The 56286-nt window shown below is 71.0% G+C and carries 52 protein-coding genes, 3 tRNA genes and 1 pseudogene (1 of these 56 only partly in view); 21 read left to right on the top strand and 35 right to left on the bottom strand.

The genetic code is table 11. From position 1 onward, the window contains the following. On the bottom strand, positions 1-1038 hold the 5' portion of the coding sequence (gene folC, locus AC07AZ_RS20445; protein ID WP_478849659.1) for a bifunctional tetrahydrofolate synthase/dihydrofolate synthase. It extends 483 nt beyond the left edge of the window; 1038 of the gene's 1521 nt are visible here — the first part of the coding sequence; its start codon is at positions 1036-1038; its stop codon lies off the left edge, out of view. Between the two features lie 137 nt (positions 1039-1175). Further along, positions 1176-3800: a valine--tRNA ligase gene (locus AC07AZ_RS20440; protein WP_478849657.1), complete on the bottom strand. Its 2625-nt coding sequence runs from the start codon at positions 3798-3800 to the stop codon at positions 1176-1178. 136 nt (positions 3801-3936) lie between these two features. Here AC07AZ_RS20440 and AC07AZ_RS20435 point away from each other — a divergent pair, with 136 nt between their 5' ends. Continuing rightward, on the top strand, positions 3937-4878 hold the full coding sequence (locus AC07AZ_RS20435; RefSeq protein WP_478849655.1) for a hypothetical protein: 942 nt from the start codon (positions 3937-3939) through the stop codon (positions 4876-4878). 61 nt (positions 4879-4939) lie between these two features. Here the strand turns inward: AC07AZ_RS20435 and clpX are convergent, their stop codons facing one another. From clpX to AC07AZ_RS20410, 5 genes are all read right to left on the bottom strand, one after another. Then, complete coding sequence (gene clpX, locus AC07AZ_RS20430; protein ID WP_356039086.1) at positions 4940-6229, bottom strand: ATP-dependent Clp protease ATP-binding subunit ClpX; 1290 nt, start codon at positions 6227-6229, stop codon at positions 4940-4942. Between the two features lie 172 nt (positions 6230-6401). Further along, a complete protein-coding gene (locus tag AC07AZ_RS20425; RefSeq protein ID WP_478849654.1) occupies positions 6402-7082 on the bottom strand; it encodes an ATP-dependent Clp protease proteolytic subunit in 681 nt (226 codons plus the stop codon). A gap of 70 nt (positions 7083-7152) precedes the next feature. Then, positions 7153-7773 carry an ATP-dependent Clp protease proteolytic subunit gene (locus AC07AZ_RS20420; protein WP_356039092.1) on the bottom strand — a complete coding sequence of 207 codons (621 nt, stop codon included), beginning with the start codon at positions 7771-7773 and terminating at the stop codon, positions 7153-7155. A gap of 323 nt (positions 7774-8096) precedes the next feature. After that, positions 8097-9512 carry a trigger factor gene (tig, locus tag AC07AZ_RS20415; protein ID WP_478849651.1) on the bottom strand — a complete coding sequence of 472 codons (1416 nt, stop codon included), beginning with the start codon at positions 9510-9512 and terminating at the stop codon, positions 8097-8099. A 400-nt stretch (positions 9513-9912) separates the two neighbouring features. Beyond that, positions 9913-9989: transfer RNA gene (locus AC07AZ_RS20410), tRNA-Pro, on the bottom strand. 167 nt (positions 9990-10156) lie between these two features. Here AC07AZ_RS20410 and AC07AZ_RS20405 point away from each other — a divergent pair. Next, positions 10157-10230 (top strand) — tRNA-Gly (locus AC07AZ_RS20405). A 66-nt stretch (positions 10231-10296) separates the two neighbouring features. On the opposite strand, the gene AC07AZ_RS20400 is transcribed toward AC07AZ_RS20405, so the two are convergent. The 14 genes from AC07AZ_RS20400 to AC07AZ_RS20335 all read right to left on the bottom strand — a co-directional run bounded on the left by AC07AZ_RS20400 (position 10297) and on the right by AC07AZ_RS20335 (position 17309). Further along, complete coding sequence (locus tag AC07AZ_RS20400) at positions 10297-11430, bottom strand: tyrosine-type recombinase/integrase (RefSeq protein WP_478849649.1); 1134 nt, start codon at positions 11428-11430, stop codon at positions 10297-10299. Then, positions 11430-11636 (bottom strand): excisionase family DNA-binding protein, encoded by a 207-nt coding sequence (locus AC07AZ_RS20395; RefSeq protein ID WP_478849647.1) that lies wholly within the window; start codon positions 11634-11636, stop codon positions 11430-11432. Before AC07AZ_RS20395 ends, AC07AZ_RS20400 begins: the two co-directional genes overlap by 1 nt. Positions 11637-11638: 2 nt before the next feature. After that, positions 11639-13024 (bottom strand): replication initiator protein RepSA, encoded by a 1386-nt coding sequence (repSA, locus tag AC07AZ_RS20390; RefSeq protein ID WP_478849645.1) that lies wholly within the window; start codon positions 13022-13024, stop codon positions 11639-11641. Between the two features lie 4 nt (positions 13025-13028). Beyond that, a complete protein-coding gene (locus tag AC07AZ_RS20385) occupies positions 13029-13223 on the bottom strand; it encodes a hypothetical protein (RefSeq protein ID WP_478849643.1) in 195 nt (64 codons plus the stop codon). Continuing rightward, entirely contained in the window at positions 13216-13458 is a 243-nt protein-coding gene (locus tag AC07AZ_RS20380) for a hypothetical protein (RefSeq protein ID WP_478849641.1), read from the bottom strand. The genes AC07AZ_RS20385 and AC07AZ_RS20380 overlap by 8 nt, the downstream gene beginning before the upstream one ends. 5 nt (positions 13459-13463) lie before the next feature. Continuing rightward, positions 13464-13652 (bottom strand): hypothetical protein, encoded by a 189-nt coding sequence (locus AC07AZ_RS20375; RefSeq protein ID WP_478849639.1) that lies wholly within the window; start codon positions 13650-13652, stop codon positions 13464-13466. Positions 13653-13746: 94 nt separating this feature from the next. Then, positions 13747-14052, bottom strand: coding sequence for a SpdD protein (locus tag AC07AZ_RS20370; protein ID WP_478849637.1), 306 nt, complete (start codon positions 14050-14052; stop codon positions 13747-13749). A 23-nt stretch (positions 14053-14075) separates the two neighbouring features. After that, positions 14076-14231 (bottom strand): hypothetical protein, encoded by a 156-nt coding sequence (locus AC07AZ_RS20365; protein WP_478849635.1) that lies wholly within the window; start codon positions 14229-14231, stop codon positions 14076-14078. 13 nt (positions 14232-14244) lie between these two features. Then, a complete protein-coding gene (locus AC07AZ_RS20360) occupies positions 14245-14433 on the bottom strand; it encodes a mobile element transfer protein (protein ID WP_371670377.1) in 189 nt (62 codons plus the stop codon). 16 nt (positions 14434-14449) lie between these two features. Beyond that, positions 14450-15100 carry a DUF2637 domain-containing protein gene (locus AC07AZ_RS20355; protein ID WP_478849632.1) on the bottom strand — a complete coding sequence of 217 codons (651 nt, stop codon included), beginning with the start codon at positions 15098-15100 and terminating at the stop codon, positions 14450-14452. A gap of 73 nt (positions 15101-15173) precedes the next feature. Next, positions 15174-15350, bottom strand: a complete 177-nt coding sequence (locus AC07AZ_RS20350; RefSeq protein WP_478849630.1) for a hypothetical protein — start codon at positions 15348-15350, stop codon at positions 15174-15176. A 3-nt stretch (positions 15351-15353) separates the two neighbouring features. Further along, complete coding sequence (locus AC07AZ_RS20345) at positions 15354-15557, bottom strand: hypothetical protein (protein ID WP_478849628.1); 204 nt, start codon at positions 15555-15557, stop codon at positions 15354-15356. Positions 15558-15639: 82 nt separating this feature from the next. Continuing rightward, on the bottom strand, positions 15640-16977 hold the full coding sequence (locus AC07AZ_RS20340) for an FtsK/SpoIIIE domain-containing protein (RefSeq protein WP_478849626.1): 1338 nt from the start codon (positions 16975-16977) through the stop codon (positions 15640-15642). A gap of 2 nt (positions 16978-16979) precedes the next feature. Beyond that, positions 16980-17309: an SCO3933 family regulatory protein gene (locus tag AC07AZ_RS20335; RefSeq protein ID WP_478849624.1), complete on the bottom strand. Its 330-nt coding sequence runs from the start codon at positions 17307-17309 to the stop codon at positions 16980-16982. A 191-nt stretch (positions 17310-17500) separates the two neighbouring features. Here AC07AZ_RS20335 and AC07AZ_RS20330 point away from each other — a divergent pair, with 191 nt between their 5' ends. From AC07AZ_RS20330 to AC07AZ_RS20320, 3 genes and pseudogenes are all read left to right on the top strand, one after another. Then, entirely contained in the window at positions 17501-17821 is a 321-nt protein-coding gene (locus AC07AZ_RS20330; protein WP_478849622.1) for a putative quinol monooxygenase, read from the top strand. Further along, positions 17818-18009: pseudogene (locus AC07AZ_RS20325) on the top strand (helix-turn-helix domain-containing protein); the annotation flags it as partial. The gene AC07AZ_RS20330 and the pseudogene AC07AZ_RS20325, both read left to right, overlap by 4 nt. Positions 18010-18249: 240 nt before the next feature. Further along, positions 18250-19053, top strand: a complete 804-nt coding sequence (locus tag AC07AZ_RS20320; RefSeq protein ID WP_478849942.1) for a transcriptional regulator — start codon at positions 18250-18252, stop codon at positions 19051-19053. 478 nt (positions 19054-19531) lie between these two features. On the opposite strand, the gene AC07AZ_RS20315 is transcribed toward AC07AZ_RS20320, so the two are convergent. After that, positions 19532-19606, bottom strand: a tRNA-Trp gene (locus tag AC07AZ_RS20315). Between the two features lie 141 nt (positions 19607-19747). Between AC07AZ_RS20315 and AC07AZ_RS20310 the strand changes: the two genes are divergently transcribed. Beyond that, positions 19748-20215 (top strand): DUF6083 domain-containing protein, encoded by a 468-nt coding sequence (locus tag AC07AZ_RS20310; RefSeq protein ID WP_478849620.1) that lies wholly within the window; start codon positions 19748-19750, stop codon positions 20213-20215. A gap of 490 nt (positions 20216-20705) precedes the next feature. Here AC07AZ_RS20310 and AC07AZ_RS20305 read toward each other — a convergent pair whose 3' ends face one another. Further along, on the bottom strand, positions 20706-20900 hold the full coding sequence (locus AC07AZ_RS20305; protein WP_478849618.1) for a hypothetical protein: 195 nt from the start codon (positions 20898-20900) through the stop codon (positions 20706-20708). 661 nt (positions 20901-21561) lie between these two features. Between AC07AZ_RS20305 and AC07AZ_RS20300 the strand changes: the two genes are divergently transcribed. After that, the gene (locus AC07AZ_RS20300) at positions 21562-22734 is read left to right on the top strand and encodes an acyltransferase family protein (RefSeq protein ID WP_478849616.1); all 1173 of its coding nucleotides are present in this window, start codon (positions 21562-21564) and stop codon (positions 22732-22734) included. Positions 22735-22742: 8 nt separating this feature from the next. Here the strand turns inward: AC07AZ_RS20300 and AC07AZ_RS20295 are convergent, their stop codons facing one another. Then, positions 22743-23207: an HD domain-containing protein gene (locus AC07AZ_RS20295; RefSeq protein WP_478849614.1), complete on the bottom strand. Its 465-nt coding sequence runs from the start codon at positions 23205-23207 to the stop codon at positions 22743-22745. A 34-nt stretch (positions 23208-23241) separates the two neighbouring features. Further along, positions 23242-24423, bottom strand: coding sequence for a SpoIIE family protein phosphatase (locus AC07AZ_RS20290; protein WP_478849612.1), 1182 nt, complete (start codon positions 24421-24423; stop codon positions 23242-23244). Positions 24424-24584: 161 nt separating this feature from the next. Between AC07AZ_RS20290 and AC07AZ_RS20285 the strand changes: the two genes are divergently transcribed. Further along, the gene (locus tag AC07AZ_RS20285) at positions 24585-25814 is read left to right on the top strand and encodes a GNAT family N-acetyltransferase (protein ID WP_478849610.1); all 1230 of its coding nucleotides are present in this window, start codon (positions 24585-24587) and stop codon (positions 25812-25814) included. A 22-nt stretch (positions 25815-25836) separates the two neighbouring features. Here AC07AZ_RS20285 and AC07AZ_RS20280 read toward each other — a convergent pair whose 3' ends face one another. Together AC07AZ_RS20280 and AC07AZ_RS20275 are read right to left on the bottom strand one after the other, a co-directional pair. Continuing rightward, complete coding sequence (locus AC07AZ_RS20280) at positions 25837-26646, bottom strand: Fpg/Nei family DNA glycosylase (RefSeq protein ID WP_478849608.1); 810 nt, start codon at positions 26644-26646, stop codon at positions 25837-25839. A gap of 69 nt (positions 26647-26715) precedes the next feature. Further along, positions 26716-27201, bottom strand: coding sequence for a ribose-5-phosphate isomerase (locus tag AC07AZ_RS20275; protein ID WP_478849606.1), 486 nt, complete (start codon positions 27199-27201; stop codon positions 26716-26718). Positions 27202-27406: 205 nt separating this feature from the next. Between AC07AZ_RS20275 and AC07AZ_RS20270 the strand changes: the two genes are divergently transcribed. After that, the gene (locus AC07AZ_RS20270; protein WP_478849604.1) at positions 27407-28855 is read left to right on the top strand and encodes an amino acid permease; all 1449 of its coding nucleotides are present in this window, start codon (positions 27407-27409) and stop codon (positions 28853-28855) included. A 126-nt stretch (positions 28856-28981) separates the two neighbouring features. Here the strand turns inward: AC07AZ_RS20270 and AC07AZ_RS20265 are convergent, their stop codons facing one another. Further along, positions 28982-30919: a serine/threonine-protein kinase gene (locus AC07AZ_RS20265; protein ID WP_478849602.1), complete on the bottom strand. Its 1938-nt coding sequence runs from the start codon at positions 30917-30919 to the stop codon at positions 28982-28984. Between the two features lie 124 nt (positions 30920-31043). Between AC07AZ_RS20265 and AC07AZ_RS20260 the strand changes: the two genes are divergently transcribed. Beyond that, a complete protein-coding gene (locus tag AC07AZ_RS20260; protein ID WP_478849932.1) occupies positions 31044-31766 on the top strand; it encodes an LPXTG cell wall anchor domain-containing protein in 723 nt (240 codons plus the stop codon). 72 nt (positions 31767-31838) lie between these two features. Here AC07AZ_RS20260 and AC07AZ_RS20255 read toward each other — a convergent pair whose 3' ends face one another. Further along, a complete protein-coding gene (locus AC07AZ_RS20255) occupies positions 31839-32420 on the bottom strand; it encodes a biotin transporter BioY (RefSeq protein WP_478849600.1) in 582 nt (193 codons plus the stop codon). Positions 32421-32878: 458 nt separating this feature from the next. Between AC07AZ_RS20255 and AC07AZ_RS20250 the strand changes: the two genes are divergently transcribed. From AC07AZ_RS20250 to AC07AZ_RS20225, 6 genes are all read left to right on the top strand, one after another. Next, positions 32879-34111 (top strand): ROK family protein, encoded by a 1233-nt coding sequence (locus tag AC07AZ_RS20250; protein ID WP_478849598.1) that lies wholly within the window; start codon positions 32879-32881, stop codon positions 34109-34111. A gap of 268 nt (positions 34112-34379) precedes the next feature. Continuing rightward, entirely contained in the window at positions 34380-35447 is a 1068-nt protein-coding gene (locus AC07AZ_RS20245; protein WP_478849596.1) for an ABC transporter substrate-binding protein, read from the top strand. Continuing rightward, the gene (locus AC07AZ_RS20240; RefSeq protein ID WP_478849594.1) at positions 35444-36316 is read left to right on the top strand and encodes an ABC transporter permease; all 873 of its coding nucleotides are present in this window, start codon (positions 35444-35446) and stop codon (positions 36314-36316) included. Before AC07AZ_RS20245 ends, AC07AZ_RS20240 begins: the two co-directional genes overlap by 4 nt. Next, positions 36292-37026 carry an ABC transporter ATP-binding protein gene (locus AC07AZ_RS20235; protein WP_478849592.1) on the top strand — a complete coding sequence of 245 codons (735 nt, stop codon included), beginning with the start codon at positions 36292-36294 and terminating at the stop codon, positions 37024-37026. The genes AC07AZ_RS20240 and AC07AZ_RS20235 overlap by 25 nt, the downstream gene beginning before the upstream one ends. Next, positions 37023-38369 carry an LLM class flavin-dependent oxidoreductase gene (locus tag AC07AZ_RS20230; protein WP_478849590.1) on the top strand — a complete coding sequence of 449 codons (1347 nt, stop codon included), beginning with the start codon at positions 37023-37025 and terminating at the stop codon, positions 38367-38369. Before AC07AZ_RS20235 ends, AC07AZ_RS20230 begins: the two co-directional genes overlap by 4 nt. A gap of 12 nt (positions 38370-38381) precedes the next feature. Next, positions 38382-39278: a TauD/TfdA dioxygenase family protein gene (locus tag AC07AZ_RS20225; RefSeq protein ID WP_478849588.1), complete on the top strand. Its 897-nt coding sequence runs from the start codon at positions 38382-38384 to the stop codon at positions 39276-39278. Positions 39279-39356: 78 nt separating this feature from the next. On the opposite strand, the gene AC07AZ_RS20220 is transcribed toward AC07AZ_RS20225, so the two are convergent. Continuing rightward, positions 39357-40022 carry a mycothiol-dependent nitroreductase Rv2466c family protein gene (locus AC07AZ_RS20220; protein WP_478849586.1) on the bottom strand — a complete coding sequence of 222 codons (666 nt, stop codon included), beginning with the start codon at positions 40020-40022 and terminating at the stop codon, positions 39357-39359. A gap of 136 nt (positions 40023-40158) precedes the next feature. On the opposite strand from AC07AZ_RS20220, the gene pepN (AC07AZ_RS20215) reads away from it, so the two are divergent. Together pepN (AC07AZ_RS20215) and AC07AZ_RS20210 are read left to right on the top strand one after the other, a co-directional pair. Next, entirely contained in the window at positions 40159-42747 is a 2589-nt protein-coding gene (gene pepN, locus AC07AZ_RS20215; protein ID WP_478849584.1) for an aminopeptidase N, read from the top strand. A gap of 195 nt (positions 42748-42942) precedes the next feature. After that, the gene (locus AC07AZ_RS20210) at positions 42943-43992 is read left to right on the top strand and encodes a hypothetical protein (protein ID WP_478849582.1); all 1050 of its coding nucleotides are present in this window, start codon (positions 42943-42945) and stop codon (positions 43990-43992) included. A gap of 88 nt (positions 43993-44080) precedes the next feature. Here AC07AZ_RS20210 and AC07AZ_RS20205 read toward each other — a convergent pair whose 3' ends face one another. Further along, positions 44081-45826 carry a TIGR03767 family metallophosphoesterase gene (locus tag AC07AZ_RS20205; protein ID WP_478849580.1) on the bottom strand — a complete coding sequence of 582 codons (1746 nt, stop codon included), beginning with the start codon at positions 45824-45826 and terminating at the stop codon, positions 44081-44083. Between the two features lie 308 nt (positions 45827-46134). After that, entirely contained in the window at positions 46135-46593 is a 459-nt protein-coding gene (locus AC07AZ_RS20200; protein WP_478849578.1) for an NUDIX hydrolase, read from the bottom strand. A gap of 268 nt (positions 46594-46861) precedes the next feature. Here AC07AZ_RS20200 and AC07AZ_RS20195 point away from each other — a divergent pair, with 268 nt between their 5' ends. Next, a complete protein-coding gene (locus tag AC07AZ_RS20195; protein WP_478849576.1) occupies positions 46862-50173 on the top strand; it encodes a S8 family serine peptidase in 3312 nt (1103 codons plus the stop codon). Positions 50174-50243: 70 nt separating this feature from the next. Here the strand turns inward: AC07AZ_RS20195 and AC07AZ_RS20190 are convergent, their stop codons facing one another. Both AC07AZ_RS20190 and AC07AZ_RS20185 read right to left on the bottom strand, forming a co-directional pair. Next, complete coding sequence (locus AC07AZ_RS20190) at positions 50244-50957, bottom strand: hypothetical protein (RefSeq protein WP_478849574.1); 714 nt, start codon at positions 50955-50957, stop codon at positions 50244-50246. A gap of 1 nt (position 50958) precedes the next feature. Next, a complete protein-coding gene (locus AC07AZ_RS20185) occupies positions 50959-51513 on the bottom strand; it encodes an RNA polymerase sigma factor (RefSeq protein WP_478849572.1) in 555 nt (184 codons plus the stop codon). Between the two features lie 361 nt (positions 51514-51874). Here AC07AZ_RS20185 and AC07AZ_RS20180 point away from each other — a divergent pair, with 361 nt between their 5' ends. Next, a complete protein-coding gene (locus tag AC07AZ_RS20180) occupies positions 51875-52891 on the top strand; it encodes an aspartate-semialdehyde dehydrogenase (protein WP_478849570.1) in 1017 nt (338 codons plus the stop codon). A gap of 95 nt (positions 52892-52986) precedes the next feature. Here the strand turns inward: AC07AZ_RS20180 and AC07AZ_RS20175 are convergent, their stop codons facing one another. After that, positions 52987-53466 (bottom strand): DUF1203 domain-containing protein, encoded by a 480-nt coding sequence (locus tag AC07AZ_RS20175; RefSeq protein WP_478849569.1) that lies wholly within the window; start codon positions 53464-53466, stop codon positions 52987-52989. Positions 53467-53578: 112 nt separating this feature from the next. On the opposite strand from AC07AZ_RS20175, the gene pepN (AC07AZ_RS20170) reads away from it, so the two are divergent. Next, the gene (pepN, locus tag AC07AZ_RS20170) at positions 53579-56158 is read left to right on the top strand and encodes an aminopeptidase N (protein WP_478849567.1); all 2580 of its coding nucleotides are present in this window, start codon (positions 53579-53581) and stop codon (positions 56156-56158) included. Positions 56159-56286: the final 128 nt, after the last annotated feature.

The following is a 56286-nucleotide window of genomic DNA, read 5'->3' as shown; positions in this document are numbered from 1 at the left end:
CCGCTGGGAGCCGACGCCGAAGAACGCCTCGACGGCGGCCAGCGCGACGGCCGCGTTGTGCGCCTGGTAAGGCCCGTGCAGCGGCAGGTACACCTCGGGGTACTCGCCGCCGAGCCCGCGCAGGGTCAGCAACTGCCCGCCCACGGCGACCTGGCGCGCCACGACCCCGAACTCCAGGCCCTCACGGGCCACGGTCGCGTCGACCTCCACCGCCTTCCTCAGCAGCACCTGCGCCGCGTCCACCGGCTGCTGGGCCAGGATGACGGTCGCGCCCTGCTTGACGATCCCGGCCTTCTCCACGGCGATCTCACCGGGCGTCCCGCCGAGCCGGTCGGTGTGGTCGAGGTCGATCGGGGTGACGACGGCGACGTCCCCGTCGATGACGTTGGTGGCGTCCCAGCTGCCGCCCATGCCGACCTCGACGACGGCGACGTCCACGGGCGCGTCGGCGAAGGCCGCGTACGCCATCCCCGTCAGCACCTCGAAGAAGGACAGCCGGAACTCCTGTGAGCCGTCCACCATGTCGACGTACGGCTTGATGTCCTGGTAGGTCTCGATGAACCGCTCGGCGGAGATCGGCTCCCCGTCCAGGCTGATCCGCTCGGTGATGGACTGCACGTGCGGCGAGGTGTACCGCCCGGTGCGCAGGTCGAAGGCGCCGAGCAGGGTCTCGATCATGCGGGCCGTGGACGTCTTGCCGTTCGTCCCCGTGATGTGGATCGAGGGGTACGACCGCTGCGGGTCCCCCAGCAGGTCCACCAGGGCGGCGATCCGGGCGACGGACGGCTCCAGCTTGGTCTCGCCCCACCGCGTCGCCAGCTCCGCCTCGACCTCGCGCAGGGCCTTGTCGACCTCGGGGTCCGCCGGACGCGTGGGCACGTCGGCGCGGGACAGGCCGGCCTGGGTGCGCAGGGTACGGCTGCCGGCCTCGATCACCGCGAGATCGGGGTCGCGGTGGGTCTCCTCGGCGATGATCTCGTCGAAGTGATCCAGGGGATCGGGCAGGTCGTGGTCACCGTTCGGGGGGAGCTCGCTCACGAACCCAGTCTACGGAGCGCCACCCCACCCCGGGGGCCAGCCCCCGGCCCCCCGGCTCCCCGGACGCCGGAGGGGCTGCTCCCAGCCCGTCCGGCGTCCGGGGACGAGGCCCGTTCGGGGCCGAGGAGGCGGTGGGGCTACGCCTGCGGCAGCCGCTCCAGCTGCGCGGCGATCCGCACCATGTCCGCCTCCGCCTTCGCCAGCCGCGCACGGATCTTCTCGACCACGTTGTCCGGCGCCTTCGCGAGGAACGCCTCGTTTCCGAGCTTCCCGTCCGCCTGCGCCTTCTCCTTCTCCGCGGCGGCGAGGTCCTTCGCCAGCCGCTTCCGCTCGGCGGCCACGTCGATCGTCCCGGACAGGTCGAGCGCCACCGTCGCGCCCGCGACCGGCAGGGTCGCCGTCGCCGAGAACTCCTCGCCCTCCGGCTGGAGCCGCAGCAGCTGGCGGATGGCCGCCTCGTGCGGGGCGAGCGCGGTGCCGCCCAGGTCCAGCCGGGCCGGAACCCGCTGGCCGGGCTGGAGGCCCTGGTCGGCGCGGAAGCGGCGGACCTCGGTGATGACCGACTGGAGGCTCTGGATCTCCTGCTCGGCGGCCGTGTCCCGGAAGCCGGAGTCGGCCGGCCACTCGGCGATGACGACCGACTCGCCGCCGGTCAGGGTCGTCCACAGCGTCTCGGTGACGAAGGGGACGACCGGGTGCAGCAGCCTGAGGGTCACGTCGAGGACCTCGCCGAGGACCCGCTTGCTGACCTCGGCGGGCTCGCCGCCCGCCTGGAACGTCGTCTTGGACAGCTCGACGTACCAGTCGAAGACCTCGTCCCAGGCGAAGTGGAACAGCGCGTCGGAGAGCTTCGCGAACTGGAAGTCCTCGTAGAACGCGTCGACTTCGGCGACGACGGAGTTGAGGCGGGACAGGATCCAGCGGTCCGTCGCCGACATCGCCGAGGCGTCCGGCAGCGGGCCCTGGACCGTCGCGCCGTTCATCAGGGCGAAGCGGGTGGCGTTCCAGATCTTGTTGGCGAAGTTGCGGGAGCCCTGGACCCAGTCCTCGCCGATCGGCACGTCGACGCCCGGGTTGGCGCCGCGCGCGAGGGTGAAGCGGAGCGCGTCGCTGCCGTACTTGTCCATCCAGTCCAGCGGGTTGACCGCGTTGCCGAAGGACTTGGACATCTTCTTGCCGAACTGGTCGCGGACCATGCCGTGCAGGGCGATGGTGTGGAACGGCGGGGTGCCGTCCATCGCGTAGAGGCCGAACATCATCATCCGGGCGACCCAGAAGAAGAGGATGTCGTAGCCGGTGACCAGGACGGAGTTCGGGTAGAACTTCGCGAGGCTCTCGGTCTGTTCGGGCCAGCCGAGGGTGGAGAAGGGCCACAGTCCGGAGGAGAACCAGGTGTCGAGGACGTCGGTGTCCTGGTGCCAGCCCTCGCCGGTGGGCGCCTCGTCGTCCGGGCCGACGCAGACGGTCTCGCCGTTCGGGCCATACCAGACGGGGATGCGGTGACCCCACCACAACTGCCGTGAGATGCACCAGTCGTGGAGGTTGTCGACCCAGTCGAAGTAGCGCTTCTCCATCTCCTGCGGGTGGATCCTGACCCGCCCGTCGCGGACCGCGTCACCGGCCGCCCTGGCCAGCGGGCCGACCTTGACCCACCACTGCATGGACAGCCGCGGCTCGATGGTGGTCTTGCAGCGCGAGCAGTGGCCGACCGAGTGGACGTAGGGCCGCTTCTCGGCGACGATCCGGCCCTCGGCGCGCAGTGCGGCGACGATCGCGGAGCGGGCTTCGAGGCGGTCCTGGCCCTGGAAGGGGCCGGGGACGGTGATGACGGCGTGCTCGTCCATGACGGTGATGGCCGGCAGGTCGTGGCGCCGGCCGATCTCGAAGTCGTTCGGGTCGTGGGCCGGGGTGACCTTGACGGCGCCCGTGCCGAACTCGGGGTCGACGTGCTCGTCGGCGACGACCGGGATGGAACGGTCGGTCAGCGGCAGCCTGATGAGCTTGCCCACCAGGTGCTTGTACCGCTCGTCCCCGGGATGAACGGCGACCGCCGTGTCACCGAGCATGGTCTCGGCGCGCGTGGTGGCGACGACGATGGTCTCGTCCCCGTCGCCGTACTTCATGGAGACGAGCTCGCCGTCGTCGTCCTGGTACTCGACCTCGATGTCGGAGATGGCGGTCAGACAGCGCGGGCACCAGTTGATGATGCGCTCGGCGCGGTAGATCAACTCGTCGTCGTAGAGCCGCTTGAAGATGGTCTGGACGGCCTGGGACAGGCCCTCGTCCATGGTGAATCGCTCACGCGACCACGCGACGCCGTCACCGAGGCGCCGCATCTGGCCGGAGATCTGCCCGCCCGACTCGTCCTTCCACTGCCAGACGCGCTCGACGAACGCCTCACGGCCCAGGTCGTGCCGGGACTTGCCCTCCTTGCCGAGCTCCCGCTCGACGACGTTCTGCGTGGCGATGCCGGCGTGGTCCATGCCGGGCTGCCACAGCGTCTCGTGGCCCTGCATGCGCTTGCGGCGGGTGAGGGCGTCGATGAGGGTGTGCTCGAAGGCGTGCCCGAGGTGCAGGCTGCCGGTGACGTTCGGCGGCGGGATGACGACGGTGAAGGGCGGCTTGTCGCTCTTCGCGTCCGCCTCGAAGTAACCCCGCTCCACCCAGCGCTCGTACAGCGGCCCCTCCACGTCGGCCGGCGCGTACTGGGTCGGCAGTTCGGTCTCGGGCGCTGATGGCTGCTGCTGAGCGTTCTCGGTCACGGGGTCAGTTTAGGGGTGTCACGGGGCAGTCCCGAAACGTGATTCCTGTGTAACGGTGCGGCCCCCGCCGCGTGCCGCACCGCACCCCTGCGCCAGGATGTCAGGAACACATAAGCATCTGGAGGGGAACCCAGGAATGAGTCACAACCAGCCGGGCCCGTACGACGGGCAGCCCCAGCAGCCCGGACCGTACGGCCAGCCGGGGCCTTACGGCCAACAGCCGCCGCAGGCCCCCCAGCCCGGCTACGGCTACCCCCAGCAGGCCCCTCCGCCCGGCCAGCCGGGCTACGGCTACCCCCAGCAGCAGGGTGTCCCGCCCCAGACCCCGCCGTACGGCCAGCCGCCCGCCTACGGCCAACCGCCCGCGCAGCCCTACGGCCAGCAGCCGTACGGCGCCCCGCAGCCGCCCGCGCCGGGCGGCGGCAAGAAGAAGACGGGCCTGATCATCGGCGCGGTGGCGGTGGTGGCCGCGATAGCCGTGGCCGCGTTCTTCGTGATCGGCGGCGGCAGCGCCAGCGGCTCCGCCGTCGCCGACGACGGAGCGCACAAGCTGACCGCGCCGGCGACGATCCTGGACGGCACCTACAAGAAGTCGGACCAGGAGTCGGCGGACGGGCTCAGCGACAAGGACCTGAAGGACACGGAGTCCTGGGGGGTGAAGAACCCCAAGGACGTCAGCGCGGGTTACGCCTCGGGGTCGGGCCTCACCGGCAAGAGCCTCGGCTTCGCAGGCGTGTACGGCACGATCGACGACCCGGAGAAGGTCGTCGACGCGATGTTCGCGCAGATGCAGAAGGACGCCAAGAGCGGTTCGTCCTCCGACGGCAAGCTCGTCGGCAGCCCGCAGGAGGTCACGCCCGCCGGGTTCTCGAACGGCGTCATGAAGTGCCAGAACATCGAGAGCAGCGAGTCCGGCAAGACCACGCGGATGCCGTTCTGCATCTGGGGGGACCACAGCACCCTGGCCTACGTGCTGTCGTTCGACATCGCCGACCTCACCGCCGGCAAGAGCACCTCGATCGCGGACGCGGCGGCACTGACCGCCAAGGTCCGCAACGACGTGCGCGTCAAGGCCTGACGCTGCGGACGAGGAAGGGCCCCGGTCGGTCGACCGGGGCCCTTCCTCGTGACGGTGCCGCCTAGGCGGTCTTCTGCTCGCCCGGACCCCGCCCGGGGCGGGCGTCGCGCGGGATCAGCGTGGGGTTCACGTTGGAGTGAACGACGTCCGCGGTGATGACGACGCGGGCCACGTCCTTGCGGGAGGGAACCTCGTACATCACCGACATGAGGACCTCCTCCATGATGGCGCGCAGGCCGCGCGCGCCGGTCTGGCGGAGGATGGCCTGGTCGGCGATGGCCTCCAGCGCCTCGCGCTCGAAGTCCAGCTCCACGCCGTCGAGTTCGAACAGGCGCTGGTACTGCTTCATCAGCGCGTTGCGCGGCTCGACGAGGATCTGGAGCAGCGCCTCGCGGTCCAGGTTGTGGACCGAGGTGATCACGGGGAGCCGGCCGATGAACTCGGGGATCATGCCGAACTTGACCAGGTCCTCGGGCATGATGTCCTCGAACTGGTCCTTGGCCTCGAGTTCCCGCTTGGAGCGGATCGTCGCGCCGAAGCCGATGCCCTTGGCGCCGGCCCGGGACTCGATGATCTTCTCCAGTCCCGAGAAGGCACCGCCCACGATGAACAGCACGTTCGTCGTGTCGATCTGGATGAACTCCTGGTGCGGGTGCTTGCGTCCGCCCTGCGGCGGCACCGAGGCCGTGGTGCCCTCCAGGATCTTCAGCAGTGCCTGCTGCACGCCCTCGCCGCTCACGTCCCGGGTGATGGAGGGGTTTTCGCTCTTGCGGGCGACCTTGTCGATCTCATCGATGTAGATGATCCCGGTCTCGGCCTTCTTGACGTCGTAGTCCGCCGCCTGGATCAGCTTGAGCAGGATGTTCTCGACGTCCTCGCCGACGTATCCCGCCTCCGTGAGCGCGGTCGCGTCGGCGATGGCGAACGGGACGTTGAGCATGCGTGCCAGTGTCTGGGCGAGGAGTGTCTTGCCGGAACCCGTCGGGCCCAGCAGGAGGATGTTGGACTTCGCCAGCTCGATGGCGTCGTCGCGGCCCTGGGCGCCGCCGTTCTCCCCGGCCTGGACCCGCTTGTAGTGGTTGTACACCGCGACCGAGAGCGCCTTCTTGGCGGCCTCCTGGCCCACGACGTACCCCTCGAGGAACTCGTAGATCTCGCGGGGCTTGGGGAGTTCCTCCCAGCGGACCTCGCTCGTCTCCGCGAGTTCTTCCTCGATGATCTCGTTACAGAGATCGATGCACTCGTCGCAGATGTAGACACCGGGCCCTGCGATGAGCTTCTTGACCTGCTTCTGGCTCTTGCCGCAGAACGAGCACTTGAGCAGATCGCCGCCGTCACCGATGCGTGCCACGGTGTGCTTCCCCTTCGCCTGGGAGACGCCTAGGTCCAGCGGCTCCTGGTGCTGCCTTATGTCCGACGGTACCTTGCCGGGCCCCCCGTTCGGGCCCCCCTTGGCGCGGTTCACTTCGACGTGCAGCGTGTCGAGCCCGGCCAAGGGGCGGCAGACAATACATGCTCCCTCGTTACTTCACGGCGGCGTTGTTCAACTTTCGGGTGGAGATGATCTGGTCGATCAGGCCGTACGACAGCGCTTCCTCGGCCGTGAGGATCTTGTCGCGCTCGATGTCCTCGCGGATCTTCTCGATCGGCGTGGTGGAGTGCTCGGCCAGCATGTCCTCCAGCTGCGCGCGCATCCGGAGGATCTCGTTGGCGGCGATCTCCAGGTCGGAGACCTGACCGCGGCCCGTCTCGCTGTAGGGCTGGTGGATCAGCACCCGGGCGTTCGGCAGCGCCATCCGCTTGCCGGGCGTACCGGCGGCGAGCAGGATCGCGGCGGCGGAGGCCGCCTGGCCCATGCACACCGTCTGGATGTCCGGCTTGACGAACTGCATCGTGTCGTAGATCGCGGTGAGCGCCGTGAAGGAGCCGCCGGGGCTGTTGATGTAGACCGAGATGTCCCGGTCGGGGTCCATCGACTCCAGGCACAGCAGCTGTGCCATGACGTCGTTGGCGGAGGCGTCGTCGATCTGGACGCCGAGGAAGATCACGCGCTCCTCGAAGAGCTTCGCGTACGGGTCGTACTCGCGCACGCCCTGCGAGGTGCGCTCGACGAAGCGCGGGATGACGTAACGGGACTCCGCCGAGGGGCCCGTGTACTCGGCGCGTGAGCGGTCGTACAGGCCGCTGACGGGGAAGTCGTTCACTGTCTGTCTCCTAGGGGCTGAAACGGTCGGCTGGGGCTGCTCGGGGGCCGTCGGGCCCCCGGGCCGGGGGTCAGGCCCCGGTGCCGCCGCCGCCCGGCATGTTGACGGCCCTCGTGATGACGTGGTCGATGAGGCCGTACTCCTTGGCCTCTTCGGCGTCGAACCAGCGGTCGCGGTCGGAGTCGCGCGTGATCTGCTCGAACGACTGACCGGTGTGCTGCGAGGTGAGCTCCGCCATGCGCTTCTTGGTGTGCAGCAGCCGCTCGGCGTGGATCTTGATGTCCGACGCGGAACCGGCGAGGCCGGCGGAGGGCTGGTGGATCAGGATCTCGGCGTTCGGCAGCGCGAAGCGCTTGCCGGGCGTACCCGCGCTGAGCAGGAACTGCCCCATCGAGGCGGCGAGGCCCATGGCGATGGTCACCACGTCGTTCTTGATGAACTGCATGGTGTCGTAGATCGCCATGCCGGCCGTGATCGAGCCGCCCGGGCTGTTGATGTAGAGGTTGATGTCCTTGTCGGGGTCGGCCGCGGCAAGGAGCAGCAACTGCGCGGTGATCTTGTTGGCAATGTCGTCGTCGACCGCCTGGCCGAGGAAGATGATCCGCTCGTTGAGCAGCCGGTTGTAGACCTGGTCGCCGAGGCCACCACCGATTGAGGGGTCGCCGGCGGCGGAGGGCATCAGATTCGTCACGTATCCACCTGCTCGTCTTCTGACGGCGCCGGGCCGTCTCACGTGTACTGCCGGGGGCTCGGGGACTCCCCTGCCCTCGTACTCATGGACCCTAACGCGCAGGTCCCTCCGGTGAATCCCGCAGAGGTAACTGTTCGCTGTCAGCGCATGTCACTCCGGTGGGCACGGCCGTTCGTACCGGGACCGCGGCAGCGGGGCGGGCGGCCGAACGGCGTCGCGCGGGCCCCTGTGCCGCCGGCAGACGGCCCGGCCGTACGACGGAGGGCCCCGGGGGCATCACATGCCCCCGGGGCCCTCCTGACGGCTTGCTGGGCGCCGTGGGCTCAGCCCTCGGTCTTCTCCTCGGCGGCCTCGGTCTTCTCCTCGGCGGCCTCGGCCGGGGCGTCCTCCGTGGCGGCGGCGGTCTCGGCCGACTCGTCGGTCTCGTCCTCGTCGTCCAGGTCGATGACCTCGCCGTTGGTGTCCTTGACCGTGGCGGACTCGACCACGACGGCCAGGGCCTTGCCGCGGGCGACCTCGCCGACCAGGAGCGGAACCTGGCCGCCCTCGACGACCGCCTGCGCGAACTGGTCGGGGGACATGCCGGAGGAGGCCGCGCGCCGCATGAGGTGCTCGGTGAGCTCCTCCTGGCTGACGTTCAGCTTCTCCTTGTTGACGAGCTCGTCGAGGACGAACTGCGTCTTGATGCCCTTGACCGCCGCCTCGCGCGTCTCGGTCTCGAACTCCTCCTCCGTCTTGCCCTGGATCTCCAGGTACTTGGGGAGGTCGAGGCCCATCTGACCGAGCTGGTGGTGCTCGAGGTTGTGCTTGCGGGTGTTGATCTCTTCCTCGAGGAGCTTCTCGGGGACCGGGACCTCGACCAGCTCCAGCAGCTTGTCCAGGACGCGCTCCTGGGCCTGCGTGGCCTGGTCGTACTGCTTCATGTTCTCCAGGCGCTTGCGGCTGTCCGCGCGGAGCTCCTCGAGGGTGTCGAACTCGGAGGCGAGCTGCGCGAACTCGTCGTCCAGCTCGGGCAGTTCACGGGCGGCGACCTGGGTGACCTTGACGGTGACCTCGGCCTCCTTGCCGGCCGCCGAGCCGCCCTTGAGCTCGGAGGTGAAGGTGGTCTCGCCACCGGCCTCCAGGCCCTTCACGGCCTCGTCGATGCCTTCGAGGAGCTCGCCCGAGCCGATGGTGTAGGAGACACCGCTGGCGATGCCGTCCTCCAGGACCTCGCCGTCGACCTTGGCCTCCAGGTCGATGGTGACGACGTCGCCGTCGGCGGCGGCGCGCTCGACCGGGGAGGTCGAGGCGAAGCGCTCACGGAGCTGCTCGACCGACTTCTCGATGTCCTCTTCGCTGACCTCGACGGCGTCGACCTCGACCTCGATGCCGGAGTAGTCCGGGATCTCGATGGCCGGGCGGATGTCGACCTCGGCGGTGAAGTTCAGCGTCTCGCCGTCCTTCAGCTCCGTGATGTCGACCTCGGGCTGGCCCAGGACGTTGAGCTCGGCTCCGTTGACGGCCTCGGTGTAGAACTTCGGAAGCGCGTCGTTGACCGCCTCCTCCAGGACCGCACCGCGGCCGAACCGCTGGTCGATGACGCGTGCCGGGATCTTGCCCTTCCGGAAGCCCTTCACCGTGACCTGCTGGTTGATCTTCTTGTACGCCGCGTCGAGGCTGTCCTTGAGCTCCTCGAAGGGCACCTCGACAGTGAGCCGAACCCGAGTCGGGTTCAGGGTCTCCACGGCGCTCTTCACGGTTCGGTCTCCTTGTGGCTGACATCTTGGTTTCTGCCGGGACCAGACCGGCCCGGCGGATTTAGCAGCCCGGAGGACTTCAGTGGATGAGACACACGGGCGTGCAGCTTGCATAGTAACGGCAGCGGGGACACGCCCCAAAGGCGATCACCCGAGGTGACCGCGCGAGTGATCCGCGACGAGCGGAGTTGACCGGAGATGGCCGGGACCCGCCCCTCCATGGCCGGAGACGGCCGTTCACGGTCCGGGGGCCGGTCGAATCACTGTCCGGGGGGTCGGCCGAAGGAGAGAGTGGACGCTCGACCGGTGCCGCTGACGGCCGTCCCGGCCGCGCTGCCGTCCTGGTCATCCGCTGCCGGTCCCGCGCTGGTCCGTGCGGGACGGCGAGGGGTCCGTCGTGTGGTCGGGGTGGCGGGATTTGAACCCACGGCCTTCCGCTCCCAAAGCGGACGCGCTACCAAGCTGCGCCACACCCCGTCTGGTGCGAGACGTAGGTTACATGCCCCCAGGGGACGGGACCGCCGCATTGCGCCGGTCCCGCGCCGGGCACCGGTCCGGCGGGAAACGGGGTGTGCGACCAGAGGGGGCGACCCGCTACGATGCCTTCAGTGCCGCCGCGATCACCCGACCGCGGTGCGTACCGTGCGGGCGTAGCTCAATGGTAGAGCCCTAGTCTTCCAAACTAGCTACGCGGGTTCGATTCCCGTCGCCCGCTCCATACGACTCAGGGCCAGGTCAGAGGATGATTCCTCCGCCTGGCCCTGATCGTTTCCCGGGACTGTGTTCAGTCCGGCGTGTCCCCCGCGTGCCCCTTGGGCTTCCGACCCCTGTCCACGAGGCCGCTCAGCGCGTCGGCGATCAGCCGATCCCGGTCGGCACTCGCGTGCTGGTAGATCAGCGCGGCGCGGGCGGTGCTGTGACCCATGCGCGACATCAGCTCTCGCGTGCTCGCACCGGTCGACGCGGCGAGCGTGTTGCCCGTGTGTCGTAGATCATGGAAGTGCAGGCCCTTGACGCCGGCGTCGGTGCACGCCTTCCGCCACAGCCGGTTGAAGTGGTTGCGGCGCGGTGTTGCCCCCTTGGCTCCGATGAAGACCCGACCATCGGCGCCGTGCTCGGCGTACCGCTCCAGGTGAGCACGGACATCGGGGATGATCGCGCCCGGAATCGCGACCGTGCGCTTGCCTGCCGCGCTCTTGGGTGCCTTGATCTCCCGCTGCCCGTTGTTCAGCTCGGCAACGGCACGGCGGACGCGGACGGTCCCACGGTCGAGGTCGACGTCTCGGCGGTGCAGCCCGACCAGCTCGCCCCAGCGCAGACCGAGGAAGCCGGCCATGAGCACGAGCGCCCTGAAACGTGGCTGGATCGCGTCGGCAAGGTCGTAGACCTCCTGCACGGTGGCGGTCGGCCGCTCCGGAGTGTGCACGGTGCTCGCTCCCTTGATCGTGCACGGGTTGCGCCTGATCATTTGGTCCGCGACAGCCGTGCCGAGGACCGCGCGGAGGAGGGCGTACGCCTTCGCAACGGTGGTCGGACCGGTGCCGGACGCGAGCTTGTCGGCACGCCAGCGCCGCACGAACGGGGGCGAGATCTCCGCGACGTTGACGGGGCCGAAGGTGGGCTCAAGGTGGTGCCGCAGGAGCGAGCGGTAGAGCTGCCGCGTGGTCGTGGTCAGCTCACGTTCGTTGATCCAGTCAGCGGCGTACGAGCCGAACGACACCTTCCCGGCGTCCGGGTCGTGCCAGTCGCCGCGCCGCATCTCGGTCTGCTTGTCGGCAAGCCAGTCGTCCGCGTCCCTCTTGGTGCGGAACGTCTCGGGGGCGGGCCTGAGCTGTCCGTCCGGGCCCACGTAGCGAGCCTGATAGCGGCCGGACGCAAGCTTGCGGACACGGCCGAACTGTCGACGTTTGCCAGCCATCAGGCCACCGCCCGCAGGGTCGACCCAGAGCGGCGGGGCTCGACGGTATTGGCCTCGATCAGCGCGCGCACGACGCTCTCCCGGATGCGAACATGCCGCCCGACCTTGACGTATTCGATGCGCCGTTCCTCGATCAGTCGCCGGGGGAAACGCACCGTCGTTCCCAGCAGTTCGGCAACCTGCGCCACGGTCAGCAGTCGATCCATGTTCAGTCCTCCCCCTGGGCGTCGAGGTCTTGCAGGGCTTCGCGGGCGGTTTCGCGGTTGTGTTGGATGTCGCGGCGGATGTTGGCGGCGAGCCAGGATTCGCCGGGGGTGTGGCCGTGGCCGGCGTAGGTCCAGTGGGCGAGGGTGAGCGTGGTTGCCTCCGGGTCGTCGGGGTCGGGCAGGCCGAGGGCTTGGCGTTGCTGGGTGGCGCGGTAGTCGGCGCGGGTCTGGCGGAGGGCGCCGAGGGTGGTGGAGTAGCGGCGGGACTTGGTGGAGAAGTGGCCCCGGAAGCCGAGCATGTGAGCCCAGTCCCGGAGCTTGCGGTCCGGGTAGAGCGCGTGCAGGTCGAGGCAGGCTGTGATCAGCCGGGCGGGGTGGTCGGGCACGTCGAGCAGGATCAGGGCTTCTTTGTTGCCGATGCGGCGATCCACGGTGCCGGTGGTCTCGGCTGCCTTGGTGGCGTATTTGGCGACGTAGGAGGCGACGGCCGCTTCGGTGATCTCTTCGCCGTGGCCGAAGGCGCCGATCGGCTGGACGTCGAGCTGTGTGCCCCACCGCAGGGTGCGGGCCGGCTCGTCTCCGGCGGGCGGGACGTCGACCGCGACGCGGCAGGCGGCGGCGTGGATGGCGTCGGTGAGCAGGTCGAGGGTGGCCCAGGCTGGCGGGGGCGAGTCGGGACCGTCGGGACCGTCGAAGCGGATCACGGCATGGAAGTGGACCGCGCCGCGCTTCTGGTACTCGGCGACCTTGCCGAAGGAGACGCGGGACTGTGCGTGGGCGGCTTTCTGGGTGAGGCCGGCACGGCGGGCGATCTCGCGGCGGAGGTAGATCGTGAAGTAGCGCCACAGGTCGGAGGCGTGGTTGTTCCACAGCACCGCGCCCGCGTAGTCGTAGGTGTCCGGGGTGAGCGGGGTGCCGAGTTCGGCGGCGTCCTCGGTGTGGCGGGTGCCGCAGCGGCATGGCCGGTCGCCGGGGCGGTTGTGGACGGGACCGAATGAGGGGGCGGTGAGGGTGGCGAAGACGCGGGCGTGGTCGCGGATCGTTTCGGGGGTGCCTTTGGCGGGGTCGCCGACGAGTCCGGCGCGGATGAGGTGGTAGGTGTCGCCGGCGTAGGTCCACGCGCACGAGGGACAGCGGGAGGCCCGTCGGTTGCCGCACGCAATCCGCAGCCGGCCACCCGGCTCGGTGTCCGTCGAGTACGAGTGCAGGACGTGCCCAGTCGCCGCGTCGCGGGTGACGGTGGCGCCTTGCAGGTGGATGGGGTCGGAGCAGCCGCCCGTGCGCTTGATCTGTTCTTGGATGCGGTCGAAGCCGTCGGAGCCGGCCACCCTCAGCACGTCGGTGAGGGTGGCCGGGTCCAGGCCCGCCAGGGTGGCCGCGTCGGTCACGCGATCATCCGTTCTTCCGGGCGTGGGCGGGGCCGTGGTTGGCGGTGTAGCCCTCGACCAGGGCGCGCACCTGGGCGTCACCGGTTGCTGTGGCGGAAGCCCCGCAGTGGCAGAGCGCCGATCCCGTGGCGGGCACGGTCGGAGAGGGCTTGCTGACGTGCAGGCCGGGGCGGTCCGGGGTCGGGGTGAGGTCAGACACGACCGGTCACCTCCGGCCTGTCGGTGGCCATGGCGTCCAGGGCCCCGGCGGCCTCGATCGCTGCGGCAGCGAGGTTGCGGAGGGTCTCGGCGGTGCCGAGGGCGGCGAGCAGGGCGATCGCGGCGAAGTCGCCCTCAATGCGGAGGCTGACGAAGGGGTCGGTGGGGTCCGCGAAGGGCGTGACGCGGAAGCGGGTGTCCGTCTCGATGTGGGCCGTCGTGGTGATGGTCTGCACGGCGATCACCTCCCCGTGCGGACGAGGTCGGCGGCGGGGGCGGTGCGGGTGCGGCCGGTGCCCTTGCAGGCCAGGCAGGTGATGCGGAGGGTGGTGCGGGAGCCGTCGCGGTTGCGGGAGCCGGTGGTGATGGCGACGACGGGGAAGCCGTCGCAGGCACGGCAGACGGGCAGGCTCGGGGCGTGCTGGGGCATGATGGGGCTTCCCTTTCGGGTCCGTTGGATCTGGAAGGTGGGTAGGCGCCCGGAGCGGCGGAAACTTGGCGGTTGAGGCCGCTCCGGGGGCCGTTCAGCGGTGGTTGTTGAGGTCCTTGACCATCGAGCGCAGGACGACCGCGACCACAGCGATCGAGACGCCGGTGATGGCGACCGCGAGCAGCAGCGAGACGAGGACCGCGCCGACGACGAGGACGACGGCACCGCCGCCGGCCGCGAGGGCGAGCGCGCTGCCGGGGGTGAGCTGCACGGTGGGTCGGTTCGAGGCCGGGGCGACTGGGGCCGGTGCCGGAGCGGCAGGCGTCACGGTGGAGGCCGGGGAAGGTGTGGAGGCGGCCGGCGGGGCGGTGTCCTGGGGCGGGTACTTCGGGGTGAACACGGTTGTGGTCCCTTCGGGTTGGGTTACTTGACGGCGGTGGCGATGGCGGGGCCGAGGAAGCTGTCGGCGAGGAGGTAGCCGCCGAGCAGCAGGACGGCCACGAGCCACCAGGGCGGGCGGACGAGCTTGACGCCGAGGGCGCCGACGACGATCAGGGCGAGCCAGAGCGGAACGTCCATGACGGCTGGTCTCCTATGCCTTGCAGCGGTGGGTGCGGGCGGCGAGTTCGGCGCCGGAACGGTCGTGGTAGTCGGCGGAGAAGCCGCAGCCGGGGGCGGAGCAGGCCGCCGTGTGCTTGTCCCGGCCGCGTCCGTCGAAGTAGGTGGCGACCTGGACGGGACCGATGCGGATCACGTCGCGAAAGCGCCGGTGGACGGGCATGACGGTTCCTTTCCGATCAGGTGAGTTGGAGTTGCGCGGCAATCGCGTCGGTCATCGGGTCGGGCAGCCCGAGCCGGGCAGAGAGAGCGTCCGCGGCCATCGGAGATCCGGTCGCCGCGTGGTGGCTTTCGGCGATCTTCCGGGCGTGGTCCAGGAGAGCGGCCGGCACCGTCACCGCAGGAGCAGGCGGGGCGGCCGGAAGTTCCGGAGCGGCCGGCGGGACGGGCACTTCGCGGCGTACGGCGACGTCGGTCACCGCCGGTTCATCCACAGCCTGTGCAGGTGCCACGGCCGGTGCCGGGGTGTCGGTGGGTGCGTGGACGAGGAGGGTGCCGCCGAGGAAGGCCAGGGCGGGCCAGCCGGCGACGAGGATGCACAGCCAGTCCGGCACGTGAGCCAGGTCGAGGAGCCCGGCGGTGGCGATGTTCGCGCCGAGCGAGGCGAACAGGGCGATCACGAACCAGGTCCAGGCGGAGCGGTCCCGGCGGGCGGTCCGCAGCCGGCGCCATGCGGCGACAAGCAGCAGGTCGACGCTGATGGGGTAGGCCCAGGCTTTCCAGCCGGACTGTCCGGCGGCTTCGGCCAGGTCGTGCAAGTGGGCGAAGGACAGGGCGCCGGCAATGACGGCCTGAACGAGCACGGCATCCGGTCGGATCGAGCGGGACATGTCTTCACCTCCTTCAAGGGGTGGGGCCGGGAGCGGGCGGGGAGCAGGGTCCGGCCGCCCGGTCCCGGCGGGTTCAGTCGGTGGCGGCTTCGCCGGTGCCGAAGCAGGCCAGGCAGATGCCGGACTGTTCGCCGACAGGGCGGCGCTTGCGGCCCACGTGGACCGTGCGGGCGACCTCACCGGTGCCGTGGCAGGGCCCGCACTTCGGCGGGACAGGGGTGGGGCGCGGGGTGCGCTTCTTGGTGGCCACGGGTCACCAGCCGCCGGGGTAGTCGGGGCCCTGGTTGGGGTCGTAGCCGGGCGGGAAGACGCCGGGCGGGGGTTCGGGCAGGGAGGCGGCCAGCGACGGGCCGACGGCCTCGATGAACGCGTTGTCGGCGTCGGTCTGGTCCGCGTACAGGGCCAGCGCGCCGAGCATCAGCACCGTGCGCTGGAAGTCCTCGATGTGCTCACACATGGGATGGGTCCTCCGGATTGCGGCATGGCTCGGGTAGGGACCTGGCGCGAGACGGTCACGCCAACCGGGGTGGAGCAGAGGGCTAGTCGGTGGCCGGGATCGGCTTGACCAGCGACGGGCCGTCGACCTTCGGCGCGGGAACGTAGGGCCGGAACGGGTCGAGGGCGGGCAGGTGCGGGACCAGGTGGGCGAACTCCCGGCAGACCGCGACCACCTCGTCGCGTGAGGTCTGCGGGGTGCGGATCTTCGACCAGCCGCCGCGGGAGTCCACCGCCACGGCGGTGCCCGGACGCTCCATCGGGATCACAGTGGCGAACGGGACGGCTTCGGGAGCGACGTCTCCCAGGCCCATTTCGGCGGTCTGCTTGTCGTTGACACGGTGCACCACACGGCCGGTGAGCTGAGCGCGCAGCATCGTGGCGCCCTTGCCGAGGTCCGAGCCGAAGCGCTGACCGCAGATCTCCAGGTAGATACCGATCGCACGGGCCATCTGCGCCAGGCGGATCAGTGCCGTCACCAGCCGCTCGCGGCGCTCCTCATCCTTCTTCGAGGAGATCAGGAACAGTTCGGCGACCTCATCCACCAGCACGACGACCGGCACCGGCCGCACCGACTCAGGCAGCTCCCACAGGTCGGACACGCTGTGCCGGCTCAGCAGGTCGAAGCGGTCCTCCATCTCCGCCACCAACACATCCAGCAGCGAAGCGGCGTTGTCCGGAGTGGTCACCAGAGCCGACAGGCGGGCCGCGTACGCCGACTGTTCGACCCCCCGCTTGCAGTCGATACCGACCAGCGCCACCGGCAGTTGCGCCAGCCCCTTGATCAGGTTGCGCTGGAACATCGACTTGCCGGAGTCGTTCGCACCGAGAGTCAAAGCCATCGGTGCCTTACGGTAGTCCCGCTCGAACGCGGTCCCGTCCTCCCGCAAGGCGACCGGCACCACCATGTCGTGAGGGCGAGCCTTGCGCGGCATCCGTACCCGGCGCAGCACGTCATAGCCGGTCATCCGCAGTTCCACGATGCCGGGCTTTGTCTCGGTCACGTTCACCGAGTGCACGCCCCAGGCGTGGCGCAGGCGTTCCGAGGAAGCGATCACGTCCGCCGGCTCCAGACCCGCAGGCAGCCGCAGCGTGACCCGCAGACCGGTAGACGTTCCCCGGACCCGGCGAACCTTCGGCGGCACCGGCAGCACCTCACGCCGGGCGACATTGCGGGTCATGAACGCCCGCAGCCCCGACGGCTGCACCGTCAGCCCGCACACATCCATGGTCGAGCGGTACGACAGCGTGAAGCGGGTCCAGGCGGCCGGCAGCCCGACCAGCGACCAATACACGCGCGGCGCCCGGAACTTCGCGTAGCCGAGACCACCGGCGCCAGATAAGGCCCCGGTCGCCTCCAGCCACATCGTCAGGTCCGTCATGGTCAGGCCGCCGCCGTGATCGCGACCGCACGGAAGGAGATCCCGTGCCGCTTCTCACCGTTGAACGTGTTCTCCCAGTCACGGGCCTTGAGTCCGATCACCCGCACCGGCATACCGGGCGCCAGCCCCTCGGGGAGACCGGTCTCCGGGACGGTCACCTGGTAGAGGTTGCCCTCCCCCTCATCCGAGACCAGCAGACCCACAGTCGACAGACTCGCGCTGGTCTCCCGGTCCACGGCCCGCTCACCGGTCTTCTTGTTGACCATCTTCGGTTCCGGCGCAGTCGCCACGAACACCACGGCGGTCGATACATCGATCTTGAACGACGGCATTATGGACTTCTCCCTCTAGGGATGAGCCCCGGACTGCGTTGTGATCTTGGCGGATGGCACGCGGTCCGGGGTGCCTTGTTTTGCGACTAACTCCGAAGCTACTCGCAGTTTTTCTGCGGGTCAACAGAAAATCTGCGACTAGCAGAGAAAGTCTGGGTCTGCGAGACTGAGCACGAGAAGAAGGAGGAGTTATGGGTAACTTTGGGCTTTTCGTGCGATTCACCCTGCGCGACGGCATGGGGCAGGCATTCGACACCCTGGTGAAGGAGACCGAAGCAGGGATTCAGGCACATGAGCCCGGCACGCTGGTGTACGCCTGCCACACGGTCGAGGGGGCACCCAATGAGCGGATCTTCTTCGAGATCTACGCCGATCGAGCAGCATTCGAGGAACACGAACGCCAGCCGCACACCCTGAGGTTCCTCAGCGAGCGAACGCAGTACATCGAGAAGACTGAGGTCGATTGGCTTGAGTCGTACGCCGGCAAGTACCCGCGCGAGGTCCCGAAGTGAGCGCTCCAGTCCCCACAACCGGGCAGAGGATCAAGGAACTCCGACGCGCCGCCGGCATGTCGCAAAGCGATCTCGCCACCGTCATGGGGCGGTCTGAGAGCTGGGTATCCCAAGTCGAGCGCGGCGTACAGCCTGTTGAGCGACTGTCGATATTGCAAGGGCTTGCCGATGCACTCGGAGTCTCGGTCAGCGAGGTTCGCACGGACGCCGCCGTGTCGCCAGATCCGGAAGAAATCGCACCAGCCCCAGAGAACAACGATCTAGACGGGCTCCGTGTCGCACTCACAGGGCACCCCGCGTTGAGCAGTCTGTTCGGTCGAGGGCCCAGTTCTCCCACTCCGTCTCTTGCCGACTTCCGCCGACTCGTGGACGAGGCGTGGGAGTACGTACACGCGTCGAGCTTTGCGGCTCTGAGCGATCATCTCGCCATGCTGCTCCCCAGCATCGAGGTGGCAGTGCGCCATGCGCCGGCGGCCGACCGCGCCGAGCTGCATTCGCTGAGGGCGCGTACCTACCAGGTGGCCGCCGCGAGCTTCACACGGCAGGACCAGGCGGACGCGGCGTGGGTCGCCTCGGACCGCGCCCTCCAAGCCGCCGAGATGGCAGGCAAGCCCCTGGAGGTCGTTGCCGGTCTGTTCCGCATGGCTCACGCTTTCATGCGGCAACAGCAGATGGACCAGGCCGAACAAGCGGCCAAGTCGGCAGTCGAAGTCCTGGACCCGCGGGTGGAGGACCCCGCCTGCCCTCCCGAGGAGCTGTCACTTCTGGGGGCCATGAACCTCGTGCTGGCAGTGATCAATGCACGGGAAGGCAACCGACCTCAGACCCATGCACACCTCACCCGGGCAGAGGAGATCGCCGAGCGCCTGGGGGAGGACAGGAACGACTTCGACACGGAGTTCGGCCCGACGAACGTCCAGCTCCACGCGGTGAGCACGGCGGTAGAACTCGGAGACGCCGGCTTGGCGCTGGAAGTAGCGGCGGAAGTCGACGCAGGCGGGCTCTCGACTGAACGCCAGGCGCGGTTTCTGCTAGATGTCGCACGGGCCCACGCGCAGCGCCGGCACGTCGGCGAGGCAACCGCCGCGCTCCTGGAAGCCGAAACGGTCGCTCCTGAACAGGTCCACGATCATCACTTGGCCCGGGAAATCGTGCGTGACCTGGTCCAGCTCTCGAACCGGCGCGTACCCGATGCGCTCCGGGAGCTTGCAGAGCGTTGTGCCGTGATCTGACCTGTTACAGGTTTCTCTACCTCATCAAGCCCCGGCTGCGCTCCGCTCCGCCGGGCGCGCTTCCCGGCGCTGGCCGCGCCCGCGCTCCTGCCTTCGGCCCGCTCGGCGCGGCCGACGCCGACGCGCGCCCACATATGGATAGGGCCGGAAGCCATGAGTCGATCACCGTATTGGGCGACCCGCGGTCAAGACGATGCCTCCGGCGGGGGATCGGCCGGCACCGGGATGGAGGGGGCGCCGTTCCCGACTGCGGGTCCGTAGTGGCATGCGCGGGGAGCTTCCGTCCCGTCCGCCGTCGACCCAGGCAGAGCCGAGCAGACGCGGCCCAGGGCGTCCAGGTCGTTCGTACAGTGGCGCGCTCCACCTGGACGCCCTGAACCCCGCCCGCTCCACGGTGTGTGGGTCGACGGCGGACGGGACGGAAGCTGGGGTGAGTGGTGGGTTTGGATGGGTAGCGAAAGCCCGCTCAACGAGAAGGCAGAGCCGGCCGGATTCGAACCAGCGTCCTCGCGGTTTTGGAGACCGCGCGCGACGACCTCTGCGCTACAGCTCTGCCCTGTCCACCATCCTAAGGACTCGCGCCGCTGCCGAGGTAGGTCCCGTACCCATTGGCGTCACCGTGGGTACGAGATCGTCAAATGAGGCCAAATCGCGACCTACTGCGATCTGGTCAGATTCGCTCACACTCAAACCCATGGGGGCGACACGGGATGCCGGCGAGTCGACGTGTCTTCGCTGCGGACGGGCCGACGACTCCGTACGCGAGCGCGGGCGGATCAACCTCATGGCGCGCTACTGCGAGAGATGCTGGAACACACTCGCCAACGAGATGGCCGTGAGCGACGGAGCGACAGCCGCGCCCAGGCCCGAACCCGACCCTGACGACACGGCATGGATTGATCCGCCGGTATGTCCGGTGTGCGGCGTATTGGTTCGCGTATACCCGACGAACTACGATCGCTGGGTCAGCCTCGCCATGGTGGAACTGCCAGCCAAAGACGTCCCAGAGGCCTTCAGGTGGCGTTTGACGAGACTTCCGACCCGATCCCCCATCCCCACCGATATCGTGGCCGTAAGGGTCCGTGGAATTGATCCGCTACCGAGCGAACCCGTCGTGCCGGCTCACAGCATGATCTGCGTTCCCGAGCTCGGTGAGCCGTAGAGGTCTCAGCAGCGGGCGGGAGGTTCGGCCCGTGCCCCCTACGTGTCCGATCGGGCGGCGAGCGGCGGGCAGTGGCGGGGAACAGCGGGGAGCGACCCGGGAACCCGCACGTCAGCGAATCGCCAGCTCAGCCCGGGTCCGCATACGCGATCTTCCAAACTAGCTACGCGGGTTCGATTCCCGTCGCCCGCTCCATACGGCTCAGGGCCAGGTCAGAGGATGATTCCTCCGCCTGGCCCTGAGTGGTTCCCGGGAGTTTTGCCCGGTTCGCCATGGCGCCGCGGCTCCCGGCCGGGGCCGCCGCACCGGCCCCGCGCACGCGGCGTCAGGTGTTCCGGGCGGCATGCGCCAGCGCCCGGACGAACCCGGTGCCTGTGAGCGCGAGCCGGAGCGGCGGCCGTCCGTGCACGACCGGAGGGATCGAGCCGGGGGTGTCACTCGACTTTATGCGGCCTTCGTTCCGGTTTCGTCCGGAAATGACGTCGCGGGTCTAGAACTGGATCGAGTTGAGGGTCTGGGCTATCGAGTCCAGGAAGCGCTGGATGTCGTCGGCCATGCCGGTCGAGGCGAGGAAGAAGCCGAACAGCACGGCGACCACGGCGGGGCCCGCCTTGAGGGAACCTCCCCGGAGCAACACCACCAGGATGATCGCCAACAGCAGCACCACAGACAGTGAAATGGCCACAACTGATCACACCCTCGGTCGGTCCGCTCTCCCGGCCCGGGGACGCAACCCCGTGCACCCCCGCCAGAACCATCGTGCCACCAACAGGGCCCACCCATGCGGCGCGTGACACATCGTTGACCGTCTCTGCTCGGATCCGCGCACGGGAGCCCTCCCCGCCGCACTCGGCGACCAGGTCCCGTACGACATTCGGAGGGCGGACCCGCACAGGGAATTCACCGAGATCGTTTCCGTGTCCACACACCCCGTACGCAGGTAATTCGAATTGCCCGCACAGGGGCGTCCAGGCGCTGTCCAGCGCCGTGGCGAATGGTTAGTTTATGCACCATTTAGTCATGACGAATCATGACAATACACAAGCGCGCGCCGAGCCGATCGGGTATCCCGAGATGTGTTGCCCATCACCCCGCAGGCGAGGCCGACTTCCTCGAATCCGGGGTATGCGCGACGAATAAACAGAAATGACGTCGAGGGTTTTACGGAAACCCACAGTGAACGCTAGGGTGCCTCAGATGTTCCACGCTGCCCCGTCCCCCGAACGTGCAGCGAGGTCCCGGATCCTCTCCCCCGGTTTCCGTCGGGAGGGTCTGTGACGAACTCGCCGCGACCGCACGGTCACACCCGAACCCCGCTCCCCCCGGCGCAGCCGCCGGCGGACGGAGTGCCGAGTCCGCGCTCGCCGCACGGCCGGCACAGGCCGGAGGACCGGCCGGAGAGACCGGACAGCGCGGGCGCACCGGGCAGGCGGCGCGACGCGTTCTTCGACAACGCGAAGTACCTGGCGATCGTGCTCGTCGCCATGGGGCACTCCTGGGAGCCCCTCAAGGGGGACAGCCGGATCCTCGAAGGGCTGTACACGGTCGTCTACAGCTTCCACATGCCGGCGTTCATCATCATCTCCGGCTTCTTCTCGCGCGGCTTCGACATGCGTCCCGACCGGCTGAAGCGGCTGATCACCGGCGTCGTCGTGCCGTACGTCGTCTTCGAGACCGCGTACCCGCTCTTCAAGCGCTTCGCCGACCACGATCCGCACCAGGAGATCAGCCTCCTCGACCCCTGGTACCTGACCTGGTTCCTGGTGGCGCTGTTCGTCTGGCGGCTGACCACGCCCGTCTGGAAGCTGGTGCGTCATCCGCTTCCGCTCGCGCTCGGTGTGGCGATGCTGGCGACCGTCACGCCGGACATCGGCGACGACCTCGACCTGCAGCGGGTGCTGCAGTTCCTGCCGTACTTCGTGCTCGGTCTGTGCCTGAAGCCCGAGCACTTCCGGCTGGTACGCCGGCGCTCTATGCGGATCGCGGCGGTACCGGTGTTCGCGCTCGCGCTGGCCGTCGGCTGGTGGGCGGTGCCGCGCATGAACACGGCGTGGTTCTACCACCGCGACGCCGCGCAGGAGTTGGGCGCGCCCTGGTGGGTCGGGCCGGTCATGGTGCTGGCCATGTTCGGCTGCTCGCTGCTGCTGACCGCCTGCTTCTTCGCCTGGGTGCCGGGCCGCACGCTCTGGTTCACCGCGCTCGGCGCGGGCACGCTCTACGGCTACCTGCTGCACGGCTTCCTCATCAAGGGCGCCGACTACGCGGGCTGGTTCGACCACCCCTGGCTGCACCGACCGCTCGGTGAGATCGTCGTGACCGCGCTCGCGGCCACCGCCGTCACCCTGCTGTGCACCCGGCCCGTCCAGCGGGTCTTCCGGTTCGCGATGGAGCCCAGGATGGCGTGGGCCTTCCGGCCGGATCCCGCCGAACTGGCCCGCGAACGCGAGAAGCGGGAGCACCGCTCCGGCGGCGCGGGCGCCGGGAACCGGCGGGCGGACCGCGAGAAGGTCGACGCCTGAGGGCTGTCCTACGCGTCGTCCGCCACCGGACCGAGGAGTGCGCGCATCCGTGCGTACTTCTCGGTCAGTCGTTTACGGGTGGGCTCGTCGAGGACCGCGAGGCGCGCCGGGTCCGCGTTGTGGGCGAGGTCGGCCTGCTTCACCAGGAGGGCGCCGGGTGTGGCGCGGATACGCCCCGCGTACGCCTCGGGCGGTTCCCCCGCCCGCTTGGTGAGGGCCAGCACGATGTCCTTCGTACGGCGGCTCAGGGCGGCCTCGCGCAGCCACTGTTCGGTGAGCGCGTGGTCCTCGACGGCGTCGTGCAGCCAGGCCGCCGCGATCTGGTCGTCGTCGCCGCCGCGCTCCCGTACGCCGTCCGCGACCGCCTGGAGGTGTTCGGCGTACGGCCGTCCGGCCTTGTCGGTCTGGCCCTGGTGGGCGGCGCGGGCGGTGGCCTCTACTTCGGCCGGGGTCAGCTGCGAGGTGTGCGTCACCCGGCCAGTGTGTCGCGCCGGGGCGCCGTACGGTTCAGCGGGGCGCCGCCTGGGCCGTGGGGCCCTCCCGGCAGATCAGCAGCAGCGCCCGGTCGTCGTTGACGTCCTTGGCCACCGCCTCGATCAGGTGCCAGGCGGCGCCGTGGAAGCCGCCGGCGACATAGCGGTCGGCCTCGCCGGTGAGGCGGTCGATGCCCTCGACGATGTCCCGCTCGGACGTCTCCACCAGTCCGTCCGTGAACAGCATCAACACGTCGCCCGGGCGGAGCGAGCCCTTCACCGGATGGAACTGGGCGCCGTCGTACACACCGAGGAGCGGGCCGTCGGCGGCCTTCTCCTCCCAGCGACCGCTGCCGGCGCTGAGCTGCAGCCCCGGCGGATGTCCGGCGGAGTAGAGCTCGTAGTCGCCGGAGTCGAGGTCGAGGACGAGGTGGATGGAGGTCGCGAAGCCCTCGTCCCAGTCCTGGCGGAGCAGGTAGCCGTTCGCGGCCGGGAGGAAGGCGTGCGGCGGCAGGGACCCCAGCAGGCCGCCGAAGGCGCCGGACAGCAGCAGGGCGCGGGAGCCGGCGTCCATGCCCTTGCCGGACACGTCGGTCAGGACGACTTCCATGGTGCGCCCGCCGTTGGTCCGGGCGGCGACGACGAAGTCGCCGGAGAACGACTGGCCGCCCGCCGGCCGCAGCGCCATCTCCCGGTGCCAGCCCTGCGGCAGCTGCGGCAGCTTGCTCTGGACACGGATGCGTTCCCGCAGGTCGAACAGCATGGTGCCGCCGCGCCGCCAGGGCACGCCGACCCGGCTGCGGAACTGGGCGATGAGCAGGCCGAAGAAGCCGCAGGCGGCGACCACCAGCACCACGCCGGGGGTGACCCGCGAGGGCCCCTCGGTGTACGGGCCCAGCCGCACCGACTCCACGATCAGAGCGGTGGCCGCGGCCGCGTACAGGCCGAGCAGGCTCGCGGGGCGCAGCAGCAGACCGCCCGCCACGATCGGCAGGACCAGCGCGGCCGGGGAGCACCACACCGAGTTGGCGAGTGTGGTGGCCGTGATCACGGGCACGGTGAACAGCAGACCGGCCAGTGCGACCCAGTCCGAACCGTCCCCGCGGAAGTAGTCGACGGCACTTCTGCGCAGGCCGACGCGAGCCCGGTGCCACTGCATCTTCAACCGGGCCGTGAACGTGTCGGCTTCCGCGCGCCGTTCTCGTCCTGCTGCCATTAGTTCGGGACCCTATCCATCGGACCAGGTTCTTGGCACGGGAGGTCCCACTTGTCCCCCGTCCGAGGCTCAACTCACAGTGAACTTCACAGAATGCCGTCGCGCCGCCCCCAAGGCGAAATTCCCTCGCTCGTCCCGCAATGCCCTGCTAAGCATGGTCCATGGGGACTGATATGCGGGTACTGCGGCGGGACGAGTGGGACGAGTGGTATGACAGCCTGCTCCGCGGCTTCGGCGGTGTCCCGGAACCGGCCGAGGAACGGGCGGTGTTCCGCGAGCTCACCGAGATCGACCGGTCCCTCGGCGTCTGGGACGGCGACGCGTGCGTGGGTACGGCGGGGGCGTTCCGTTTCCGCCTGACCGTGCCCGGCGGCGCGCCGGTGCCCGCCGCGGGCGTCACCATGGTGAGCGTGGCGGCCACCCACCGGCGGCGCGGGGTCCTGCGGTCCTTGATGCGGCGGCAGTTGGACGACATACGATCCTGGGGCGAGCCGCTGGCCGTGCTGACGGCCTCCGAGCCCGCGATCTACGGCCGCTTCGGGTACGGCGCCGCGACGCGTCACGTCAACGCGCGGATCGACACCGACCGGGTGCGGCTGACCGTGCCGGCCGGCACCGATGACGTACGGCTGCGGTACGCGGATCCCGCCGACGCCCTGGAGGCGTGCGAGGCGGTGTACGCGCGGCTGGTGTCGCGCCGGCCGGGAATGGTGGCGCGGAACCCGGGCTGGGAGCGGCTGTGGGTGCTGGACCCGGAGAGCGGCCGGGACGGGGCCTCGCCGCTGCAGTGCGTGCTCGCGGAACGGGACGGCGAGGTCGTCGGCTACGCGCGCTTCCGGATCAAGGCGGACTGGGAGCCGGCGGGGCCCAGGGGCACGGTGGTCGCGCAGGACGTGGAAGCGCTGGACCCGGCGGCGCACGCCGCGCTGTGGCGGTTCCTGTTCGACATCGACCTGACGTCGGCGATCGACACCCGGCGGCGGCCGGTGGACGAGCCCTGGCAGTACCTGGTGTCCGACGTACGGCGGTGCTCACTGCTGGTGCGGGACTCGCTGTACGTGCGGCTGGTGGACGTCGGGGCCGCGTTGCGGGCGCGGACCTATCAGGCGCCGGTGGACGTCGTGCTGGAGGTCGAGGACGCCTTCTGCCCCTGGAACGCGGGGCGCTGGCGGCTGAGCGGGGACGCGAAGGGGGCGTCCTGCGAACGCACCGGGGACGCGGCCGATCTCGCCCTGTCCGTCAGGGAGTTGGGCGCGGCCTATCTCGGTGGGGTGAGTCTGGCCGCGCTGGGCGGCGCCGGACTGGTGCGGGAGCTGCGGCAGGGCGCGCTGGCGGAGGCGGCCCTGGGGTTCGGGTCGGCGGTGGCGCCCTGGCTGCCGCACGGCTTCTGACGACGGCCGGGCCGGCGTCCGGTCACGTCCGCTGGCAGGCGGGGCACCAGAAGAGGTTGCGGGCGGCGAGATCGGCGGTGCGGATCTCGCCGCCACAGATGTGGCAGGGCCGGTTCACCCTGCGGTAGACGTACACCTCGCCGCCGTGGTCGTCGACGCGCGGCGGGCGGCCCATCGCCTCGGGGGTGTGTTCCGGCCGGACGGTGTCGATGCGGTTGTGGCGGACCCCCTCACGCATGAGGGCGACCAGGTCGGCCCAGATCGCCTCCCACTCGGCCGGCGTGAGGTCCCGGCCGGCGCGGTAGGGGTCGATGCCGTGCCGGAAGAGGACCTCGGCGCGGTAGACGTTGCCCACGCCCGCGATGACCTTCTGGTCCATCAGCAGGGCGGCGATCGTCGTCCGGCTGCGGGAGATCCGGCGGTAGGCCGCCCCGGGGTCGGCGTCCGGGCGCAGCGGGTCGGGGCCGAGGCGGGCGTGTATCGCGTCCTTCTCGGCGTCCGTGATCAGGGCGCAGGTGGTGGGGCCGCGGAGGTCGAGGTAGGACGCGGTGTCGGCCAGGCGCAGCCGGACGGTGTCGGTGGGCGGCGGCGCGGGGGCCGGGCCGAAGGTGACCTTGCCGAACAGGCCGAGGTGGATGTGGACCCAGTCGGCGTCCCGGAAACCCAGGAACAGGTGCTTGCCGTGGGCGTCGGCGGCGCTCAGCGCGTGGCCGTCTAGGAGGGCCGCCGCGTCGGTGAACTTGCCCTGGGGGCTCGTCACCCGCGTGGGCCGGCCGGCGAAGCGCGCGGAGCAGTCCTGCGCGAGCCGGTGGATCGTGTGCCCCTCTGGCACCTGGCTCTGTCCTTTCCCCCCACCTGCCCCACCCGTCGCGGTCGCCGACGGGCGGGCCTGCGACTGCCGTTACCGCTGCGGGTGGTGGGCCGGGATCGGGGGCAGGTCGCCCGTCGTCTCGTACGCCGACAGCATGTCGATACGGCGGACGTGGCGCTCGTCGCCCGAGAACGGGGTGGCGAGGAAGGTCTCGACGAACTTCGTCGCCTCTTCCCGCGTGTGCATGCGCGCGCCCACCGCGACGACGTTGGCGTTGTTGTGCTGCCGGCCGAGGGAGGCGGTCTCCTCGCTCCAGGCCAGCGCGGCGCGCACGCCCTTCACCTTGTTCGCCGCGATCTGCTCGCCGTTGCCGGAACCGCCGATCACGATGCCGAGGGCGTCCGGGTCCGCGGCCGTCCGTTCGGCGGCGCGGAGGCAGAACGGCGGGTAGTCGTCCTGGGCGTCGTAGATGTGCGGACCGCAGTCCACGGGGTCATGGCCGGCCGCCTCGAGCCATTCCACGAGGTGGTTCTTGAGTTCGAGGCCGGCATGGTCGGAACCGAGATACACACGCATGGTCCGAGTGTGACATGACTGTTTCCGGGCGGCAGCTTCGGGGGCGGACCCAGAGATTGTCCGGAAACACCAAGGAACCTCAAGAAAACCTCAAGTAACGATCTGGATTCAAAGGTTCACGAATTCATTTGCCTCCGTTTCACTGGACCGACCCGTACACCGCTCGTACGGGAGACAGCACACCCGGCGCAAAGGAATTCCGTCCATGACCACGCAGCCGACCCTCCCCGAGGCCGGTCACGCGCCAGGAGCCCCCGGCGAACCCGACGGCGGCCTCCAGGCGGGACTCAAGAACCGTCACCTGTCGATGATCGCCATCGGCGGTGTCATCGGAGCCGGCCTGTTCGTGGGGTCCAGTTCCGGCATCGCCACCGCCGGACCCGGCATCCTCCTGTCGTACGCGCTCGTCGGCACGCTCGTCGTCCTCGTGATGCGCATGCTCGGCGAGATGTCCGCGGCCAACCCCACCTCCGGCTCCTTCTCCGCACACGCCGACCGGGCCCTCGGCCGCTGGGCCGGCTTCTCCATCGGCTGGCTCTACTGGTTCTTCTGGGTCGTCGTACTGGCCGTCGAGGCCACCGCGGGCGCCAAGATCCTGGAGTCCTGGATCCCCGCCGTACCGCAGTGGGGATGGGCACTCCTGGTGATGGTGGTGCTGACCGCCACCAACCTCGTCTCCGTGGGCTCCTACGGCGAGTTCGAGTTCTGGTTCGCCGGCATCAAGGTCGTGGCGATCGGCGCGTTCATCGTCGTCGGCGCGCTCGCGGTGTTCGGCGTGCTGCCCGGCGCCCACAGTGACAAGGCCGGGCTCGGCAACCTCACCGACCACGGCGGCTTCCTGCCGCACGGCCCCGGCGCCATCCTGACCGGTGTGCTGCTCGTCGTCTTCTCCTTCATGGGCAGCGAGATCGCGACGCTGGCCGCCGGCGAGTCCGAGGACCCGCAGCGCGCCGTCACCAAGTCGACCAACAGCATCATCTGGCGGATCGGCGTCTTCTACCTGGGCTCGATCCTGGTCGTCGTCACGCTGCTGCCGTGGAACGACCCGTCGATCAAGGAGAAGGGCTCGTACGTCGCCGCCCTCGACTCCCTCGGCATCGCGCACGCCGGTCAGATCATGAACTTCATCGTGCTGACCTCGGTGCTGTCCTGCCTCAACTCCGGCCTCTACACGGCCTCCCGCATGGCCTTCTCGCTCGGCCGGCGGGGCGACGCGCCGAAGGCGTTCGCACGCACCAACTCCCGCGGTGTGCCGATGGCGGCGATCCTCGCGTCCGTCGTGTTCGGCTTCGTGGCCGTCTTCTTCAACTACAGGTTCCCGGACTCCGTCTTCCTCTTCCTCGTCAACTCCAGTGGCGCGGTGGCCCTGTTCGTCTGGCTGGTGATCTGCTTCTCGCAGCTGCGCATGCGGAAGATCATCCAGGCGGAGGCGCCGGAGAAGCTCGTCGTCAAGATGTGGCTGTACCCGTATCTGACCTGGGCGACGGCCGCGCTGATCGTGTTCGTGCTGGGCTACATGCTCACCGACACCGAGCACGACGGGCGTGAGACGGTCCTGCTGTCACTGCTGGTCGCGGCGGCCGTGATCGTCGTCGCCCTGGTGAAGGAGAAGGTCGGCGGGCGCCGGTCCCTCGACGTGGCGGCGCGCCGCTGAACAAGCGGTCCGGGGGGGGGGGGGGGGGGGGGGGGGGGGGGGGGGGGGGGGGGGGGGGGGGGGGTCGGCCCCCCCCCCCCCCCCCCCCCCCCCCCCCCCCCCCGCCCCTTTTCCGACCCGCCGCGTTCACAGGACGGTGAAGCCGTCCTTCACCCTGTCGTAGACGTCGAGCGCCTGCCGCTCGACGTCGGGCTCGTACCAGGTGTTGATCTGGTACGACTTCCCGTCCACGTCGAAGCCCAGCAGCCGGGCGTGCCAGGGAACGCCCTGGAGTGTGAACGTGTACTCCCACACGACCGCCCGGTGACCGCGGAACGTGGTCTCCTCCAGACGGACCTTGCGGTAGTCCCGCCCCTGGCGGGCGTTCTGTTCCGAGGTCCGCCAGGTGTCCATCAGGTCACCCCGGGCCAGGGACGACTTGGCGGCGAGTTCCTGCTTGCCGTCCGGGGAGGTGTAGTGGACCTCCGCTCCCGTCTGCACGTCCCGGCGCCAGTTGCGCGGCGGCCCCCAGGCGTACCCGCCCGCCTCCCGGTGCGTGCCCGGGGGCAGGGTCTGCGGCCTGGACGTGCCCTCGACGGTCGGGGACGGACTGTCTGCCGGGGTGCTCACGGAGGCCGCCGAGGTCGCCGAGGCCGGGCCGGAGGCGGAGGAGCCGGCCCGATCACCGTCGGGCGCACCGGAGTTGGCGGTGAGGACCATCGCCACGACCGCCCCCGCGGCGAGCAGGCCCGCGCCGAGGGCGAGTCCGCTCCGGCGCCGGCCGCGCGGTCCGCGCCGGGGGCCGGCCGGAACGGTGGGGGCGGGCGGAACGGTGGGGGCGGGCGGCATGCCCGGGGGTGTGCCGCCCTCGCGCTTCCCCTCCGGCGCCCCGTCCGGGCGCGCCTCGTCCGGGCGCGCCTCGTCCGGAGGTGAACCGTCCGGAGGCGCCCCGGGCCCGGGGCGTCGTTCGGTCACCGCCTCGGCGCGGGACAGCGAGACGACGGCCCGGCGGGGCGGCGCCCCGGCGTCCGACCGGAGCGACGAGACCACCTCGGTGGAGGCGCTGGGCACGGCGTCCCCACCCGCCCCGGCGCCCTCCTCCGTACCCTCCTCCACGTGACCCGCCTGCCCCGGCAACTGCTCCGGGCCGACCCGGAGCGTGGGCGTGGGCGTGGCGATCGGCGCCGTGGCCGCGTGCAGGGCCGTCTCCACGTCGTCGAGGGAAGGCCGGACCGACGGCTCCTTCTCCAGCAGCGCGGCCAGGATCTCGCGCAACGGTCCGGCACCGGCGGGGAGTTCGGGCTCTTCGTAGAGGACGGCGTGCAGCGTCGCCAGCGTGGTGTCGCGGGAGAACGGGGAGCGGCCGCCCAGGGCCGCGCACAGGGTCGCGCCCAGCGACCACACGTCGGACGGCGGCCCCTGCGGGCGTCCGGAGACCCGCTCGGGGGCCATGTAGTCGGGCGAGCCGACGAGCATGCCCACCATGGTGAGGGCCGTGGTGTCCTGGATGGCGGCGATACCGAAGTCGGTCAGCACGACGCGCCGCGCCCCGCGCTCGACCAGGACGTTGCCGGGCTTGATGTCTCGGTGCAGGACGCCCCGCGCGTGCACCTGGCGCAGCGCCTCCACCAGCCCCAGTCCGATCCGGGCGGCCTCGCGCGGACCCAGCGGCCCCTCCTCCGCCAGGAGTCCTTCGAGTGAGCGGCCGGCGATCAGCTCCATGACGATCCACAGGCGTTCGCCCTCGTCGACGACGTCGTAGACCCGGACGACGTTGGGATGGTCGATGCGGGCGGAGGCCCTGGCCTCGCGCAGGGTGCGCTCACGGCGGGTGCGGGTGTCCTCGGCGTCGAGGCCGTCTATGCGCATCTCCTTGACGGCGACCGGCCGGTCCAGCATTTCGTCGGCGGCTCGCCACACGCGCCCCATTCCCCCCTGGCCGATGCTTTCGACCAGCCGATAACGCCCCGTCACGAGTAACCCCGGAACGCCACCGCTTCTCGTGTTTCCCGTATTCCCCGGCAATCCGCTCACCCCCTCGACGATCTCCCCCGCACCGCAAGCACCCCGCCGACGCCCCGCCATTGCCCCGGCAGCGTCCCGACGGGAACACAATGGTCACACTTCAGGCCGTACCAGCATAGTGCGGAGAAATCTTGTGGTACCTCTTCAAGTACTGCGAATTCAGGCGCAGCCAAGGGGGACGAACATGAGTTCTCGTCGTACGACGACCATCGTGGGGTCGCTGGTCGCGGCTTCTTTCTCGGCGGTGATGATCTTTTCCTACACCGCCGGCGCGGACGACCAGGGGCCCGGGAGCAGCAAGGGGGGAAAGGCCGTGGGCGCGGCGCCCGCGGGTGTGCGGCTGACCACGTCGCTGCCGGAGAGGATCTCCGTCGACAACAGTTCGGAAAAGACGGCGATCACCGCTTCGGTGAATAACCGGGGAACCAAGGACAGCGGAAAGATCCGTCTATTGGTCGTCGGTTTCGACGGCCTTACGGTCAAGAACGTTCACGGCTGTTCTCCGATCGACAAAAAGGATCTGCCGAAGGGCTCGAACAGCGGTTTCTCCTGCTCTGTCGACCATCTCGCGGCCGGTACGTCGAAGTCGTTCCCGGTCGACGCGACCTTCGATCTCGCAAAGACCGGGAAGATCTGCCTGCCCGTGCAGACCGGCGACGGAGAGAAGACGTACTGGCAGCAGGGCCCGGTTCCGTTCGGGACGACCAATCCGTCGCCGAACGCCCCGGCCACCCCACTGCTGCTCGGCACCGACAACACACCCGTGGGACCCGGCGGCGACGCGTTGCCGAAGACCGGTGTCGGCCGTGACGTCCTGCCGCTCGGGACGGCGGGCATGGCGCTGCTGACGGCCGGGGCCGCCGGGCTCTGGTGGTCGCGGCGGCGGCCCGCGCCACGGGAGGTCTGAGCCGGCGCGAGAACGGAGGCATGACCCGGCGGCTCCCGCCAGGTCATGCCTCCGACGTCGTGCGGGCCGGGACTACTTCCGCAGCAGCTTCCAGGCGGTGGGCAACAGGCCCATCGCCAGGGCCGCCTTCAGGGCGTCGCCGAGCAGGAACGGGGTGAGGCCGGCCGCGATCGCGGCGCTCGGCGACAGGCCGGCGGCCAGGGCCAGGTACGGCACGCCGACGGCGTAGACGATCGCCTCGCCCAGCAGCATGGTGGCCGCCGTGCGCAGGACGGACCGGTCGGCTCCGCGGCGGGCCAGGGCGCCGACGGCGGCGGACGCGAGGACCATGCCGAGGACGTAGCCGAAGGAGAGGGCGCCGGCTCCCGAGGTGCCGCTCGCGAACCACGGCACGCCGACGACGCCGGCCAGCGCGTACAGGGCGAGCGCGAGGAACCCGCGGCCGGCACCCAGGCCGGCGCCGACGAGCAGCGCGGCGAAGGTCTGGCCGGTCACCGGCACCGGCGAGCCGGGCACGGGCACGGCGATCTGGGCGGCGAGCCCGGTGAGCGCGGCCCCGCCGGCCACGAGCGCGACGTCCCGGACACGGGAGGCGGGGATCAGGTCGGCGAGGACCTGTCCGGTGCTGGCGGGGGCGACGGCGGCCGTGCTCATGGGTACTCCGCGGGTGGGTGTGGGCGCGTAGGGACACGGCGACGCTATCCCAGCGCCCTCGGGCCGATCATGGTCAGCGCTCGACAAAGGGTGGAACCCGGCCTTGGTGGGCTCCTGACAAAGGAGGGGACCTACACCGGGTACGGCGTGATACCGGTCACTGAGGTCGGGTGGCTTCCCCTACGGAGGTGCGGCGACGGCGTCTGTAGGTTCCCCCCAAACGGGCTGCCGCCGTGGCCGGCCGCCGTCTCGCCCGTCGGTCACCGTCTGGGCAGCGCCCGCCCGCTTTGCTAGCTTCGAACGCATGGTTGCCCAGGCCCGGAACTTCTCGTCGCGTCGCCACGTCGACCTGCGACGCGTGGGCGCGGCCGCCTGTCGCCGCTCCGGGTGAGGCGGCTCCGGCGCGCCTGACCCCCCGAGACGGCGCAGTGTCGGACCCGTTCTTGAGGATGACCTCCATGCCCCGTACCGCGGCACCTCCCTTCCCCCCTGTTTCCCCCGCCCTCTCCGCCGGCCTCTCCTCGTCCGTGCCCCGCGCGGCCGACAGCGACCGGCGCCGTACCAGTGCCAGCGTCGTGCTGCGGTCCGTGCTGGAGCACGGGCCGGTCGCGCGCAGCACCATCGCCCGGCTCACCGGGCTCTCGCCCGCGTCGGTGACGGACTACTGCGCCCGGTTCGCGGGACTCGGCCTCATCCGGGAGGCCGCGGCGCCCCGCCGCTCGGGCGGGGTGGGCCGGCCGCACCTGCCCGTCGACCTGGACGACTCGCGGTACGTGGTGGGCGGGGTCCATGTCGCCGTCCCCTACACCACCGTCGCGCTTCTCGATCTGCGCGGGCGGGTGGTGGCCGAGCGGCAGCTGAAGCACGAACGGACCGACCCGGGCCCGGTGCTGGAGCGGGCCGCCACCGGGCTGGCGGCGCTGTTGGCGCGGGCGCCGGACCGCCGGGCGCTGGGCGTCGGGGTGGCCGTAGGAGGCTGGGTGGACCGGGATTCCGGGACCGTGGTCGAGCATCCGCTGCTCGACTGGCGGGACGTGCCGGTGGGTGAGGTGATCGGCGCGCGCACCGGGCTGCCGGTGCACGTGGACGGTCACGCGCGGGCGCTGGTCAACGCGGAGCGGCTGTTCGGCCGGGCCCGGGGCAGCCGAAGCGTGCTGCACCTGTTCGTGGGCAACATGGTCGACGCGGCCTTCGCGACCAACGACGAGGTGCACCACGGCCCCCGTTCGCAGGCGGGGACGATCGCCCATCTGCCCCTGCGCGGGGGCACCCAGCCGTGCGAGTGCGGGCGGGTGGGCTGTCTCCAGGTCGAGTTGAGCGAGCGGACGCTGTGCCGGCGGGCCCGTGCGGCGGGCGTCATGGACGGGGTGAACCCGATGCGGGTCCTCGACGCGGCGACGGCGGGCGACCCGGTGGCCGCGCGGCTGCTGGTCGACCGGGCCCGGATGGTGGGGCGGGCGGCGGGGCTGCTGCTCGACATCCTGAATCCGGAAACGGTCGTCGTCACGGAGATCGGGGCGATGTACCGGGAGGACTGTCTGGCCGCGCTGCGGGAATCGGTCGGGCCGGAGCGGGCCGCGTCGGTCTCGCCGACCAGTTTCGCCGATTCGGTACTCGCCACGGCCGGCGGTTCGGTCGCGCTGGACGTGCTGTACCGGGACCCGCTGAGCGTTTCACCTGAGCCGACTTAATTCAGAAACTCCGAATGTTGACAGGCCCCAGGAAAGGCCGGGAACATCATGTTCATGCTGCTCACGAGCTGTCGCACCCTCTGTTGCTGACACGTTGACGCGCTGACGTCTCGTCAGTTTCCGCCGGCGTCACGTCGGTGTCCTTGTGCACGCGCCCTCCGAGCGCGCCTCATTTCCCACGTACTGCCGCGCCATTGCGAACTTTCGGCAATTCCCCTTGCCCGACGTGCGCGCGCATTCCGTCACTTCAGTTTACGGAGTTCCCGTCATGCCATCTCTGTCTGCCCCCGGCGTCGACCGGCGGCTGTTCCTGACCTCTGTGCTCGGTGCCGCGGCCGCCGCGGCCGGGCTGAGCGGGTGCGCGCAGAGCAGCGCCGCCACCACCGCGAAGGGCGCCTCCACCGCCCCCCTCGCCGACCGGGTGCCGGCCGGCACCAGCCTGAAGATCGCCTCGTACCAGAACGTCCAGCAGCTCCAGTTCAAGCTGGCCAAGCTGGGGGACCTGCCGTTCAAGGTGGGCGCCTGGGCGAACATCGGCGCCGGGCCCGACGTGATCAACGCCTTCCGCGCCAAGTCCCTGGACGTCGCCAACAACGCGGGCATCCCGCCGATCCAGGCGCACTACCAGGGCTACGACGCGAAGATCGTCGCGATCAACGTCACCCGCAAGCCCAACTACCTCTTCGCCACCAGGCCCGGCAGCGACATCCGCACCACCGCCGACTTCAGGGGCAAGAAGCTCGCGTTCTCGCAGGGCCAGGCGCAGGGCGTGGTCCTGCTGCGGGCGCTGAAGGAGGCCGGGCTGAAGTACGGCGACGTGAAGCTCGTCCCGCTGACCAGCAACCAGTTCCTCACGGCCCTCCAGTCGGGGCAGGTCGACGTGGCGCCGCTCGCCAACCAGCAGGCGCCCGCCTACCTCCAGCAGTACGGGTCGAAGGGCGCCCGCAGCATCCCGACCGACGTGGTGGACCTGCTGAACCTGCTGTGGGCACCGGCCACCGTGCTGGCCGACTCCGCGAAGGCGGCCGCGGTCGCCGCGTACATCCCGTACTGGGCCAAGGGCCAGGTGTGGCAGTACGAGCACCCCGACGTCTGGAACAAGGAGTTCTACGTCAAGACGCAGAACCTCACCCTGCCCCAGGCGCAGTCGATCACCGCTCTCGCCAACAAGCCTTTCTTCCCGCCGAGTTGGGACGAGGCGATCAAGTGGGAGCAGGAGACCGCGGACCTGCTGGCGGAGGGCGGCTTCGTGAAGGAGTTCACGGTCGGCTCGCTCTTCGACCGGCGTTTCGAGGGCATCGCGGCCAAGTCCGTGCCGGCGGAGTACCGGAGGTGAGCGCCGTGACCACGACCACCCCGTCCGCCTCGGCCACCGTCGCGGCCGGCGCCCCCGCCACCGGGACCAAGGAGGGCACCCAGGTCCGCCGGCGTCGCCGGCTCTCCCCCGGCAGGCGGCTGCCCGCCTCCCGGCTGGTGGGCCCCGCGCTCCTGCTCGCCCTGTGGGCCGCCGCCTCCGCCGCCGGGCGGCTGGACCCGGCCGCGATCCCCGCCCCCTGGACGGTGCTGCGGACCGCCGGTCACCTGTGGACCGACGGGACGCTGCCGACCGACGTCCTGACCTCGCTGCGGCGGGCCGGGTCCGGGTTCGCGATCGGCCTGGTCGCGGGCGTCGTCCTCGCGCTGGTCGCCGGGCTCAGCCGGGTCGGCGAGGCCCTGGTCGACGGGACCGTGCAGCTCAACCGGGCGATCCCGACCCTCGGCCTGATCCCGCTGTTCATCCTCTGGCTGGGCATCGGCGAGACCTTCAAGATCGCCATCATCGCGATCGTCGTCTACATCCCGATCTACCTCAACACGCATGCCGCGCTGTCCGGCATCGACCACCGCTACGTCGAACTCGCCGAGGTGCAGGGTCTGTCGAGGCTCGCCTTCGTGCGGCAGATCGTCATCCCCGGCGCCCTGCCCGGCTTCTTCGTCGGACTCCGCCTCGGAGTGACCGGTTCCTGGCTCGGCCTGGTCGTCCTGGAGCAGATCAACGCCACCAGCGGCCTCGGCTACATGATGTTCCAGGCCCAGAACTACGGCCAGAGCGACGTCATCCTGGTCGGCCTGCTGATCTACGGCGTCTTCGGTCTGGTCTCCGACAGCGCGGTCCGCCTCGTCGAACGGAGGGTGCTGTCATGGCGCCGCACGCTGAGCAACTGACCCGTCCCGCCGTGCGGTTGCGTGGCCTGACCCGGTCGTTCGACGGCCGCACGGTCCTCGACGCGCTCGACCTCGACCTCCCGGCCGGGCAGTTCACCGCCCTGCTCGGACACAGCGGCTCCGGCAAGAGCACCCTGCTGCGGGCGGTCGCGGGCCTGGACCACGAGGTCGCCGGAAGCGGACAGCTGACCGCTCCGGAACGGGTGTCGGTGGTCTTCCAGGACTCCCGGCTGCTGCCCTGGCGGCGCGTCCTGGCCAACGTGCTGCTCGGCCTCGACGGCAAGGAGGCCGAGCGGAAGGCCCGCGCCGCGCTCGCCGAGGTGGGCCTCGCCGGCCGCGAGCGGGCCTGGCCGAGCGAGCTGTCGGGCGGCGAGGCACAGCGCGCGGCACTGGCCCGGTCGCTGGTCCGCGAACCCGAACTGCTGCTGGCGGACGAGCCGTTCGGCGCGCTCGACGCCCTCACCCGGATCCGTATGCACGTCCTGCTCAGGGAACTGTGGGAGCGCCACCGGCCCTCGGTTCTCCTCGTCACCCACGACGTGGACGAGGCGATCGTGCTCGCCGACCGTGTCCTCGTCCTCGACCAGGGCCGCATCGGCCTGGACCTGACCATCGACCGCCCGCATCCACGCTCGTACCGGGACCCGTTGCTCGGCGAGTACCGGGAGCGGCTGCTGACCGCCCTCGGCGTCACGGAGGACCAGAAGTGACCCGTCAGCTCCACCTCAACGCGTTCCTGATGAACACCGGCCACCACGAGGCGTCCTGGCGGCTGCCGGAGAGCGATCCGTACGCCCATGTGGACCTGGCGCACCATGTGCGTCTGGCCCGGATCGCCGAACGCGGCACCTTCGACTCGCTGTTCCTGGCCGACGGCCCACAGCTGTGGAGCAGTGTCGGGCAGCGCCCGGCCGGCGCCCTGGAGCCGCTGACCCTGCTCACCGCCCTGGCGACCGCGACCGAGCACATCGGCCTGATCGCGACCGCCTCCACCTCCTACAACTCGCCCTACAACCTGGCCCGCAAGTTCGCCTCCCTCGACATCATCAGCGGCGGCCGCGCGGGCTGGAACATCGTCACCACGGCCGGCGCGGAGGCCGCCCGCAACTTCGGCCTGGACGCCGAGCCGGCGCACGCCGAGCGCTACGCCCGCGCCGCGGAGTTCCTCGACGTGGCGCTCAAGCTGTGGGACAGCTGGGAGGACGACACGATCGTCGCCGACAAGGCGGCCGGTGTCTGGGGCGACGACGCCAAGATCCACCCGCCCCGGCACCGGGGGACGTACTTCCAGGTCGAGGGGGCGCTCAACGTGCCCCGCTCACCGCAGGGTTACCCGCTGCTCGTGCAGGCGGGCTCCTCCGAGGACGGCAAGCGGTTCGCGGCCCGCTACGCGGAGGCGGTGTTCACCGCCCAGCAGACCCTCGCCGACGCGCAGGCGTTCTACACGGACGTCAAGTCCCGGGTCCGGCAGGCCGGCCGGGACCCCGAGCACCTCAAGGTGCTGCCCGGCATCGTGCCGGTGATCGGGTCGACGGAGGCCGAGGCACGGGCCGGCGAGCGGGTCCTGGAGGACCACATCGTCCACACGCACGGGGTGGAGCGGCTGGAGAGCCTGCTGCACCTCGAACCGGGCTCGCTGGAGCTGGACGCCCCGCTGCCCGCCGACCTGCCGCCGGAGAGCGCGATCGAGGGCGCGAAGAGCCGCTACACGCTCGTGGTGGAGCTGGCCCGGCGCGAGCGCCTCACCGTGCGCGAGCTGATCGGGCGGCTCGGCGGCGGGCGCGGGCACCTCACCTTCGCCGGTACGCCCGAGCAGGTCGCCGACGAGATCGAGCGGTGGTTCACGCTCGGCGCGGCCGACGGCTTCAACATCATGCCGGCCGTCCTGCCCTCGGGCCTGGAGACCTTCGTCGACCAGGTCGTGCCCCTCCTGCGCGCCCGTGGCCTGCTCCGCACGGAGTACGGCCCGCGCCGCACCCTGCGGGACCGCTACGGCCTCCCGCGCCCCGCGAACCAGCACGTCACCGACCGCCCCGCGCTCGCCACCGCCTGAGAGGACCCGCACATGTCCGGCATCGAGATCAGGAAGATCACCGCGAGGATCGGCGCCCAGGTGTCCGGCGTCGACCTCGCCCGCCCGCTCGACGAGGGGACGGCCGCCGCCCTGCGGGAGGCGCTCAACCTCCACAAGGCCCTGGTGTTCGACGGCGTCGACCTGGACGACGAGGGCCAGCAGGCGTTCGTCCGCCACTTCGGCGACGTCACCACCGCGCACCCGACCGTGCCCTCCGTCGACGGCGTCCCGAACGTGCTGCCCGTGGACAGCGAGCGCGGCCGCGCCGCCAACCACTGGCACACCGACGTCACCTTCGTCCTCAACCCGCCGCAGGCCAGCACCCTGCGCAGCATCACCGTCCCGCCGTACGGCGGCGAGACCCTGATCGCCAGTTCCGCGGGCGCCTACCGGGACCTGCCGGAGCCGCTGCGCACGCTGGCCGACACCTTGTGGGCGGAGCACACCAACGACTACGACTACGCGGTGCCCGAGGAGTCGCTCGACGAGGAACACGCGGCGCAGCGCGCCCAGTTCACGTCCATCAAGTACCGCACGGTGCACCCGGTGGTGCGTGTCCACCCGCTGACCGGCGAGCGGGGACTGTTCATCGGCGGGTTCGCGCAGCGGCTCGTGGGCCTGTCGGTGGGCGAGTCCCGCAAGCTCCTCGACCTGTTCCAGGCGTACGTGACACGGCCGGAGAACGTCCTGCGGCACCGCTGGGCCCCGAACCAGCTCGTGCTGTTCGACAACCGCATCACGCAGCACTACGCCATCGACAACTACGACGGGCTGCCCCGCCGACTGCACCGGGTGACCGTCGCCGGTGACGTGCCGGTGGGCGTCGAGGGCAAGGAGAGCTACTCGATCGAGGGGGACGCCTCGCACTACACGTCCGTGGCGGCCTAGCCGTCGCGCGCGAAGGGCCCTCGCGTGGTGACACGCGAGGGCCCTTCGCCGTCCGCGCCCCGGCGGGCGCGGGGACGGCTACACGAGGTTGCTGAAGTCCGGGCCGACCGTGCGGGAGCGCTTGATCTCGTAGAAGCCGGGGACGGAGGCGACCGCGAGGGTGCCGTCCCACAGCCTGGCGGCGGCCTCGCCCTGCGGGGCGGGGGTGACGACCGGGCCGAAGAACGCGATCTGCTCGCCGTCGGGACCGGGCACGGCGATGACCGGGGTGCCGACGTCCTGGCCGACCTTGTCGATGCCCTCCTTGTGGGAGGCGCGCAGCTCGGCGTCGAACTCGAAGTTCTCCTGGTCGGCGTAGTCGATCAGGTCGGCGGGCAGGCCGACGTCGGCCAGGGCGCCGGCGATGGCCTCCAGGGTGGGGCCCTCGCCCTGGTTGTGGATGCGGGTGCCGAGCGCGGTGTACAGCGGGCCGAGGACCTCGGCGCCGTGCTTCTGCCAGGCCGCGGTCACCACACGCACCGGCTTCCACGCCTTGACCGCGAGCATCTCGCGGTACTCCTCGGGCAGCTCGTCCAGCTTGGGCTCGTTCAGGACCGCCAGGCTCATGATGTGCCAGCGGACCTCGATGTCCCTGACCTTCTCCACCTCCAGCACCCACCGGGACGTCATCCAGGCCCACGGGCACAGCGGGTCGAACCAGAAGTCGACGGGGGTCCTGGCGGGGGCGGTCGAGGTCTCGGGCATGGCTCTCCTCGGGCAACGGTCGTTTCCTGTCACAACACCGACTCCGACCACCCCATTCCCGGGTGCCCCCGGTCAGGGGCACATGGCAGGATCGGTGCTGTCCGCATGCTGAACGCCGCCCGAGGGAGTACCGCCCGTGCCCGGTGAGAATCTGTCCCGTGACGAGGCCCGGGAGCGGGCCGCCCTGCTGTCCGTCGACGGATACGAGGTGTCCCTCGACCTGCGCTCAGCGGTGGGCGAGGGGCCGGGCGACGGGCCGCGGACCTTCCGGTCCGTGACCACGATCCGCTTCCGCTGCGCCGAGCCGGGCGCGGCGAGCTTCGCGGACCTGATCGCGCCCTCGGTCACCGCCCTCTCCCTCAACGGCAAGGACCTCGACCCGGGCGAGGTCTTCGACGGCTCCCGGATCGCGCTGGCGGACCTAGCCGCCGAGAACGAGCTGGTCGTCGACGCGCAGTGCGCCTACTCCCGCACCGGCGAGGGCCTGCACCGCTTCGTCGACCCCGAGGACGGCGAGGTCTACCTCTACACCCAGTACGAGCCGGCCGACTCCCGCCGGGTCTTCGCGAACTTCGAGCAGCCCGACCTCAAGGCCCCCTACCGCTTCGAGGTGCGGGCGCCGGAGGGCTGGCACGTCTGGGGCAACGGGACCGGTGAACTCACCGACGGGGTCTGGCGGTTCGCGGAGACGAAGCCGATCTCGACGTACATCACCTGCGTGGTGGCGGGCCCCTACCACTACGTGACGGACTCCTACTCCCGCACCCTCGCCGACGGTACGACGCTGGAGATCCCCCTCGGCGCCCTGTGCCGCAGGGGCCTCGCGCCCTACTTCGACGCCGAGGACGTCTTCCTGGTCACCAAGCAGGGCCTGGACTTCTTCCACGACCACTTCGACTACCCGTACCCCTTCGGGAAGTACGACCAGGCGTTCGTGCCCGAGTACAACCTCGGCGCGATGGAGAACCCGGGGCTCGTCACCTTCCGGGAGGAGTTCATCTTCCGCGGCAAGGTCACCCAGGCCTCCTACGAGGGCCGGGCCAACGTGATCCTGCACGAGATGGCCCACATGTGGTTCGGCGACCTCGTCACCATGGAGTGGTGGGACGACCTGTGGCTCAAGGAGTCCTTCGCCGACTTCATGGGTGCCTTCGCCCTGGTCGGCGCGACCCGGTTCGAGAACGGCTGGATCACCTTCGCCAACCGCCGCAAGGCGTGGGCGTACCGCGCGGACCAGCTGCCCTCCACCCACCCGGTCACGGCCGACATCCGCGACCTCCAGGACGCCAAGCTCAACTTCGACGGCATCACGTACGCGAAGGGCGCCAGCGTCCTGAAGCAACTGGTGGCGTACGTCGGCCAGGACGCGTTCCTGGAGGGCGCGCGCCGCTACTTCAAACGGCACGCCTACGGCAACACGCGCCTGGGCGACCTGCTGTCGGCGCTGGCCGAGACCAGCGGCCGGGACATGGCCGCGTGGTCGCGGTCCTGGCTGCAGACCGCCGGGGTCAACTCCCTCACCCCGCAGGTGCTGCTGGACGCGGAGGGCCGGATCGACGAGCTGGCCGTGCTCCAGGAGGCCGCCGAGTCGCACCCGGAGCTGCGCCCGCACCGGGTCGCGGTGGGCCTGTACCGGCTGGAGGACGGCCGTCTCGTGCGCTACGCCCGCGCCGAGGTGGACGTGGACGGCCCGCGCACGGTCGTGCCGGAGGCGGCCGGTGCGCAGGCGCCGGATCTCGTGCTCGTCAACGACGACGACCTGACGTACTGCAAGATCCGCTTCGACACGACCTCGCTGGAGACGCTCCGGGCCCACCTCGGAGAGATCACCGACCCGCTCGCGCGGGCGCTGTGCTGGTCGGCCCTGTGGAACCTCACCCGGGACGCGCTGCTGCCGGCACGGGACTTCGTGGACCTGGTGCTGCGGTTCGCGGGGCGCGAGTCGGGGATCGGCGTCCTCCAGATGCTGCACGCCTGGGCGAACTCGGCGCTGGTCCACTACGTGGCGCCGGACTGGCGCACGACGGGCGGGCAGCTCCTCGCGGAGGGCGCCCTGCGCGAGCTGCGGAACGCCGAGCCGGGCAGCGAGCACCAGCTCGCCTGGGCCCGCTTCCTCGCGACGGTGGCGTCGGGCCCCGCCGACCTGCGGCTGCTGCGCGGTCTGCTGGAGGGGACCGAGCAGATCGACGGGCTCGTGGTGGACCAGGAGCTGCGCTGGGCGTTCCTGGAGCCGCTGGCGTCCCACGGGGTGGCGGACGAGGCCGTGCTGGCGGCCGAACTGGCCCGCGACGACACGGCGTCCGGCAAGCGCCACCAGGTCCGCTGTCTGGCGGCGCGTCCCTCGGCGGCTGTCAAGGCGCAGGCGTGGGCGCAGGTGGTGGAGTCGGACGCCCTCTCCAACGCCCTGGTCGAGGCGACCATCTCGGGTTTCGGGCAGTCCTCGCAGCGCGAGCTGCTCGCACCGTACGCGGCCCGGTACTTCGCGGTGATCGAGCGGGTGTGGGCCGAGCGGTCCATCCAGATCGCGATGCACGTCGTCCAGGGCCTCTTCCCGTCCTTCCAGGACGTGCCGGAGACGCTCGCGGCGGCGGACGCGTGGCTCGCGGCGCACGAGGACGTGGCCCCGGCGCTGCGCCGGCTGGTGCTGGAGGCGCGGGACGACCTGGCACGGGCGTCGCGCGGACAGGCGTGCGACGCGGCGGCGGCCGGAGCCGGAACCCCCTGATCTCTGGCCAATGCCTGGGCCGTTCGTAGCCGTTACGGAATTCAGGCAACGGGGCCGTAACCCCTGGTCCGCACCCGAAGGGACCAGGGGTTTTCGGCACCCGAACACCCGTCCTTTAGTGTGGGCTTGTCCCGATTTGTCGACGGGCGTGTAACAGTGGTTCGAAGGCGCCCGGGACGCGGGAATCTGCCCGTCATGAACCACGACACCCCGCTGTCCCCCCGCCCCCTCCACCACCTCTCCGAGGTGCACCGCCGGGTGATGACGGCCGCCCGGCTCCGCTCGCTCGGCATCGCGACCGCCGAGACGAACGAGCAGTGCCGTGCCGGCGGCCCCTGGCAGCAGATCCTCCCCGGTGTCTTCCTGCTCCACCCGGGCCCGCCGACCAGCGAGGAGCGGCTGCACGCGGTGCTGATGTACGCGGCGCGGGAGCGGACCGCCGGTGTGCCGGCCCAGCCCGGCGCGGAGGAACCGCACCGCCCGGCGTACGCCGAGGTGATGATCACCGGCCTGGCGGCGCTGAACCTGCACGGCTTCGCCTCCGCCCCGCCGCTGCTCTCCCTGGACCGGATCGACGTCCTGGTCCCCCGGCTGCGCCGGCTGCGCGCCGCGGGGTGCGCGCGAGTCGTCCGCGCCGCGAACCCGCCGGCCCCCCGGCAGATCACCGGCCTGCCGGTGGCACCGGTCCCGCGCGCCCTGGCCGACGCGGTGGCCGGACTGACGGACGCGGTGACCGTGCGCCTGCTGCTGACGGAGGCGGTGCGCGGCGGCCACTGCGAACCCGCCGCGGTGGTCAGGGAGCTGAACCGGGCGAAGCTGCTGGGCCGTCCGCACGTGGTGGACGCGGTGGACTCCCTGCTCGCCGAGGGCCGGGCGATCGCGGAGACGCGCCTGTACCGGATGGTCGAGGAGTACGGCCTGCCCGACCCGGTCTGGAACGTCGACCTGCGCCTGCCGGGCGGCCCCCACCTGGGCGGGCTGGACGCTTACTGGCCGGAGCAGGCGGTGGCGGTCGAACTCGACACCCGCGCCCCCCTGCACGGCGACGGGCAGGACGACGACGCCCTGTGGTCGGAGTACGCCCGCAAACGCGAGCACCTGGAGCGCCTCGGCATCACCGTCGTGCACGTCACCCCGAGGAAGCTGCGGGAGGCGGCGGAGCAGCAGGCGGCGGTGGTCCGTACGGCGCTGATGGCGTCCGGCGACCGGGACCCCGCCGCCTATGTCGTGGTGCTCCCCCGGTAGTGACGGACCGGGCCGCGCCAGGAGGGGAGCGGAGGGGCCGCCGGGATCACCGGCGGCCCCTCCTCCCGTGCGGTGCCGGCGGGCCGGGTCAGCCCTTCTTGAGCAGCAGCTCCGTGTTGCGGTCGCCGGCCGCTCCGCCGAGGTCGGTGCGCGCGCCGGGCGCGTTGAAGGACAGCTCGCGGTAGAGGGCGGCCAGACCGGTCTGGGAGAGGTCGGCGAAGTCGGTGCGGTGCGGGGCCGCGGACTCGACGAGCGTGGTGAACACCGAGAGCGTGCCGTCCTTGTTGTCGACCAGCTCGATGACCCGGGCGAGCTGCGGGTAGTCGACGTGGGAGGCGGTGGAGATCTCCCAGAAGGAACGGCCTGCGGCCCCGGCGTGCGGGGTGATGTCGTTGCGGTGGATGTGGCCGTTCACCCAGGCCAGGACGCCCGCGTGGCGGCCGAGCAGGGCGATCACCTCGTCGCCGCTGTGCCGGCGCTCGCCGGGGCGGGCCGGGTCGGGGCGGGTGTTGTCCATGGTCTTGCTGGTGTGGTGGCTGAAGACGACCGCGTAGGAGTCCTTGTTGTCGCGCAGCGTCTTGTCCAGCCAGTTCAGCTGGGCGGTCCCGATCGAGCCCTCGTAGTGGCCGCCGGCGTCGGTGGTGTCCAGGCTGATGCCGATGACGTCCTCGGCGATCCGGAAGCTGTAGTACTGGGTGCCCGCGTCGAGGTTGGCGGTGGAGTAGCCGTGACCCACCGGACCCACGCCCCGGTACGCCGGGTCCAGGTGCGCCCTGACGTACTCGGCCGGGGTGTACGGGCCGCGCCGCTCGTCGGGCGTGACCGAGCGCATGTCGCGGGTGTGCGCCCTGAGCAGGTCGCGGAAGTGGGTGCCCCGGGGGTCGGTGGCCTTGGACATGGCCGTCTGGAGCTTCTTCGCCTCGGCCGCGGGCAGGCTCATCAGCTTCTTGCCGCCGACGGCGTACTCGGCGAGCCAGGAGTCGCCGTGGCCGTAGCAGCCGAGCGGCATGGCGTCGTGGTTGCCGACCGTCGAGTACCAGGGCAGGTTGAGGCCGGGGCTGTTCAGTTCGCGGATCGCGGCGGCGAGGAAGCCGGCGAGGTGCGGGAAGCCGCGCAGCTTGTCGGCGTCGCGCAGGGTCGAGTCGGGGTTCCAGAACTGCTTGAGGCCGCTGTTCTGGACGCCCTCGTAGTGGCGCGGGTCCCCGGAGTTGGGGGTGATGCGGCCGCCGCTCATGACCTTCAGGAACCACTCGAGCTCGGTCTTGGCGTTGTTGTCGGTGTTGTCGCCGGTCGTCATGGCGAAGTGCAGCGGTGAGCCGGTGACGGGGGCGCCGCGCAGCGCGTTGATCCGCTCCACCAGGGAGATCGCGCCCGGCACGGACAGCGCCTCGTGCGGCCGCCAGGCGTGCACGTCGGTGGAGCGCAGGTACTCCAGCCGCATGGGGTGCTGGCTGTCCATCAGGTGCAGGTCGGTGAGCTGCACGAACGCGGCGAGCGCGGTACGGCGGCCGGCCCGGCCGGACTTGGGCGCGGCCAGTTCGGCGCGGACCTTGCGGCTCCAGCCGGGGCCGTCGCCGAGGCGGCGGTAGCCGGAGCTCGTGCGCGGGGCGGCGACCGTGGCGACGGTGGTGCCGCGGGTGTACGGCGCGAGGGGCGCGGCCGGGGCTCTGCGGGACTGGGCCACGGGCGTCTCGGTCGTGGTGGCGGCCACGCTGTCGGTGGGCCGCAGGGCGTAGCCGACGCCTGCGGAGGCGGACACCGCGGCGGTGGCCGCGAGGACGGTACGGCGGTTGACCCCCAGCGTGGAGCTGGCGACAGAGCGTATGCGCGACATGGCGCGATCTCCCCGGGTACGAACTGCGTCGGCAGTGGTCGCGGGGGTCGCCGCACGGTGTGGCCGGTGAATTTCCCGCTCGTACTGGATCGTTGGCACCGGGAATGACCTGCGCGTGAACGAGACCGCAACGCGCAGCGCCGATCACCGTACGTCGATCTTCGCCTGCCCGCGCGTCCGGGGACCGCTGTCCGATGGCCGGGGGACGGTTACTCCGTGTTCACCTTCCCGGTCGTTTTCCGGGTAGGGAAGCTGGTGCCGCGGCAGGCGACGTTCGCCCCGTCGCGCGAACGTCGCCTGTCGCGGCGCTAGTCACGGGGGAGCGCGAGCCGGCCCGCCGCCGGCCGGTCGCGCCACAGGCCGAGGCCGGCGTCGACCAGTCCCACCCGGGTCAGGGCCGGCACCGCGTCGAGGTCGTGCCAGGCCGCCATGTCGGTGGAGCCGCCGATCTCGAAGCGGAGTTCGCCGTCGGTCACCCGGGCCTCGTAGACCAGGCGCACGGCGTGGTGGTCGACGTGGCGGCCGAACCGGCGCGGGGAGCGCAGGCGGACGCTGTCGACGCCGAGCAGGGCGGTGATCTCGACGCCGTAGCCGGTCTCCTCCCGCACCTCCCGGCGGACGGTGTCGTAGGGGTCCTCCCCGTGCTCCATGCCGCCGCCGGGCAGGGTCCACTCGGGGGCGCCGTCGGCTCGGAGCCAGCGGGCCAGCAGGACCTGACCGTCGCGCACGCACACGGCGTAGGCCGCCACCCTCGTGTTCCGTCGCATGAGGGGACGTTAGACCGCCGGGTCCGGATCGTCAGGCGCGGGGCAGGCCGCCGGCGGCGGCGACTTGTCGTGCTTGAGGGGACTCGTCCCCCTGAAGGCCATCGCGGGTTTTCCCCATACATCCATTTCGATTCGGTCAACACCTCCCAAACGGCTGCCCCTTGGGTAAAGCTGTGCGATCGTCCGGGGTCGTATCCGGACACCGCACGACCAGGGTCGATCGACTCTGGTCGATCGACGCACGTTCCTTTACCTACAAGGGATGCCGATGACCCTCACCCCTCAGCGTGAACCGATATCGGGCGCGAGACGCGTGGCCCGCGTCGCCGTGGCCGCCGGACTGGTGGCCGCCCTCTCCGCGGCGGGGCCGATCCCCATGGCCTTCTCCGCGGGCAACGACGGCGGCGCCACCGCCGACCCGGGCCTGAAGTCCGCGAGCGCCAAGCTCGGTTCGGACGACGCGGCCCTGCTGGCCGACGCCAAGGCCGACGGCGCCAAGAACGTCACGATGATGGTCGCGACCGCGCCCGGGCAGACCGAGCAGGTCGCCGAGGAACTGGACGCGGTCAAGGGCGGCTCCGTGGGCCGCTCCTACGACAAGCTCGGCTACGTGCGCGCCACCGTCCCGACCGCGAAGGCGGACGCGGCCATCGCCGCCGCCGCGAAGCTGTCCGCCGTGCACGGCATCGACCTGCGGCAGGACATCCCGCTGGACGACCCGACGCCGAGCGCCGACACCGCGAAGGGCGCCGCCTCGGGCAAGGGCGGCACCACCTACCCGGCGCCGAGCAGCAAGACGCCCGCCGCGAACCCGTACAACCCGTCGTTCGAGACGGGCGCCGTCGACTTCGTGAAGAAGAACCCGAAAGCGGACGGCCGGGGCGTCACCATCGGCATCCTCGACTCGGGTGTGGACCTCGGTCACCCGGCGCTGCAGAAGACCACCACCGGCGAGCGCAAGATCGTCGACTGGGTGACCTCGACCGACCCGATCCTGGACAGCGACGCCACCTGGCGCGCGATGACCACCTCGGTGTCCGGTCCGGCCTTCACCTACGGCGGCAAGAGCTGGACGGCGCCCGCCGGGTCGTACCAGATCAACCTGTTCCGCGAGTCCGCCACCGCGGGCGGCGACGCCAAGGGCGACGCGAACCGCGACGGTGACACCACCGACAGCTGGGGCGTCCTGTACGACGCCGCGGCCGGCACGGTCCGCGTCGACCTGAACAACAACGCCGACTTCACCGACGACACGCCGCTCAAGCCGTACAAGAACGGCTTCCAGATCGGCTACTTCGGAACCGACGACCCGTCGACCGACGTCGTCGAGCGCCAGCCGTTCGTCGTGGAGATCCGCAAGGACGTCCCGATGGACCCGTACGGCGGCGACTGGGTCGGCAAGAAGGCCGACTTCGTCAACATCGGCGTCATCGAGTCCGAGCACGGCACCCACGTCGCCGGCATCACCTCCGCCCACGGCCTGTTCGGCGGGAAGATGAACGGCGCGGCCCCGGGTGCGAAGATCGTGTCCTCCCGTGCCTGCACCTGGACCGGCGGCTGCACCAACGTCGCGCTCACCGAGGGCATGATCGACCTCGTGGTCAACCGCGGTGTCGACATCGTCAACATGTCGATCGGCGGACTGCCGGCGCTCAACGACGGCAACAACGCGCGCGCCGAGCTGTACACGCGCCTCATCGACACCTACGGCGTGCAACTGGTCATCTCGGCCGGCAACTCCGGCCCCGGCGCCAACACCATCGGCGACCCCGGCCTGGCCGACAAGGTCGTCTCGGTCGGCGCGGCCATCTCCAGGGAGACCTGGGCGTCCAACTACGGCTCGGCCGTCGAGAAGAAGTACGCGATGATGCCCTTCTCCTCGCGCGGCCCGCGTGAGGACGGCGGCTTCACCCCGACGCTCACCGCGCCGGGCGCCTCGATCAACACCACCCAGACCTGGCTGCCGGGCTCCCCGGTCGCCGAGTCGGGCTACACCCTGCCGGCCGGCTACTCGATGCTCCAGGGCACCTCGATGGCCTCCCCTCAGGCCGCGGGCGCCTCCGCGCTCCTGCTGTCCGCCGCGAAGCAGAAGCACATCGCCCTGACCCCGGCGACCCTGCGCACCGCCCTGACCTCGACCGCCGACCACATCAAGGGTGTGCAGGCGTACGAGGAGGGCGCGGGCCTCATCGACATCCCCGACGCGTGGGACTCGATCCGGCACCACGCCACGGCGAACGAGTTCACGGTGAAGGCACCGGTCGACACCGCGATCGACCAGGCGCTGAAGACGCCGGGCTTCGGCACCGGCCTCTACGACCGTGAGGGCGGCCTCAAGGCCGGCAAGAAGAAGACGTACGACGTGACCATCACGCGTACCTCCGGCGCCGACAAGGCGATCCGCCACACGCTGCGCTTCGCGAGGAACGCCGGGCACACCTTCCGGATCGTCGGTTCCGACGAGGTCAGGCTCGGGCTGAACAAGCCGGTGACCGTCAGGGTCGAGGCCGCGCCGAAGTCCGCGGGCCTCAAGAGCGCGATCCTGAAGGTCGACGACCCGGGGACCGAGGGCACCGACAAGCAGATCCTGACGACCGTCGTGGTCTCGGCGCCCGTCAAGTTCACCTACGGCGCGTCGGGTTCGGTGCAGCGCAACAGCACCCGGTCGTACTTCGTGACCGTCCCCGAGGGCGCCAAGTCCTTCGAGGTCGCGATCGGCGGACTGAAGGGCAAGAGCCAGACCCGGTTCATCGCCATCCACCCCTACGGCGTTCCGGTCGAGGACACCGGCACCCCGTACTGCTACAACAACTACCTCGACGGCAACGGCTGCAAGGCCGACGCCCGTTCCTACGCCGACCCGCAGGCCGGTGTCTGGGAGATCGAGGTCGAGTCGCGCCGTACGTCGCCGCTGCTCGACAACCCGTACAAGCTGACCGCCACCGTCTACGGCGCTGCCTTCGACCCCGAGGTCGTGACCGTCCCCGAGGCCAAGGTCGGCACCCCGGCCGCCGTCTCCTGGAAGGTGACGAACCACTTCGCCGCCATCGACGGCAAGCTGGTGGGCGGCGCGCTCGGCTCGTCCAAGACGACCCGTCCGACCATCAAGCAGGGCGAGACGCAGACCACCACGGTCGAGGTTCCGGCGGGCGCGAAGTCGCTGGACGTCGCCATCGGCAACGTCTCCGACGCCTCCGCCGACCTGGACCTGACGGTCTACGACGCGAGCGGCAAGCAGGTCGGCCAGTCCGCCGACGGCGACTCCGAGGAGGCCGTCTCCCTGGCCGCCCCGGCCGCCGGCACGTACACCATCGAGGTCGCCGGCTACGCGGTTCCGTCCGGCTCCACCGCGTACGACTACCAGGACGTGTTCTTCTCCGCGTCCCTCGGCACGGTCACCGTGGACGAGTCGACTGCGGTCAAGCTCGCCACGGGCGCCTCGGCGAACGTCTCGGCGAGCGTCACCGCCGCGGCGGCCGCCCCGGAGGGCCGTGAGTTCTTCGGCCAGGTCCGGCTGGTGAACGCGCGCGGCACGGTCGCGGGCGTCGGCAGCGTGGCGATCGAGAAGGTCACGCCGTAACCGAACCGGTTCGGCCGAGGGGGCGGGCGCCTGTCGGGCGCCCGCCCCTTCCTCGTCGGCCGGTCCGCCCTCACTGACAGGTGATGCCGGACGACTCGGCCAGCGCCCGGGTGACCCGCGCCCGTTCCGCGGTCACCTCCCTGTCCCCCACGGACCACGTGTCCACGACGGTCGCGGAGTGCCGGCCGACGACCAGCACGTGGTCCCCGCCGCGGACGGCGGGCGCCGTGGCCTCGTCCCGCAGCACGGTGATCTCGGCCCTGCCCCCGGCCGGCTCGTAGGAACGGATCACGCGCAGGGTGACGCGCTCCCGGCCGGGGTCTCCCGGCAGGGGCCGCAGGGCGGTGACCGTGCCCTCGACGACGAGCCGGGCGCAGGCCAGGTCCCGTGGGGCGTTCCGCGACGCCCCGGTCTGCGAGGCGCTCTTGTCGGCGCTGCTCTCGTCGGCGCCGCCCATTCCGTCCCCGGCCTGCACGGTGATCCAGACCAGGCCGGACACCACCGTGGCGGCGCACGCCACCGCGACGGCGCCGAGGGCCAGGGAGAAGCTCCGCCGCCGGCGCCGCGGTGCCCGCGCGGGGGCCGGCCGCGCCGCGGGTACCGGTTCCGCCAGCGCGCCGGCGATGATCCCGAGCTGCTCCCGCAGCAGCGCGACATCGGCCGCGGCGGAGCGGTACTCGGCGAGCAGGGCGGCGTCCTCGCCGGCCTCCGGGGGCGGCCGCTCACCGGTGATCGCGGCCATCAGCGCGTCCGCGCCGGTGCCCTCGTGGTTCTCGGCGGTCACCTCACACCACCTCGTCCTCGTGCAGGCGGGCGCGCAGAGCCCGTACCGCCGTGTGCAGCCTGCTCTTGACCGTGCCCTCCGGTATGCCGAGCTCCTCGGCGATCCCGCGCACCGGCAGGTCGGCGTAGAAGCGCAGGACGACCACCTGACGCTGGGCGTCGGGCAGCTCGTCCAGGCCCTGGGCGACGGCGAGGGAGAGCATGCTGGTGTCCTCCCCCGAGGGATGTTCGTGCTGGCGCAGGGAGGCCAGGCGCTCCCCGATCCGCTCCTGGCGGCGCTTGGTGCGGTGCCAGTCCATGGCGAGGTTGGAGGCCACGACCGCGGCCCACGCCGACACGTCACGCGGCGCCTCGTCCCCCCGCGCCGAGCGCTCCAGCAGCCGCAGGCGGACCTGCTGCACCCCGTCCGGCAGGTCCGCCTGCGGCACGCCGCCGAGCGCGAGCACCGCCCGCACCCGGCGTTCCTGGGCCGCGTCCAGCGGGTCGTCGGGCACACGGTGTACGCCGTGTCCGTCGTCCCCCTGGCCGCGGCGGGCCATTCCGCGCAGCACAGCCACCCCTCTCCTCGCCGCGTTTCCCCTATGACGCCGGTGGGGTCCGGAACGTTCGGCGGCGTTCCGCGCGGATTCTCGCGGATGCCCGCACCCCCGGCGGAGGCGTACGTCACACGGTCGCGTGGACCGGGCGGCGGCGGGCAGGCACGGGGCAGTACAGCTTGCGGTACAGAGTGCCCGCGGGACGATTTTCTGCAGTTCAGGGCGGTGCGGACGGAAGGTGCGCGACCGCGCCGGTGTCCGTGTCGTCCCACTCCTCGGGCGCTCGGGGCAAAGAATTGGACAGCCCGGCCGGGGTGGGACGCATGATGGAAACGCCTCGGTCGTGCAGCAGGCACAGGAAAGCCACGTTGAAGGAGTCGCCGTGAGGGTCGGAATCGTCGGAGCCACCGGTCAGGTCGGCACGGTCATGCGCAGGATCCTCGCGGAGCGGGACTTCCCGGTCACCGAGCTGCGCCTGTTCGCCTCGGCCCGCTCGGCGGGGACGGTCCTGGACGGCGTCACCGTGGAGGACGCGTCCGCCGCCGACTACTCCGGGCTGGACATCGTCCTCTTCTCGGCGGGCGGCACCACCTCCAGGGCGCTGGCCGAGAAGGTCGCCGCGCAGGGCCCGGTCGTCATCGACAACTCCTCCGCCTGGCGCAGGGACCCCGAGGTGCCGCTGGTGGTGTCCGAGGTGAACCCGCACGCGATCACCGACCGGCCCAAGGGGATCATCGCCAACCCGAACTGCACGACGATGGCCGCGATGCCCGTGCTGCGGCCGCTGCACGAGGAGGCGGGCCTGGAGGCCCTCGTCGTCGCCACCTACCAGGCGGTGTCCGGCTCGGGCCTCGCGGGCGTGGCGGAGCTGCACGGCCAGGCGCAGAAGGTCGTCGCCGACGCCGACCGGCTGACCCACGACGGCGAGGCGCTCGACTTCCCCGAGCCGCACGTCTACCGGCGGCCCATCGCCTTCAACGTGATCCCGCTCGCCGGCTCGATCGTCGACGACGGCCTGCACGAGACGGACGAGGAGCAGAAGCTCCGCAACGAGTCCCGGAAGATCCTGGAGATCCCCGGCCTCAAGGTCTCCGGCACCTGCGTGCGCGTGCCGGTGTTCTCCGGCCACTCCCTCCAGATCAACGCCCGTTTCGCCCGGCCGCTGTCCGTGGAGCGGGCCACGGAGCTGCTGGCCGGCGCGCCCGGCGTGGCCCTCTCCGAGATCCCGACGCCGCTCCAGGCGGCCGGCAAGGACGCGTCGTTCGTCGGCCGTGTCCGCGCGGACGAGACGGTGGAGCACGGCCTCGCCCTGTTCGTCTCCAACGACAACCTGCGCAAGGGTGCCGCGCTGAACGCCGTGCAGATCGCGGAGCTCGTGGCGGCGGAGCTGACCGCCTGACGCCCGCTTCGGCCCTGAAGGGGCCTCGTCCCCAGACGCCGGAGGGGCCGCGTTCCCTCCCCTCCGGCGTCTGAGGAGCGGGAGCCGTGGCGGGACTACGGGCGCCCGACCTCGTACAGGAAGCAGCCGTACTCCACCGCCCGTACGTGGACGAGGGCCACCTCCGGGTCGGCGAACGCCTCGTCGAACGCGGGGTCGAAGCCCTCGGGGTCCGTGACCAGCCGGCCCCCGAGGATGCGGCCGCCGGCCGAGTACCGCCGCACCGTGCGGTGCGCGTTGGTGAAGGGGTGCCCGCCGGCGTCCGGCCGCCCCGCGCACTCCTCCGCGTGGATGAACACCGGCCCCTGCTCGTCGTACGCCCCCGGATCCGCGCCCGTCCCGGCGGCCCAGCGGCGCAGCGGGGCGTAGGAGACCAGGGCGATGCGCTCGCCGGGCGCGCTGCGGCGCAGACAGCAGCGGAGCGGGGCGTCACCCTCCTCGTCCGTCACGGGAACCATCTCGCGGCCCGCGTCGTCAGCTGTGCGGAGCTCCTTCAGGACCGACGGGGGGACAGGTCGTGCGCAGTACGTCGTCATGGCTCCAGATTCCCGCGTGTCCGCCCCGCTCACCGGCGGGATCCGGACATCGCTTTCCGTGCAGGTCCCGTGGAAGGATGGCGCAACCCACACATCACGAGGAGATGACCGCGTGCCTGGCACAAACCTGACTCGCGAAGAGGCGCGGCAGCGGGCGAAGCTGCTGACCGTTGACTCGTACGAGATCGATCTCGACCTCTCCGGGGCGCAGGAGGGCGGTACCTACAGGTCCGTGACCACGGTGCGCTTCGACGTCGCGGAGGGAGGCGGGGAGTCGTTCATCGACCTGGTCGCCCCCGCCGTGCACGAGGTGACGCTGAACGGCGACGCGCTCGACCCCGCCGAGGTCTTCGCGGACTCGCGGATCGCGCTGGCCGGACTGCTGGAGGGGCCCAACGTCCTGCGGGTCGTCGCCGACTGCGCGTACACCAACACCGGTGAGGGCCTGCACCGCTTCGTCGACCCGGTCGACCAACAGGCTTATCTGTACACCCAGTTCGAGGTGCCGGACGCCCGCCGCGTCTTCGCGTCCTTCGAGCAGCCGGACCTGAAGGCCACCTTCCGGTTCACCGTGAAGGCGCCGAACGGCTGGACCGTCATCTCCAACTCGCCGACGCCCGAGCCCAAGGACGACACCTGGGCCTTCGAGCCGACCCCGCGCATCTCGTCGTACGTCACGGCGCTGATCGTGGGCCCGTACCACTCGGTGCACAGCGTGTACGAGAAGGACGGGCAGAGCGTCCCGCTCGGCATCTACTGCCGGCCCTCCCTCGCGGAGTTCCTCGACTCGGACGCGATCTTCGAGGTGACGCGGCAGGGCTTCGAGTGGTTCCAGGAGAAGTTCGACTACGCGTACCCGTTCAAGAAGTACGACCAGCTGTTCGTGCCGGAGTTCAACGCGGGCGCGATGGAGAACGCCGGCGCGGTGACCATCCGCGACCAGTACGTCTTCCGCTCCAAGGTGACCGACGCCGCGTACGAGGTACGCGCGGAGACGATCCTGCACGAGCTCGCCCACATGTGGTTCGGCGACCTCGTGACCATGGAGTGGTGGAACGACCTGTGGCTGAACGAGTCGTTCGCCACCTACACGTCCATCGCCTGCCAGGCGTACTCCCCCGACTCCCGGTGGCCGCACTCCTGGACGACGTTCGCCAACTCCATGAAGACGTGGGCCTACCGGCAGGACCAGCTGCCGTCGACCCACCCGATCATGGCCGAGATCGGCGACCTGGACGACGTCCTGGTCAACTTCGACGGGATCACCTACGCCAAGGGCGCCTCCGTCCTCAAGCAGCTCGTCGCCTACGTCGGCATGGACGAGTTCTTCGCGGGCGTGCAGGCGTACTTCAAGCGCCACGCGTACGGCAACACCCGCCTGTCCGACCTGCTGGGCGCCCTGGAGGAGACCTCCGGCCGCGACCTGACGACCTGGTCGCAGAAGTGGCTGCGGACCGCCGGCATCAACATCCTGCGCCCGGAGATCGAGACGGACGCCGACGGCGTCGTCACGTCCTTCGCGATCCGCCAGGAGGCCCCGGCCCTGCCCGCCGGCGCCAAGGGTGAGCCGACCCTGCGTCCGCACCGCATCGCCGTCGGCTTCTACGTGCTCGACGAGGACAGCGGCAAGCTGGTGCGCGAGGAGCGCGTGGAGCTGGACGTCGACGGCGAACTGACCGCCGTACCGCAGCTGGTGGGCCGGCGCCGGCCGGACGTCGTGCTGCTCAACGACGACGACCTGTCGTACGCCAAGGTCCGTCTCGACGAGCAGTCCCTCGCCTTCGTCACCGAGCACCTCGGCGACTTCGAGGCGTCGCTGCCGCGTGCCCTGTGCTGGGCCTCGGCGTGGGACATGACCCGGGACGGGGAGCTCGCCACCCGCGACTACCTCTCGCTGGTCCTGTCGGGCATCGGCAAGGAGTCCGACATCGGGGTCGTGCAGTCGCTCCAGCGCCAGGTGAAGCTGGCCGTCGACCTGTACGCCGACCCGGCCGCCCGCGAGACGCTCCTCACCCGCTGGACGGACGCCACGCTGGCGCACCTGCGCGCGGCCGCGCCGGGCGGCGACCACCAGCTGGCGTGGGCGCGCGCCTTCGCCGCGACGGCCCGTACGCCGGAGCAGCTGGACCTGCTGGAGGCACTGCTGGACGGCTCGCAGACGATCGAGGGCCTGGTCGTCGACACGGAGCTGCGCTGGGCGCTCGTGCAGCGGCTCGCGGCCGTCGGACGCTTCGACGAGGCGGAGATCGCCGCCGAGTACGAGCGGGACCGGACGGCGGCGGGCGAACGGCACGCGGCGAGCGCCCGCTCCGCCCGTCCGACGGCGGAGGCGAAGGCGGAGGCCTGGTCCTCGGTCGTCGACTCCGACAAGCTGCCGAACGCGGTGCAGGAGGCGGTGATCGGCGGGTTCGTGCAGACCGACCAGCGTGAGCTGCTGGCGCCGTACACGGAGCGGTTCTTCGAGGTGGTCAAGGACATCTGGGAGTCCCGTTCGCACGAGATGGCGCAGCAGATCGCGGTCGGTCTCTACCCCGCCGTCCAGGTGTCCGAGGACACGCTGCGCCGGACGGACGAGTGGCTGGCCGGCGCGGAGCCGGGCGCGGCGCTGCGGCGCCTGGTCTCGGAGGCCCGCTCGGGCGTCGAGCGGGCGCTGAAGGCGCAGGCGGCGGACGCGCGGGCGGCCGGCGCGTAGCGGGTGCCGCGGGGGGGGGGGGGGGGGGGGGGGGGGCTCCCCCCCCCCCCCACCCCCCTCCCCCCCCCCCCCCCCCCACCCCCCTCCCCCCCCCCCACACCCCCCCCCTCCCCCCCCCCCCCACACGG

Source organism: Streptomyces sp. NPDC043878, from assembly GCF_056435735.1.
Note: the sequence above shows the minus strand (reverse complement) of the source record. Positions and strands in the feature narration are given on the sequence as shown.

Excerpts from the sequence above, each read along its gene's own strand:
- AC07AZ_RS20435 (WP_478849655.1), top strand. The coding sequence starts at position 3,937 with ATGAGTCACAACCAGCCGGGCCCGTACGACGGGCAGCCCCAGCAGCCC.
- AC07AZ_RS20400 (WP_478849649.1), bottom strand. The coding sequence starts at position 11,430 with ATGGCTGGCAAACGTCGACAGTTCGGCCGTGTCCGCAAGCTTGCGTCC.
- AC07AZ_RS20395 (WP_478849647.1), bottom strand. The coding sequence starts at position 11,636 with ATGGATCGACTGCTGACCGTGGCGCAGGTTGCCGAACTGCTGGGAACG.
- AC07AZ_RS20375 (WP_478849639.1), bottom strand. The coding sequence starts at position 13,652 with ATGCCCCAGCACGCCCCGAGCCTGCCCGTCTGCCGTGCCTGCGACGGC.
- AC07AZ_RS20365 (WP_478849635.1), bottom strand. The coding sequence starts at position 14,231 with ATGGACGTTCCGCTCTGGCTCGCCCTGATCGTCGTCGGCGCCCTCGGC.
- AC07AZ_RS20360 (WP_371670377.1), bottom strand. The coding sequence starts at position 14,433 with ATGCCCGTCCACCGGCGCTTTCGCGACGTGATCCGCATCGGTCCCGTC.
- AC07AZ_RS20355 (WP_478849632.1), bottom strand. The coding sequence starts at position 15,100 with ATGTCCCGCTCGATCCGACCGGATGCCGTGCTCGTTCAGGCCGTCATT.
- AC07AZ_RS20345 (WP_478849628.1), bottom strand. The coding sequence starts at position 15,557 with ATGTGTGAGCACATCGAGGACTTCCAGCGCACGGTGCTGATGCTCGGC.
- AC07AZ_RS20340 (WP_478849626.1), bottom strand. The coding sequence starts at position 16,977 with ATGACGGACCTGACGATGTGGCTGGAGGCGACCGGGGCCTTATCTGGC.
- AC07AZ_RS20335 (WP_478849624.1), bottom strand. The coding sequence starts at position 17,309 with ATGCCGTCGTTCAAGATCGATGTATCGACCGCCGTGGTGTTCGTGGCG.
- AC07AZ_RS20330 (WP_478849622.1), top strand. The coding sequence starts at position 17,501 with ATGGGTAACTTTGGGCTTTTCGTGCGATTCACCCTGCGCGACGGCATG.
- AC07AZ_RS20320 (WP_478849942.1), top strand. The coding sequence starts at position 18,250 with ATGCTGCTCCCCAGCATCGAGGTGGCAGTGCGCCATGCGCCGGCGGCC.
- AC07AZ_RS20310 (WP_478849620.1), top strand. The coding sequence starts at position 19,748 with ATGGGGGCGACACGGGATGCCGGCGAGTCGACGTGTCTTCGCTGCGGA.
- AC07AZ_RS20290 (WP_478849612.1), bottom strand. The coding sequence starts at position 24,423 with ATGGCAGCAGGACGAGAACGGCGCGCGGAAGCCGACACGTTCACGGCC.
- AC07AZ_RS20285 (WP_478849610.1), top strand. The coding sequence starts at position 24,585 with ATGGGGACTGATATGCGGGTACTGCGGCGGGACGAGTGGGACGAGTGG.
- AC07AZ_RS20275 (WP_478849606.1), bottom strand. The coding sequence starts at position 27,201 with ATGCGTGTGTATCTCGGTTCCGACCATGCCGGCCTCGAACTCAAGAAC.
- AC07AZ_RS20270 (WP_478849604.1), top strand. The coding sequence starts at position 27,407 with ATGACCACGCAGCCGACCCTCCCCGAGGCCGGTCACGCGCCAGGAGCC.
- AC07AZ_RS20265 (WP_478849602.1), bottom strand. The coding sequence starts at position 30,919 with ATGGCGGGGCGTCGGCGGGGTGCTTGCGGTGCGGGGGAGATCGTCGAG.
- AC07AZ_RS20260 (WP_478849932.1), top strand. The coding sequence starts at position 31,044 with ATGAGTTCTCGTCGTACGACGACCATCGTGGGGTCGCTGGTCGCGGCT.
- AC07AZ_RS20255 (WP_478849600.1), bottom strand. The coding sequence starts at position 32,420 with ATGAGCACGGCCGCCGTCGCCCCCGCCAGCACCGGACAGGTCCTCGCC.
- AC07AZ_RS20250 (WP_478849598.1), top strand. The coding sequence starts at position 32,879 with ATGCCCCGTACCGCGGCACCTCCCTTCCCCCCTGTTTCCCCCGCCCTC.
- AC07AZ_RS20245 (WP_478849596.1), top strand. The coding sequence starts at position 34,380 with ATGCCATCTCTGTCTGCCCCCGGCGTCGACCGGCGGCTGTTCCTGACC.
- AC07AZ_RS20235 (WP_478849592.1), top strand. The coding sequence starts at position 36,292 with ATGGCGCCGCACGCTGAGCAACTGACCCGTCCCGCCGTGCGGTTGCGT.
- AC07AZ_RS20225 (WP_478849588.1), top strand. The coding sequence starts at position 38,382 with ATGTCCGGCATCGAGATCAGGAAGATCACCGCGAGGATCGGCGCCCAG.
- AC07AZ_RS20220 (WP_478849586.1), bottom strand. The coding sequence starts at position 40,022 with ATGCCCGAGACCTCGACCGCCCCCGCCAGGACCCCCGTCGACTTCTGG.
- AC07AZ_RS20210 (WP_478849582.1), top strand. The coding sequence starts at position 42,943 with ATGAACCACGACACCCCGCTGTCCCCCCGCCCCCTCCACCACCTCTCC.
- AC07AZ_RS20205 (WP_478849580.1), bottom strand. The coding sequence starts at position 45,826 with ATGTCGCGCATACGCTCTGTCGCCAGCTCCACGCTGGGGGTCAACCGC.
- AC07AZ_RS20200 (WP_478849578.1), bottom strand. The coding sequence starts at position 46,593 with ATGCGACGGAACACGAGGGTGGCGGCCTACGCCGTGTGCGTGCGCGAC.
- AC07AZ_RS20195 (WP_478849576.1), top strand. The coding sequence starts at position 46,862 with ATGACCCTCACCCCTCAGCGTGAACCGATATCGGGCGCGAGACGCGTG.
- AC07AZ_RS20175 (WP_478849569.1), bottom strand. The coding sequence starts at position 53,466 with ATGACGACGTACTGCGCACGACCTGTCCCCCCGTCGGTCCTGAAGGAG.